Source organism: Flavobacterium difficile, from assembly GCF_011392115.1.
Classification (GTDB): domain Bacteria; phylum Bacteroidota; class Bacteroidia; order Flavobacteriales; family Flavobacteriaceae; genus Flavobacterium; species Flavobacterium difficile.
The window spans coordinates 1-57,671 of the sequence record NZ_JAAJBT010000006.1; the positions used below are offsets into that span (position 1 = coordinate 1).

General features: G+C 31.6%; 57 protein-coding genes, 2 tRNA genes and 1 pseudogene (1 of these 60 running past the window's edge). 32 read left to right on the forward strand and 28 right to left on the reverse strand.

Translation table 11 applies throughout. The features are described from left to right. Positions 1 to 251: 251 nt before the first annotated feature. Positions 252 to 326, reverse strand: a tRNA-Pro gene (locus G4D72_RS09990). A 115-nt stretch (positions 327 to 441) separates the two neighbouring features. Between G4D72_RS09990 and G4D72_RS09995 the strand changes: the two genes are divergently transcribed. Both G4D72_RS09995 and G4D72_RS10000 read left to right on the forward strand, forming a co-directional pair. After that, positions 442 to 864, forward strand: a complete 423-nt coding sequence (locus G4D72_RS09995) for a hypothetical protein (protein ID WP_166077554.1) — start codon at positions 442 to 444, stop codon at positions 862 to 864. An 88-nt stretch (positions 865 to 952) separates the two neighbouring features. Beyond that, a complete protein-coding gene (locus G4D72_RS10000; protein ID WP_166077555.1) occupies positions 953 to 1,249 on the forward strand; it encodes a DUF721 domain-containing protein in 297 nt (98 codons plus the stop codon). 120 nt (positions 1,250 to 1,369) lie between these two features. Here the strand turns inward: G4D72_RS10000 and G4D72_RS10005 are convergent, their stop codons facing one another. The 3 genes from G4D72_RS10005 to bshC all read right to left on the reverse strand — a co-directional run bounded on the left by G4D72_RS10005 (position 1,370) and on the right by bshC (position 4,420). Beyond that, complete coding sequence (locus tag G4D72_RS10005; RefSeq protein WP_023570090.1) at positions 1,370 to 1,789, reverse strand: nucleoside-diphosphate kinase; 420 nt, start codon at positions 1,787 to 1,789, stop codon at positions 1,370 to 1,372. A gap of 63 nt (positions 1,790 to 1,852) precedes the next feature. Then, positions 1,853 to 2,677 carry a formylglycine-generating enzyme family protein gene (locus G4D72_RS10010; RefSeq protein WP_166077557.1) on the reverse strand — a complete coding sequence of 275 codons (825 nt, stop codon included), beginning with the start codon at positions 2,675 to 2,677 and terminating at the stop codon, positions 1,853 to 1,855. 162 nt (positions 2,678 to 2,839) lie between these two features. Continuing rightward, positions 2,840 to 4,420, reverse strand: coding sequence for a bacillithiol biosynthesis cysteine-adding enzyme BshC (gene bshC, locus G4D72_RS10015; protein ID WP_166077778.1), 1,581 nt, complete (start codon positions 4,418 to 4,420; stop codon positions 2,840 to 2,842). Between the two features lie 71 nt (positions 4,421 to 4,491). Here bshC and G4D72_RS10020 point away from each other — a divergent pair, with 71 nt between their 5' ends. From G4D72_RS10020 to G4D72_RS10040, 5 genes are all read left to right on the forward strand, one after another. Continuing rightward, a complete protein-coding gene (locus G4D72_RS10020) occupies positions 4,492 to 6,675 on the forward strand; it encodes a B12-binding domain-containing radical SAM protein (RefSeq protein WP_166077558.1) in 2,184 nt (727 codons plus the stop codon). Between the two features lie 233 nt (positions 6,676 to 6,908). Continuing rightward, the gene (locus G4D72_RS10025; protein ID WP_166077559.1) at positions 6,909 to 8,900 is read left to right on the forward strand and encodes a response regulator; all 1,992 of its coding nucleotides are present in this window, start codon (positions 6,909 to 6,911) and stop codon (positions 8,898 to 8,900) included. A 93-nt stretch (positions 8,901 to 8,993) separates the two neighbouring features. Beyond that, positions 8,994 to 9,479 carry an acetyl-CoA carboxylase biotin carboxyl carrier protein subunit gene (locus G4D72_RS10030; protein ID WP_166077560.1) on the forward strand — a complete coding sequence of 162 codons (486 nt, stop codon included), beginning with the start codon at positions 8,994 to 8,996 and terminating at the stop codon, positions 9,477 to 9,479. Positions 9,480 to 9,607: 128 nt separating this feature from the next. Next, positions 9,608 to 11,047 carry an acetyl-CoA carboxylase biotin carboxylase subunit gene (accC, locus tag G4D72_RS10035; RefSeq protein ID WP_166077561.1) on the forward strand — a complete coding sequence of 480 codons (1,440 nt, stop codon included), beginning with the start codon at positions 9,608 to 9,610 and terminating at the stop codon, positions 11,045 to 11,047. Positions 11,048 to 11,354: 307 nt separating this feature from the next. Beyond that, positions 11,355 to 12,896 carry an acyl-CoA carboxylase subunit beta gene (locus G4D72_RS10040; RefSeq protein WP_166077562.1) on the forward strand — a complete coding sequence of 514 codons (1,542 nt, stop codon included), beginning with the start codon at positions 11,355 to 11,357 and terminating at the stop codon, positions 12,894 to 12,896. 93 nt (positions 12,897 to 12,989) lie between these two features. Here G4D72_RS10040 and G4D72_RS10045 read toward each other — a convergent pair whose 3' ends face one another. The 5 genes from G4D72_RS10045 to mtaB form a co-directional block, all read right to left on the reverse strand. Next, positions 12,990 to 13,274 carry a hypothetical protein gene (locus G4D72_RS10045; protein ID WP_166077563.1) on the reverse strand — a complete coding sequence of 95 codons (285 nt, stop codon included), beginning with the start codon at positions 13,272 to 13,274 and terminating at the stop codon, positions 12,990 to 12,992. 89 nt (positions 13,275 to 13,363) lie between these two features. Then, positions 13,364 to 13,744, reverse strand: coding sequence for a PH domain-containing protein (locus G4D72_RS10050; RefSeq protein WP_166077564.1), 381 nt, complete (start codon positions 13,742 to 13,744; stop codon positions 13,364 to 13,366). 132 nt (positions 13,745 to 13,876) lie between these two features. Next, entirely contained in the window at positions 13,877 to 14,968 is a 1,092-nt protein-coding gene (locus tag G4D72_RS10055) for a HigA family addiction module antitoxin (RefSeq protein WP_166077565.1), read from the reverse strand. 14 nt (positions 14,969 to 14,982) lie between these two features. Continuing rightward, a complete protein-coding gene (locus G4D72_RS10060) occupies positions 14,983 to 15,303 on the reverse strand; it encodes a type II toxin-antitoxin system RelE/ParE family toxin (protein WP_166077566.1) in 321 nt (106 codons plus the stop codon). Between the two features lie 198 nt (positions 15,304 to 15,501). Beyond that, on the reverse strand, positions 15,502 to 16,830 hold the full coding sequence (gene mtaB / locus G4D72_RS10065; RefSeq protein ID WP_166077567.1) for a tRNA (N(6)-L-threonylcarbamoyladenosine(37)-C(2))-methylthiotransferase MtaB: 1,329 nt from the start codon (positions 16,828 to 16,830) through the stop codon (positions 15,502 to 15,504). 728 nt (positions 16,831 to 17,558) lie between these two features. Between mtaB and G4D72_RS10070 the strand changes: the two genes are divergently transcribed. The 4 genes from G4D72_RS10070 to G4D72_RS10080 all read left to right on the forward strand — a co-directional run bounded on the left by G4D72_RS10070 (position 17,559) and on the right by G4D72_RS10080 (position 19,784). Further along, positions 17,559 to 17,813, forward strand: coding sequence for a type B 50S ribosomal protein L31 (locus G4D72_RS10070; protein ID WP_166077568.1), 255 nt, complete (start codon positions 17,559 to 17,561; stop codon positions 17,811 to 17,813). 143 nt (positions 17,814 to 17,956) lie between these two features. Next, positions 17,957 to 19,129 carry a GlmU family protein gene (locus tag G4D72_RS10075; RefSeq protein ID WP_166077569.1) on the forward strand — a complete coding sequence of 391 codons (1,173 nt, stop codon included), beginning with the start codon at positions 17,957 to 17,959 and terminating at the stop codon, positions 19,127 to 19,129. A gap of 185 nt (positions 19,130 to 19,314) precedes the next feature. Then, a complete protein-coding gene (locus G4D72_RS13490) occupies positions 19,315 to 19,446 on the forward strand; it encodes a hypothetical protein (RefSeq protein ID WP_262887227.1) in 132 nt (43 codons plus the stop codon). 11 nt (positions 19,447 to 19,457) lie between these two features. Next, a complete protein-coding gene (locus G4D72_RS10080) occupies positions 19,458 to 19,784 on the forward strand; it encodes a hypothetical protein (RefSeq protein ID WP_166077570.1) in 327 nt (108 codons plus the stop codon). Positions 19,785 to 19,888: 104 nt separating this feature from the next. Here the strand turns inward: G4D72_RS10080 and G4D72_RS10085 are convergent, their stop codons facing one another. The 7 genes from G4D72_RS10085 to G4D72_RS10115 form a co-directional block, all read right to left on the reverse strand. Continuing rightward, the gene (locus tag G4D72_RS10085; protein WP_166077571.1) at positions 19,889 to 20,296 is read right to left on the reverse strand and encodes an SRPBCC domain-containing protein; all 408 of its coding nucleotides are present in this window, start codon (positions 20,294 to 20,296) and stop codon (positions 19,889 to 19,891) included. Between the two features lie 151 nt (positions 20,297 to 20,447). Next, positions 20,448 to 22,013, reverse strand: coding sequence for a protein adenylyltransferase SelO (locus G4D72_RS10090; protein WP_166077572.1), 1,566 nt, complete (start codon positions 22,011 to 22,013; stop codon positions 20,448 to 20,450). 41 nt (positions 22,014 to 22,054) lie between these two features. Continuing rightward, positions 22,055 to 23,149: a protein-tyrosine phosphatase family protein gene (locus G4D72_RS10095; RefSeq protein ID WP_166077573.1), complete on the reverse strand. Its 1,095-nt coding sequence runs from the start codon at positions 23,147 to 23,149 to the stop codon at positions 22,055 to 22,057. A 5-nt stretch (positions 23,150 to 23,154) separates the two neighbouring features. After that, positions 23,155 to 23,523 (reverse strand): response regulator transcription factor, encoded by a 369-nt coding sequence (locus tag G4D72_RS10100; protein WP_166077575.1) that lies wholly within the window; start codon positions 23,521 to 23,523, stop codon positions 23,155 to 23,157. Between the two features lie 18 nt (positions 23,524 to 23,541). Next, on the reverse strand, positions 23,542 to 24,792 hold the full coding sequence (locus tag G4D72_RS10105) for a YaiO family outer membrane beta-barrel protein (protein ID WP_166077576.1): 1,251 nt from the start codon (positions 24,790 to 24,792) through the stop codon (positions 23,542 to 23,544). A gap of 6 nt (positions 24,793 to 24,798) precedes the next feature. Continuing rightward, positions 24,799 to 26,223 carry a glycosyltransferase family 2 protein gene (locus tag G4D72_RS10110; RefSeq protein ID WP_207784900.1) on the reverse strand — a complete coding sequence of 475 codons (1,425 nt, stop codon included), beginning with the start codon at positions 26,221 to 26,223 and terminating at the stop codon, positions 24,799 to 24,801. Further along, positions 26,220 to 27,356 carry a HEAT repeat domain-containing protein gene (locus tag G4D72_RS10115; RefSeq protein ID WP_166077577.1) on the reverse strand — a complete coding sequence of 379 codons (1,137 nt, stop codon included), beginning with the start codon at positions 27,354 to 27,356 and terminating at the stop codon, positions 26,220 to 26,222. The genes G4D72_RS10110 and G4D72_RS10115 overlap by 4 nt, the downstream gene beginning before the upstream one ends. Positions 27,357 to 27,524: 168 nt before the next feature. Between G4D72_RS10115 and G4D72_RS10120 the strand changes: the two genes are divergently transcribed. Continuing rightward, complete coding sequence (locus G4D72_RS10120) at positions 27,525 to 29,009, forward strand: aminotransferase class V-fold PLP-dependent enzyme (protein WP_166077578.1); 1,485 nt, start codon at positions 27,525 to 27,527, stop codon at positions 29,007 to 29,009. A gap of 55 nt (positions 29,010 to 29,064) precedes the next feature. On the opposite strand, the gene G4D72_RS10125 is transcribed toward G4D72_RS10120, so the two are convergent. Continuing rightward, positions 29,065 to 29,937 (reverse strand): lysophospholipid acyltransferase family protein, encoded by an 873-nt coding sequence (locus G4D72_RS10125; RefSeq protein ID WP_166077579.1) that lies wholly within the window; start codon positions 29,935 to 29,937, stop codon positions 29,065 to 29,067. A gap of 128 nt (positions 29,938 to 30,065) precedes the next feature. Between G4D72_RS10125 and G4D72_RS10130 the strand changes: the two genes are divergently transcribed. Then, positions 30,066 to 30,704: a rhomboid family intramembrane serine protease gene (locus G4D72_RS10130; RefSeq protein ID WP_166077580.1), complete on the forward strand. Its 639-nt coding sequence runs from the start codon at positions 30,066 to 30,068 to the stop codon at positions 30,702 to 30,704. Positions 30,705 to 30,750: 46 nt separating this feature from the next. Beyond that, positions 30,751 to 31,446, forward strand: coding sequence for an SIMPL domain-containing protein (locus G4D72_RS10135; protein WP_166077581.1), 696 nt, complete (start codon positions 30,751 to 30,753; stop codon positions 31,444 to 31,446). Positions 31,447 to 31,499: 53 nt separating this feature from the next. Here G4D72_RS10135 and G4D72_RS10140 read toward each other — a convergent pair. Then, positions 31,500 to 31,580: transfer RNA gene (locus tag G4D72_RS10140), tRNA-Tyr, on the reverse strand. Between the two features lie 164 nt (positions 31,581 to 31,744). Next, a pseudogene (locus tag G4D72_RS10145) lies at positions 31,745 to 32,098 on the reverse strand (TlpA family protein disulfide reductase); the annotation flags it as partial. Here G4D72_RS10145 and G4D72_RS13425 point away from each other — a divergent pair. After that, on the forward strand, positions 32,010 to 32,195 hold the full coding sequence (locus G4D72_RS13425; RefSeq protein ID WP_235922493.1) for a hypothetical protein: 186 nt from the start codon (positions 32,010 to 32,012) through the stop codon (positions 32,193 to 32,195). The pseudogene G4D72_RS10145 and the gene G4D72_RS13425 sit on opposite strands and share 89 nt — an antisense overlap. On the opposite strand, the gene G4D72_RS10150 is transcribed toward G4D72_RS13425, so the two are convergent. Then, positions 32,158 to 32,865 (reverse strand): DUF4369 domain-containing protein, encoded by a 708-nt coding sequence (locus tag G4D72_RS10150; RefSeq protein ID WP_166077582.1) that lies wholly within the window; start codon positions 32,863 to 32,865, stop codon positions 32,158 to 32,160. The two genes, G4D72_RS13425 and G4D72_RS10150, sit on opposite strands and share 38 nt — an antisense overlap. A 126-nt stretch (positions 32,866 to 32,991) precedes the next feature. Further along, positions 32,992 to 34,008 (reverse strand): SIMPL domain-containing protein, encoded by a 1,017-nt coding sequence (locus G4D72_RS10155; RefSeq protein WP_166077583.1) that lies wholly within the window; start codon positions 34,006 to 34,008, stop codon positions 32,992 to 32,994. Positions 34,009 to 34,167: 159 nt separating this feature from the next. Here G4D72_RS10155 and G4D72_RS10160 point away from each other — a divergent pair, with 159 nt between their 5' ends. The 8 genes from G4D72_RS10160 to G4D72_RS10195 all read left to right on the forward strand — a co-directional run bounded on the left by G4D72_RS10160 (position 34,168) and on the right by G4D72_RS10195 (position 39,960). Continuing rightward, positions 34,168 to 35,061 carry a hypothetical protein gene (locus tag G4D72_RS10160; protein WP_166077584.1) on the forward strand — a complete coding sequence of 298 codons (894 nt, stop codon included), beginning with the start codon at positions 34,168 to 34,170 and terminating at the stop codon, positions 35,059 to 35,061. A 1-nt stretch (position 35,062) separates the two neighbouring features. After that, on the forward strand, positions 35,063 to 35,665 hold the full coding sequence (locus G4D72_RS10165) for a hypothetical protein (RefSeq protein ID WP_166077585.1): 603 nt from the start codon (positions 35,063 to 35,065) through the stop codon (positions 35,663 to 35,665). A gap of 28 nt (positions 35,666 to 35,693) precedes the next feature. Then, on the forward strand, positions 35,694 to 36,197 hold the full coding sequence (locus tag G4D72_RS10170) for a hypothetical protein (RefSeq protein ID WP_166077586.1): 504 nt from the start codon (positions 35,694 to 35,696) through the stop codon (positions 36,195 to 36,197). Further along, positions 36,184 to 36,330 carry a hypothetical protein gene (locus G4D72_RS10175; protein ID WP_166077587.1) on the forward strand — a complete coding sequence of 49 codons (147 nt, stop codon included), beginning with the start codon at positions 36,184 to 36,186 and terminating at the stop codon, positions 36,328 to 36,330. Before G4D72_RS10170 ends, G4D72_RS10175 begins: the two co-directional genes overlap by 14 nt. Continuing rightward, positions 36,330 to 36,554: a hypothetical protein gene (locus tag G4D72_RS10180; RefSeq protein ID WP_166077588.1), complete on the forward strand. Its 225-nt coding sequence runs from the start codon at positions 36,330 to 36,332 to the stop codon at positions 36,552 to 36,554. The genes G4D72_RS10175 and G4D72_RS10180 overlap by 1 nt, the downstream gene beginning before the upstream one ends. Continuing rightward, a complete protein-coding gene (locus G4D72_RS10185; RefSeq protein ID WP_166077589.1) occupies positions 36,541 to 36,924 on the forward strand; it encodes a YchJ family protein in 384 nt (127 codons plus the stop codon). The genes G4D72_RS10180 and G4D72_RS10185 overlap by 14 nt, the downstream gene beginning before the upstream one ends. Before the next feature lie 63 nt (positions 36,925 to 36,987). Beyond that, positions 36,988 to 38,094 (forward strand): vWA domain-containing protein, encoded by a 1,107-nt coding sequence (locus G4D72_RS10190; RefSeq protein WP_166077590.1) that lies wholly within the window; start codon positions 36,988 to 36,990, stop codon positions 38,092 to 38,094. Between the two features lie 399 nt (positions 38,095 to 38,493). Continuing rightward, positions 38,494 to 39,960 (forward strand): AAA family ATPase, encoded by a 1,467-nt coding sequence (locus G4D72_RS10195; protein WP_166077591.1) that lies wholly within the window; start codon positions 38,494 to 38,496, stop codon positions 39,958 to 39,960. Positions 39,961 to 40,023: 63 nt separating this feature from the next. Here the strand turns inward: G4D72_RS10195 and G4D72_RS10200 are convergent, their stop codons facing one another. From G4D72_RS10200 to G4D72_RS10215, 4 genes are all read right to left on the reverse strand, one after another. After that, entirely contained in the window at positions 40,024 to 41,382 is a 1,359-nt protein-coding gene (locus tag G4D72_RS10200) for a M28 family peptidase (RefSeq protein ID WP_166077592.1), read from the reverse strand. 214 nt (positions 41,383 to 41,596) lie between these two features. After that, positions 41,597 to 43,765, reverse strand: a complete 2,169-nt coding sequence (locus G4D72_RS10205) for a S9 family peptidase (RefSeq protein WP_166077593.1) — start codon at positions 43,763 to 43,765, stop codon at positions 41,597 to 41,599. 102 nt (positions 43,766 to 43,867) lie between these two features. Further along, positions 43,868 to 44,260 carry an inner membrane protein YiaA gene (yiaA, locus tag G4D72_RS10210; RefSeq protein WP_166077594.1) on the reverse strand — a complete coding sequence of 131 codons (393 nt, stop codon included), beginning with the start codon at positions 44,258 to 44,260 and terminating at the stop codon, positions 43,868 to 43,870. A 48-nt stretch (positions 44,261 to 44,308) separates the two neighbouring features. Next, positions 44,309 to 45,511 carry an aminotransferase class I/II-fold pyridoxal phosphate-dependent enzyme gene (locus G4D72_RS10215; protein ID WP_166077595.1) on the reverse strand — a complete coding sequence of 401 codons (1,203 nt, stop codon included), beginning with the start codon at positions 45,509 to 45,511 and terminating at the stop codon, positions 44,309 to 44,311. 159 nt (positions 45,512 to 45,670) lie between these two features. On the opposite strand from G4D72_RS10215, the gene G4D72_RS10220 reads away from it, so the two are divergent. The 5 genes from G4D72_RS10220 (at position 45,671) to G4D72_RS10240 (ending at position 49,947) form a co-directional block, all read left to right on the forward strand. Beyond that, positions 45,671 to 46,126: an Lrp/AsnC family transcriptional regulator gene (locus G4D72_RS10220; protein ID WP_166077596.1), complete on the forward strand. Its 456-nt coding sequence runs from the start codon at positions 45,671 to 45,673 to the stop codon at positions 46,124 to 46,126. 102 nt (positions 46,127 to 46,228) lie between these two features. Continuing rightward, positions 46,229 to 47,632 carry a dihydrolipoyl dehydrogenase gene (gene lpdA / locus G4D72_RS10225; protein ID WP_166077597.1) on the forward strand — a complete coding sequence of 468 codons (1,404 nt, stop codon included), beginning with the start codon at positions 46,229 to 46,231 and terminating at the stop codon, positions 47,630 to 47,632. Between the two features lie 24 nt (positions 47,633 to 47,656). Next, entirely contained in the window at positions 47,657 to 48,127 is a 471-nt protein-coding gene (locus G4D72_RS10230; protein WP_166077598.1) for a PEGA domain-containing protein, read from the forward strand. Positions 48,128 to 48,253: 126 nt separating this feature from the next. Next, positions 48,254 to 49,519, forward strand: a complete 1,266-nt coding sequence (locus tag G4D72_RS10235) for a Y-family DNA polymerase (RefSeq protein WP_166077599.1) — start codon at positions 48,254 to 48,256, stop codon at positions 49,517 to 49,519. Next, on the forward strand, positions 49,513 to 49,947 hold the full coding sequence (locus G4D72_RS10240) for a LexA family protein (RefSeq protein ID WP_166077600.1): 435 nt from the start codon (positions 49,513 to 49,515) through the stop codon (positions 49,945 to 49,947). The genes G4D72_RS10235 and G4D72_RS10240 overlap by 7 nt, the downstream gene beginning before the upstream one ends. Positions 49,948 to 49,980: 33 nt before the next feature. Here G4D72_RS10240 and G4D72_RS10245 read toward each other — a convergent pair whose 3' ends face one another. After that, positions 49,981 to 51,438: a TonB-dependent receptor gene (locus tag G4D72_RS10245; RefSeq protein ID WP_166077601.1), complete on the reverse strand. Its 1,458-nt coding sequence runs from the start codon at positions 51,436 to 51,438 to the stop codon at positions 49,981 to 49,983. Between the two features lie 101 nt (positions 51,439 to 51,539). On the opposite strand from G4D72_RS10245, the gene G4D72_RS10250 reads away from it, so the two are divergent. The 3 genes from G4D72_RS10250 to G4D72_RS10260 are packed head-to-tail and all read left to right on the forward strand — an operon-like array spanning position 51,540 to position 53,297. After that, positions 51,540 to 52,307: an MBL fold metallo-hydrolase gene (locus G4D72_RS10250; RefSeq protein ID WP_166077602.1), complete on the forward strand. Its 768-nt coding sequence runs from the start codon at positions 51,540 to 51,542 to the stop codon at positions 52,305 to 52,307. A gap of 16 nt (positions 52,308 to 52,323) precedes the next feature. Further along, positions 52,324 to 52,812, forward strand: a complete 489-nt coding sequence (locus G4D72_RS10255) for a hypothetical protein (protein WP_235922494.1) — start codon at positions 52,324 to 52,326, stop codon at positions 52,810 to 52,812. Positions 52,813 to 52,814: 2 nt separating this feature from the next. Beyond that, positions 52,815 to 53,297 carry a hypothetical protein gene (locus G4D72_RS10260; protein WP_166077603.1) on the forward strand — a complete coding sequence of 161 codons (483 nt, stop codon included), beginning with the start codon at positions 52,815 to 52,817 and terminating at the stop codon, positions 53,295 to 53,297. A gap of 99 nt (positions 53,298 to 53,396) precedes the next feature. On the opposite strand, the gene G4D72_RS10265 is transcribed toward G4D72_RS10260, so the two are convergent. Both G4D72_RS10265 and G4D72_RS10270 read right to left on the reverse strand, forming a co-directional pair. Then, positions 53,397 to 54,428: a proline iminopeptidase-family hydrolase gene (locus tag G4D72_RS10265; protein WP_166077604.1), complete on the reverse strand. Its 1,032-nt coding sequence runs from the start codon at positions 54,426 to 54,428 to the stop codon at positions 53,397 to 53,399. Positions 54,429 to 54,437: 9 nt separating this feature from the next. Next, positions 54,438 to 56,213: an AMP-dependent synthetase/ligase gene (locus tag G4D72_RS10270; RefSeq protein ID WP_166077605.1), complete on the reverse strand. Its 1,776-nt coding sequence runs from the start codon at positions 56,211 to 56,213 to the stop codon at positions 54,438 to 54,440. 106 nt (positions 56,214 to 56,319) lie between these two features. Between G4D72_RS10270 and G4D72_RS10275 the strand changes: the two genes are divergently transcribed. Next, on the forward strand, positions 56,320 to 57,671 hold the 5' portion of the coding sequence (locus tag G4D72_RS10275) for an LTA synthase family protein (RefSeq protein ID WP_166077606.1). Its footprint extends 586 nt past the window's final position; the window shows 1,352 of its 1,938 coding nt (coding positions 1-1,352); its start codon is at positions 56,320 to 56,322; its stop codon lies off the right edge, out of view.

Genomic DNA, 57,671 nt, shown 5'->3' on the forward strand with positions numbered 1-57,671 from the left:
TAAAAAAGTTCAATTGAAGATACACCTAATTTAGAGTTTGTGTAAGTGTAATAGAGGAAATAAAAAAAGGAGACTTCAAATTATGAAATCTCCTTTGTCGGGGTGGCAGGATTCGAACCTGCGGCCTTCCCGCTGTGCGGGACGCGATAAGCATTAAAAAAGTTCAATTGAAGATACACCTAATTTAGAGTTTGTGTAAGTGTAATAGAGGAAATAAAAAAAGGAGACTTCAAATTATGAAATCTCCTTTGTCGGGGTGGCAGGATTCGAACCTGCGGCCTCCTGCTCCCAAAGCAGGCGCGATAACCGGGCTACGCTACACCCCGTAATTGCGAATGCAAATATACAGTTATTTTTATAACATCAAAATGATTTACGTGTTTTTTTCTCAGTTAAAATAATTTGTATTTTGTATATTTACCAAACATTTTAAATTGTATGATGAAAAACTATTTTTGCCTAGTATTATTAACAACTGTCTTAATTTCTTGTACTTCAAAACCAAAGAAAGAAGATATTAGTAAACTAAATGGCTATTGGGAAATTGAAAAAGTTGCATTTCCTGATGGAAATAAGAAAGAATATAATGTAAATGAATCAATTGATTTAATTTCAATTAAAGACAATAAAGGTATTAGACAAAAAGTAGCCCCACAATTAGATGGTTCTTATTTGAAAGGTATTTTACAAGATAATATTAGAATTGTAGATAGTGCGGATTGTTTTTATTTGAAAACGAATTCTAAGTTTACAAAATGGGAAGAAAAAATTCTTTCCGTTTCTGATGAAAGTTTTGTTTTAGAAAATGAAGCCAAAATTGTTTATCACTACAAGAAATTCGTACCCTACGAAAAAAGAAAATAAGAAATAATCGCAACGGTTTAAAGTCTACTTAAGCAAATAAAAAATGCGATACCATATAGCTAATTAAAAAAACAATAAATATCTAGATATGAAGCGATTTAATGATGATTTTTCTGTAGGTGATGTAATGAAAGAGTTTATAAAAAAATCTTCTAAACTTGAAGCAGGTTTAGATGTCATAAATGTTAAAGAAACTTGGTTTAAAATGATGGGACCAGCTTTTAAAAACTATACACAGCAAATAGAATTAAGAAGACAAACACTTTATATACAATTAAACTCATCTGTCGTTAAGCAAGAATTAGAATACGGAAAATCGAAAATTATTAAAATGTTGAATGAAGAATTGGGTAAAGAATTGATAAAAGAAATTGTGTTTAGGTAAAAGGGATAAGGCAAAAGTGAAAAGATAATAATAAAACAAGAAAAAGGCGACTTGAATTTTCAAATCGCCTTTTTTATTTATATCAACTGTTCACTAATTACTGAACACTGATTACTCTTTTTAGAATTGCTCTCTTCCAGCGAAGTGGAATGCACTTTCAATAGCAGCATTTTCATCTGAATCTGAACCGTGAACTGCATTTTCTCCAATTGAAGTAGCATATTTTTTACGGATAGTTCCTTCAGCAGCATCTGCAGGATTTGTAGCACCAATTAAAGTTCTAAAATCTTCTACAGCATTCTCTTTTTCTAAGATAGCTGCAACGATTGGTCCGCGAGTCATGAATTCTACTAATTCACCAAAGAATGGTCTTTCTGAGTGCACTGCATAAAATTTCTGAGCGTCAGCCACAGTTAATTGCGTTAATTTCATTGAAACGATTCTGAAACCACCTTCAGTAATCATGTTTAAAATTCCACCGATGTGTCCGTTTTCAACTCCATCAGGCTTAATCATTGTAAATGTTCTATTTGTAGCCATTTTTCTTAAATTTTTTGCAAAGGTAGTATTTAATTTTTTATTGCAAAGCGGTTTTTTTGAAATTTATTGAACAACAGATCTAACGACTCTAAAACCATAGAATTCATGTGTCTTTTCTGGAGCAGTTGAAATTCTGTTTGCTGGTCGCACATAATTGATTTGACTGTCCCAAGAACCGCCTCTAACGCTTTTCTTTTCGCCACTTTCTGGTCCTTTTGGATTTTTACTATCTTCAATTTTATAATAATCTTTGTTGTACCAATCCCAACACCATTCCCAAACATTTCCACTCATATCGTATAAACCAAGTTCATTTTGTAATTTACTTCCAACAACATGTGGTACGCCATTACTATTTCCTTTGTGCCAAGCAATTTCATCTAAAGTATTGCTTCCTGAATATTTAAATCCTTTAGATAGTTTCCCGCCTTTTGCAGCAAATTCCCATTCTGCTTCAGTTGGTAATCGGTAACCATTTGATTTGAAATTACAAGTATAAAACGGACCATTCATTGCATAAGCTGGTGTAAATCCCTCTTTTTTACTCAACCAATTACAATATGAAATAGCTTCTTCCCAAGTTATGTTGTTCATGGGTAATTTATCTTGCCAACCCCATTTTGGAGCTTTAGGCATTTTTAATTTTGTGGCTTTTGTATATTGTTTCCATTCCCAAACGGTAACTTCAAATTTGCTAATTTCAAATGCGTTTAAAGTTACTTCATGTTTTTTTTGTTCGTCGGTATCGGCATTTCCATCTAAATCATCTGATCCCATGAAAAAAGTTCCACCTTCCACTTTAATCATAGAAAAAGGTAATAAGGTGTAAGAGGAAAGTAAAAAGGAAACAAGTAGCGTAACTGGTAATAAAATTGTTATTTTTTTCATGTTTTTTAAGTGAATTGTTAAATTTGGGTTATTTTACAGTCACAAATGTATAATTACAACAAATTATAACAACAAAAAACAGATGAATTTTAATTAAAATCGATGAAATGCAGTAAATTTTATATCGGAAGTGCTTTTTTTTAGTTAAAAATTACGAATAATTTATATTTTTATGGTTTTGAATTCCGTTTTTAATGGATTTGATAATAAAACGATAGTATTTATAATTTCTTTTGAATAAAACTCGCTAAAATTATTTTTTCGCTCTTGCAGGCTGTTTTTTGGAAACAATTCATTTTGTAAGTGAATTATACGTTCTAATTTTTCAGCATGTACTCTTTTTTCAGCTTTTAATAAACGTTTTTCTAGATTTTCTAATCCTTTTATTTGTTTGGCTTCTTGCGCTTTTACAGCTCCCATAAAAGACTTATCAGTTTGTGCTGCAATATTTAATAGTGCAGTAAATTGTTTCTGTAGCATTGTCTTTTGTTCTGTAAAATCAATTTTGAAAACAGATAATTCTTTTGTTTTTTGATGTATTAATTCATCTTGTGTTAAAAATAATTCCGACCAAGTTATTTGAAGTTTCTCAATTTTTTCTATTTGTTTTTCAGTAGCAACCACAAATGAATTACGTAAAATTAATATAGGAAAAGTCACATTTTGACATTCGAAATTACTTTTTAATTCTAACCAATAGGCAATTTCTCCACCGCCACCAATGTACGCTAAGTTTGGTAAAATCACTTCTTGGTATAAAGGTCGTAAAATCACATTAGGACTAAATTTCTCCGGCGAATTTTTAACCAAATCTAAAATTTCTGTTTCAGAAAATTGAATATCTGTATTATTAACTTTAAAGATGTTGTTTTCGAAAATTATACGTTCACGTAAGTGATCTTCAATGTAAAAGAGGTTGATTTCTCTTGGGTTAACTTGAACCGTATAAGCTTTTAAATGCTCGATAGTTTTTGAAACTTCTTTGTAAGAATTTTGATTTATCAATTCCTCTTTTATGTACGGAGCAAAAAGTGTTTTTAAAGTTGCATCGTCGCCATCAATAATAACCAATCCTTCTTCTGAAAATAATTCATTCGCTAGATAACGAGTGGCATCGGCTAAATTGCTGTGCTCTAAATAAGATTTTGTAAATAATTCTTTTAAAAATTTAGCATTTTCTCCAATGCCAATTGCATCTGAAAATTCTTCAAAAACTTGATTTAAACCTTCAGTAGACAAACGACCAACTGGTCCAGAACTTTCTCTTGTCCACTTAATTTTTTTATCCTTCAGATGGAAATGATTGATTTCATGAAAATCGTGATCTTCTGTCGCCATCCAATAAACAGGAACAAAATTATGTTGTGGATATTTTTCTTTTAATTGCTTACATAAATTTATTGTAGAAGCTATTTTGTAGAGAAAATAAATCGGACCTGTAAATAAATTTAACTGATGTCCTGTAGTTATAGTATATGTGTTTTCAGATTTTAGTAGTTCAATGTTACTTTGCGTGTTTGCTGAAATAGTAACATTCTGATTCTGATTTTTTAAAGCTTCTACAAGAACCAATCGATTTTCTAAACTAAAATTTTTCGATTTCTCATTAATTTGAGCTTCGAAATTTTCTAAAGTAGGAAAACGATGGTAAAGCGATTGTATTTCTGGCTTTTCATCTAAATAATCTACAATTAGTTTAGAGAAATAACCCGATTTTTGATACGAAATACAGTCAGTTGGCATATTTTTTTTTACAAAAATAATCATTTTTCGCCATCCACAATTAATTTTTATCTTTGTAAAAATATTTTTTCTTGAAAGAGCTACTTCTCATCACACCGCCTTTTACACAATTGAATACGCCTTATCCTGCAACGGCTTATATCAAAGGGTTTTTAAATACCAAAAATATTGCTGCTTTTCAAATGGATTTGGGAATAGAAGTGATTTTAAAATTGTTTTCCAAAACAGGATTACAACACATTTTTGATGCTGTAGAAGAATCAAAACTTATTTCAGAAAACTTACAACGTATCTTTAGTTTGAAACACGACTATATCGATACGATTGATGCTGTAATTACTTTTCTTCAAGGAAATAATGCGACATTGGCACGCCAAATTTGTAGTGGAAATTTTTTGCCAGAAGCGTCTCGTTTCAATCAGCTAGATGATATGGAATGGGCGTTTGGAAATATGGGCATGCAAGACAAAGCCAAGCATTTAGCTACGTTATATTTAGAAGATTTATCTGATTTTATTGTGGCATGTATCGATGAGAATTTCGGTTTTAGTCGCTACGCTGAACGCTTGGGAAGAAGTGCGAATTCTTTTGATGAATTATACGCTGAATTACAAAACGAAACAACATATATTGATTCAATCACGCTTAAAATTTTAGAGAACCGAATTAGAGAAGTTCATCCGAAATTGGTACTAATTTCTGTTCCTTTTCCCGGTAATTTATACAGTGCTTTTCGTTGCGCACAATTTATAAAAGCTAATTTTCCTCAAATTAAAATTTCGATGGGTGGCGGTTTTCCGAATACCGAATTGCGTAGTCTAAATGATAAGCGAGTTTTTGAGTTTTTCGATTTTATTACTTTAGATGATGGCGAATTACCAGTAGAATTAGTACATAAAGCAGTTTGTAATCCTGAACTTGTTTCCGAATCTGAATTCAAAAGAACTTTCCTTTTAGAAAACAATGAGGTCGTTTATAAAAACAACACGACAAAATCTGATTACAAACAAGCAGAAGTAGGCACACCAGATTATTCCGATTTATTATTAAATAAGTATATTTCTGTTATCGAAATTGCCAATCCAATGCACAGTTTATGGAGCGATGGGCGATGGAATAAATTAACAATGGCGCATGGCTGTTATTGGGGAAAATGTACGTTTTGTGATATTTCTTTAGACTACATTAAAATTTACGAACCTATCGCGGCTAAAACTTTGGTCGATAGAATGGAAGAACTAATTGCGCAAACTGGCGAAACTGGTTTTCATTTTGTAGATGAAGCTGCGCCACCAGCTTTAATGCGTGAAGTAGCTTTAGAAATTTTAAAACGTAATTTAGTAGTTACTTGGTGGACCAACATTCGTTTTGAAAAAAGTTTTACCAAAGATTTATGTTTGCTATTAAAAGCTTCAGGTTGTATAGCAGTTTCTGGAGGTTTAGAAGTGGCATCAGATAGATTATTAGAACTTATTAAAAAAGGTGTTACTGTTGAACAAGTAGCAAAAGTGACGCATCATTTCACGGAAGCCGGAATTATGGTGCATGCGTATTTGATGTATGGCTATCCTACACAAACGATTCAAGAAACGGTAGATAGTTTAGAAATGGTGCGACAACTGTTCGAATTAGGAGTAATTCAATCCGGGTTTTGGCATCAATTTGCGATGACAGCGCATTCTCCAGTAGGTTTAAATCCTGACGAGTTTGGAGTAATTCCGCAACAAAACGAAATTACTTTTGCCAATAACGACATTCAATTTAAAGATAAAACAGGTATCAATCACGATAAGTTTAGTTTCGGATTAAAAAAATCGTTATTCAACTATATGCACGGATTGTGTTTCGATTACGATTTACAAGATTGGTTCGAATTTAAAATTCCGAAAACTAAAATTGCACCTAATTTTATTGAAGAAGCTATTTTTGATACTTCTGATTTCTCAATAAAATTAACTTCTAAAGTAATCTGGTTGGGTAAACAACCCATTGTTGAACATTTTACCAAATCTAAAAAAGGTAATTCTTGGGAAATGACAAATTTACTTTTTCATTTTAAATCGGAATCTGTAACCATTACTTTAGAACAACCAATTGCAGAATGGTTAATTGAAATTTTACCAGTAATTCAGACAAATCCAATTTTGCTTAAAGATTTCAAACAAAATTTTGAAACGCATTTCGACGATTTTGAATTGTTTTGGTTTTCAAAACCTATAGTTTCACTTCGTAATTGTGGATTATTGACTTTTTAAATTTTTATGTTAAATCACAACATGTAATATAAAATTATTGTTATATTACTGATATTTATTTGCTAAAAATCTTGTTTTGTTATTTTTTTATTATATTTAAAAAATTAATTGCAGGTGTATTTATGAATTTTTTGGTAAATAAATATAAAAATTCCACTTATTTCAAGGTTGTTTCATTGTTGTCAATAGTTTCAATAGGATTATTGCTAATAGTTCTTTCGTTGTACTTATACATGAGGGTTCAAGAAAAAGAAATTTTCAAAAACAGTAAAGAACTTTATGAAAATGAAATCAACTCACTTCTAAAATTAAATTCAGAATCTTATGGTTCTGTAATAGGCGATGTTACGTATTGGGATGAATTTGTTGATTTTACCAAAACTAAAAACATCAAATGGTTTAATACTTCTGTGGCTAATATTATTGATACTTATAATATTGAATATATTGCAGCTTATGATATTAATGGTAATTTTATTACGAAAGTTTCCACAAATAAAATAAAAACCAAAGCCTTTATTCCTAAAGAAGTTTTTAATAAAATTAAAGAGAAAAAAAACGATAAATTTTATCTCAGCATTCCAGAAGGAATAGTAGAAGTTTATGGCGCGACCATCCATCCGTCTGATGATCCGTTTAAAAACAAAACCAAACCATCTGGGTTCTTCTTTATGGTTCGTCTTTTAGATAGAGAATATTTTGCCAATATTGAAGAAATTTGTAGTTCTAAAATTAAATTTTACGAGGGAAATGAACAAGCAATAAAAACTGTTTTTACCACAGTTCCGCTTCAAGATATCCATAAAAAAGAAGTCGCTAAATTGTATTTCAAAAGAGCGTATAATATCGATTTTTATATCACTAAAAGTATACTTGCTGTTATGGCAATTGCAATCTTGTTAGCTTGGATTGTATTTTTCTATTATGCGAATAAATGGTCAAGGTTACCGTTGAATTTAATCAAGAAAATTTTAAAGAAAAGCGATGTTGCTGCTATAGAAGATTTAAAAAGCATAAAAGGTGAGTTTCGTTATATGGGGAAACTTTTTGAAGAAAACCTTAACCAAAGAACTGAACTTCTTTCAGCCAAAACCAAAGCTGAAGAAAGTGATAAACTGAAATCGGCTTTCTTAATGAATTTATCACATGAAATTCGAACGCCAATGAATGCCATTGTTGGTTTTTCCGATTTATTGCTAGATCATACCATTACGGAAGAAGAAAAGCAGGAGTTTGTTAGAATCGTACAATACAATAGTAGAATTTTATTGAGTATTGTAGATGATTTAATTGAAATGTCTAAAATCGATTCGAACTTAATTCAACCGAATTACAGTAATGTCAATCTGGAAAATATATTAAAAGCGGCTTTTGAATTGGCAACTTTTTCAAATAAAAATACCAATGTGGTTGTAAAATTGCAAGAGCCTAGTCACAAATTAAAAGGAAATATTCTTACCGATGTTGTTAAACTGAATCAAATCATCATTAATCTTTTAAATAATGCTTTAAAGTTTACGGATGAAGGTTTTGTGATTTTAGATTACGAAGTTGATGCTAGTAATAAATTAATTGTTTTTAGTGTCAAAGATTCAGGTATCGGAATGCCTGAAGAATTTACAGATAGAATATTCAAACGCTTCAATAAAATTAATGCCAAAAATATTTCTGCAAATGAAGGTTTAGGATTAGGTTTAGCCATCTCAAAATCTTATGTAGAAATGCTTGGTGGCACAATTTCTGTAAAAACTAAAGAAGGTTTAGGTTCTACATTCACTTTCACGATTCCTTTAATATATGCCGATAAAGATTCTATTGAAGAAGAAAAAGTAAACGAAATAATAAATTATAATTTAGGAAATGAAGAAATTGTTCTTGTTGCAGAAGACGATAATATTAATTATCAACTGATCGAAAAACTACTGAAAATTTTTAATTTTAAAGTTATCAGAGCGCATGATGGCTTAGAAGCTGTAGAAATTTGTAAAACCAATGACGAAGTTGACTTGGTTTTCATGGATATTAAAATGCCAAATTTAGACGGTTATGGTGCTTTCCAACAAATCAGAACATTTAACACAACGTTGCCAATTATTGCTCAAACTTCTTACTCATTTCCTGAGGAAGTCGAGAAAATTAAGCAACTTGGTTTTAATGATTTTATTTCTAAACCCTTAGAAAAGGAACGCTTGTACGAATTGGTTAAAAAATACTTCAATAAGTAATTTTTAAACTATATCATTTTTACAAATTCTTCTTAATAAAATTTACGAAAACGTTTTCTTTTGCTTATTTTTACGCTCAAATTATATGTAATTATGAGTAAGCCTTATAAAATTTCAGTAAACGGAAATCAAGTTTTTAATTTTACTGATAACAGCCTAACCACTTTAGATGCTGTAAGTGTAGAAGAAAATCATTTTCATATTCTAAACGAAAACACTCCATTTCAAGCAGAAATTATCGCTGCCGATTTCAATTCAAAAAAATATTCTGTAAAAGTTAATGGCAATACATATGATATTGCAATTGCTAACGAATTAGATTTACTTATTGAATCGATGGGAATTGCCGTTGGTGCCGGTAAAGTAGTTAATGAAATTAAAGCACCTATGCCAGGATTAATTCTAGAAATTTGTGTAACTGTCGGACAAGAAGTAACTGAAAATGAGCCATTACTAATTCTAGAAGCTATGAAAATGGAAAACACATTGGTGTCGCCTCGTAGCGGTAAAATTAAGTCAATTACTGTTGCCAAAAGCAATGCTGTAGAAAAAGGACAATTGTTAATCGAGTTTGAGTAAAAAGCCTCCCTAAATCCCTCCAAAGGAGGGACTTCAAAAATTGGGAGTAAAAATAAAAATAAAGTATAACCATAAAACTTTTTACAAAGTTTTTCAATTCCCCCATTTGGGGGCTAGGGGGCTAACATATGAAAAAAATATTAGTTGCAAATAGAGGTGAGATTGCCATTCGAGTAATGCAAACCGCCAAAAAAATGGGAATTAAAACTGTCGCTGTATATTCTACAGTAGATAGAAATTCGCCACACGTTAAATTTGCTGATGAAGCGGTTTGTATTGGTGAAGCGCCATCCAATCAGTCGTATTTATTAGGCGATAAAATTATAGAAGTTTGTAAGGCATTAAACGTAGATGGTATTCATCCAGGTTACGGATTTTTAAGTGAAAATGCCGATTTCGCAGAATTAGTTGAAAAAAATAACATTACGTTCATCGGACCGAAATCTAAAGCCATGAAGGTGATGGGAAGTAAATTAGCTGCTAAAGAAGCCGTGAAAGCTTTCAATATTCCAATGGTTCCAGGATTGGATGAAGCGATTACAGATATTGCTTTAGCGAAAAAAGTAGCCTCAGAAATTGGTTTTCCAATTTTAATTAAAGCTTCTGCTGGTGGTGGTGGAAAAGGAATGCGTATCGTAGAAAACGAAGCGGAATTCGAATCGCAAATGGACAGAGCAATTTCAGAAGCTACAAACGCTTTTGGAGATGGTTCGGTTTTTATCGAAAAATATGTGGGTTCTCCACGTCATATTGAGATTCAAGTTATGGCGGATAGTCATGGCAATATTTTGTATTTGTTTGAAAGAGAATGTAGTATTCAACGCCGTCATCAAAAAGTAGTGGAAGAAGCACCTTCTTCGGTTTTAACTCCAGAAATTAGAAAAGCTATGGGTGAAGCGGCTGTAAAAGTGGCTCAATCTTGCGATTATTTAGGAGCGGGAACAGTAGAGTTTTTATTAGACGAAAACAAGAATTTCTACTTTTTAGAAATGAATACGCGTTTGCAAGTAGAACATCCGGTAACGGAAATGATTACAGGTTTAGACTTAGTGGAAATGCAAATTCGTGTCGCTCGAGGCGAAAAATTAAGCATCACTCAAGACGATTTACAAATTAAAGGGCACGCGATGGAATTACGTGTGTACGCAGAAGATACATTAAACGATTTCTTACCAAGTGTGGGACATTTAGATGTGTACCAAATTCCAGTAGGTGAGGGCATCCGTGTAGATAATGGTTTCGAACAAGGAATGGATGTGCCCATTTATTACGATCCGATGTTAGCGAAATTAATTACGTATGGAAAAACCCGTGAAGAGTCTATCGAGTTGATGATTAAAGCGATTGCAAATTATCATATCGAAGGAATTAGTACAACCTTACCATTCGGAACTTTCGTAATGGAGCATGAAGCGTTCCGTTCAGGGAATTTCGATACGAATTTCGTTAAGAAATATTACGACAGCAACAAACTAAAAGCCAAGTTCGACAAAGAAGCAGAAATTGCCGCTTTAGTAGCTTTGAAAAGATATTTAGAGGATAAAGAGATTGTAAGGCTTCCTAATTAATCAAAGAGCCAAGTAAAAAGTTAAAAGAGCCAAGTGAAAAGAGCCAAGTTAAAAGAGCCAAGTTAAAAGAGCCAAGTAGAAAGAGTCAAGTAAAAAGGGCTAAGTAGAAAGAGTCAAGTGAAAAGGGCTAAGTTAAAAGAGCCAAGTTAAAAGAGCCAAGTAAAAAGTTAAAAGAGCCAAGTAAAAAGTAAAAAGGGCTAAGTTAAAAGAGCCAAGTAAAAAGCTTTGTGAGCCTTGCGACCCGAGACTGAAAGTCGAACAGACGAAGTAAAACCTTAGCGCTCTTTGCGGTTAAAAAAAATAAATCATGCAAGACAAAATAAAAATATTAGAAGATAAAATCGCCTTAGCTAAATTAGGTGGTGGTGAAAAACGTATTGCAGCTCATCATGCAAAAAAGAAATTGACAGCTCGTGAGCGTGTGGAATACTTATTAGATGAAGGTTCTTTTGAAGAAATTGGGATGTTGGTGACACATCGTACGACCGATTTCGGAATGGAAAAAGAACAATATTACGGAGATGGAGTAGTTACAGGTTACGGAACCATCAACGGAAGAGCGGTGTATATTTTCGCACAAGATTTTACTGTTTTTGGAGGTTCGTTATCAGAAACACATGCAGAAAAAATCTGTAAGGTTATGGATATGGCTTTGAAAAACGGTGTGCCAATGATTGGTTTAAACGATTCTGGTGGGGCGCGTATTCAAGAAGGGGTGCGTTCCTTAGGTGGTTATGCGGATATCTTTTACAGAAACGTTCAGGCGTCTGGAGTGATTCCACAAATTTCTGCAATTATGGGACCATGTGCGGGTGGAGCCGTTTATTCTCCTGCGATGACCGATTTCACTATGATGGTGGAAAACAACAGTTATATGTTTGTTACGGGTCCGAATGTGGTGAAAACTGTTACGAATGAAGAAGTAACTTCTGAAGAATTAGGAGGTGCGAGTACGCATTCTACGAAATCTGGAGTGGCACATATTACTTCTGAAAACGGAATTGAATGTTTGGAAGATATCAAACGTTTGTTGAGTTATGTGCCTCAGAATAACAGAGAAACAACACCAAGAGTTCCGTTTGAATTGAAAGACGAAATTAGAGAACAATTGAGTAACATCGTACCAGATTCTGCGAATAAACCGTACGACATGCATGAAGTGATTAAAGGAATTATCGATGAAGATTCTTTCTTTGAAATTCATAAAAACTTTGCGGAGAATATTATTGTTGGTTTTGCTCGTTTGGGCGGAAGAAGTATTGGTATTGTAGCCAATCAACCGATGTTTTTAGCGGGTTGTTTAGATGTTAACAGTTCGATAAAAGCGGCTCGATTTGTACGTTTTTGCGATTGTTTCAACATTCCGTTATTAGTATTAGAAGACGTTCCAGGATTTTTACCGGGAACCGACCAAGAATGGAACGGAATTATTACACATGGAGCGAAGTTATTATATGCCTTTAGTGAAGCTACTGTTCCAAGAATTACAGTAATTACACGTAAAGCTTATGGTGGTGCGTATGACGTAATGAACTCGAAACACATTGGTGCGGATATGAATTTTGCTTGGCCAAGTGCCGAAATTGCCGTAATGGGAGCAAAGGGCGCTTCGGAAATTATCTTTAAGAAAGAAATTAGTGAAGCCGCCGATCCTGAAGCTAAATTATTAGAAAAAGAACAAGAATATGCGGATTTATTCGCTAACCCATATACTGCAGCGCAACGTGGCTTTATTGATGAGGTGATTTTACCAAAAGACACGCGTAAGAAATTAATAAAAGCGTACAGCATGTTAGAAAACAAACAGGTGTTAACTCCGAAAAGAAAACATGGTAACATTCCTTTGTAGGATTCTTATGGAAAAAGAAACTCCCAATTTACATTGGGAGTTTTTTTATGTGTAGGTGAGAACTAGAAAAGTATATTTTCGTAAGGAATAAATTTAAATGCGCACGGCATATTTATAACCGCGCACGACATATTTATAACCGCGCATGGCATATATATAACCGCGCACGGCATATTTATAACCGCGCACGACATATTTATAACCGCGCACGCCATATTTATAACCGCGCATGACATATTTATAACCGCGTACGGCATATTTATAACCGCGCACGCCATATTTATAACTGCGCATGGCATATTTATAATCGCGCACGGCATATTTATAATCGCGCACGGCATATTTATAACCGCGCACGGTATATTTATAACCGCGCACGGCATATCTATAACTTCGGAAAGTATATATGAATAGACCTGACAGGTTTTTAAAATCTGTCAGGTCTATATAAACATTGAGTAGTTGACTTATTTCAAAACGTGATGTGCTAAAACCTTTTGAACCTCGTACACATTTACGGCTTTGTTAAATTGCTTTACGATACTCGGTTGTACTTCGCTAGACACCCAAATTTTCAATTCGGCTTCTAAATCAAATGTACCTGCAGTTTCGATACTGAAACGAGAAATGCTTTTATAGCTTATCGATTTGTATTCCGTTTTGCTTCCAGTAAGGCCTTGCACATCGACTAAAATTAAACGTTTGTTGGTGAAAATAAACGTATCACGAACCAACTTGAACCCTAGTTCTATTTCTTCTGAATCGGTTAATAATTGACCGTATTTTTTGACTAAATCTTCTTGGCTAACGGCTCCTGCGTTACCTAGTAGTGATGAAAATATTCCCATTTTTTTGTTTTTTAGATTATATGTTGTTTGTTTTTTGTTGTAATTATATTTTATTGGCTCAAAGTCGGGAGACTTTGCGTAGCGGGGTATTGATGTTGGAAATAAAATGATTAATTTCTGAAATTGAAAATACTATTTTAATTTTTTATCAATTGTTGTATTTAAAGCATAATAATCCATTTCATAACAAACTCTACCTAATATAATTGCTGGGTGAATATTGTATCTATTTGAAATTTCAACTATTTTTTCATCGTTGAGAGGAATGTAATTTGTAATAATATCTTCCCAACAATTTTCAGTAATCAATTTTTTTTGAGCAAATTCATTTGCTTCTGTTTCAAAATGATTAACTTCTTTGTGAGTAAGATCTAAAAATTTTTGTTCTTTATTGTTTTTTAAATGTAAAGCAATATGACCTATTTCGTGCATTATTGTAAAAGCAAAATTATCTATTCTACTATGTCTTAACGTAACGGCAATTGCAGGATTGTTTTCTGACCAAAAAGAATAACCATCAACAGGAGTTTTTTCTAGTTTTTCTATTGCTAAAAATTTGACACCAAATTGATTTAGTACATCTTTTACTTTAGTTAATGTATTATTGTTTTCGAAAAAAATATTATTTAAATTTTTTGTTAGTTGCTCAATATTATCAAAATTAAAAGTATTTATTAATTGATTTTTTGCTTCAAATTCTGCTAAAGAATTCCATGCAATCATATTTTTATCATCAATTTTTAACTTTTCTGATTTTTTATAAAAAGCAAACTTTTTAGTTGCAAAAATATTAACCAAGTCATCAATTGTATTTATTGAATAAATTAATTTTATTTTGGTAATGTTTTCCTCTAATTTTTCAGATAAATATCCTTGCTTTTTAAAATAATTAACAGGAACATATTCTTTGATTATATTCCATAATTCTATTAATTTAATTTTATTAATGTTTTTTTCTTTGATTCTTGCACAATCAATTTCATACTGTGACTGGAATTTCATCCAATAATCAGCTGGAATTTCAAGAGTTTTTTCTAATAATATTGCTAAATCTGCAGTTATAGGTCTTTTTCCTTTAATGATTTCATTCAAAAAAGAGGGTTTTACACCAAGTAATTCCGCTAAATCTTTTTGTTTTATATCTTCTCTAAATTCAAGTTCATCTTTTATTAAAATTCCTGGATGAGTTGCTTCAAAAGGGATGTTTTGGTTTGTTGCTTTCATAATAATGTTAAGTTTTATGAGTAATGATTACTCAAATCAATAATTGAACAGATTGTAATCGTATTGGGTGGTAATCCTTCTACAAAACTGATAAATTCTACTCGATATTTTTTATCTACTCGAACAGATTCAATTCCTTTTTTACTTCCAATTAATTTTTCATAATTTAAACTTTTTATTGGGTACAAATCCTCGATATTTTTTGCAACTCTTAATTTATCGATAGTTTGTTTGTACTTTTTTATTATATCTTTTTGGAATCTATATTTTTTGTTTTTGCATTTACCTTCTTCGTAAAGTTCTCTTAAGTAATCTTCTGTGAAATTTATTTGCATAGGCTTTTAGTTTCTTGAGGCAAAGATACAAATAATTCACTAAAAAAGTGAATTTTTTGTAAGTTAAATTATTTTTGATTCGTTATGGTTAATTTGTAAATACTCAGATTAAGTATTTAGATATTAGTAAACATACAAAAAATCCCACAAAAAAAGACCGCCAAAAGCAGTCTTTATGTCATGAATTTATCAACAAGTTTATGCTGGTACTTTTACAAATTCCATTCGTACCAAACCGTCATCATCAATTTTGGTTAGGGTAATTTCGTGTAAGGTATTCGCTAATTCTGGGTTCCAAGGTGTTTTTACTTTTACGTAATTTTCGGTGAAACCAGTAATGTAACCTTCTTTGTTTTCGTTTTCAAATAAAACGGTTCTGGTGGTGCCTAACTGACTTTCGTAAAAAGCTCTGCGTTTTTTTACAGATAGTCCGCGTAACATTTTACTACGTTTGCTTCTTACGTTGGCTGGTACGGCGCCAGGCATATTGGCAGCTTCTGTATTGTCGCGCTCACTATACGTAAATACGTGCAAATACGAAATGTCCATTTCATTTAAATAGTTGTACGTATCTAAAAAGTGTTCGTCGGTTTCACCAGGAAATCCTACAATTACATCCACACCAATACACGCGTGTGGCATCACTTCTTTAATTTTATTTACGCGTTCCGTATAAATTTCACGTTGGTAACGACGCTTCATTTTTCCTAATAGCTCATTGTTTCCACTTTGTAAGGGAATATGAAAATGCGGGACAAACGTTCTACTTTTGCTTACAAATTCTATGGTTTCGTTTTTTAGTAAATTAGGTTCGATACTTGAAATTCTTAATCTTTCAATACCTTCCACTTTGTCTAATTCTTGTACTAATTCTAAAAACGTATGTTCGTGTTTTTTGTTTCCGAATTCTCCTTTACCGTAATCGCCAATATTTACGCCAGTTAATACAATTTCTTTGATGTTTTGCTCTGAAATTTCTTTGGCGTTTTTCATTACATTTTCCAACGCATCACTTCTAGAAATTCCACGCGCTAACGGAATCGTACAATACGTACATTTATAATCGCAACCATCTTGTACTTTTAGGAACGCACGGGTTCTGTCGCCAATAGAATAACTTCCGACATAAAAATCGGCTTCTTCAATTTCGCAACTGTGCACTTCGCCCATATCGTTTTTGGACAAGTCGTTAATGTAATCGGTGATTTTAAATTTTTCTGTCGCACCCAAAACCAAATCTACACCATCCACTGCGGCTAATTCTTCGGGTTTCAATTGCGCATAACAACCTACGGCGGCTACAAAAGCTTTGTCGTTTAGTTTCATGGCTTTTTTTACCACTTGTTTGAATTGCTTGTCTGCATTTTCTGTTACCGAACAGGTGTTAATAACATATATATCAGCCACTTCTTCAAAATCTACTCTGTCAAAACCTTCGTCTTTGAAGTTTCTGGCAATGGTAGAAGTTTCCGAAAAATTCAGTTTACAACCCAGTGTATAAAAAGCTACTTTTTTTCTATCAGACATAATCATTTTCTTTGGGCGTGCCCTTTCAGGTCGTGCTATCCGTTACAATCTTTTTTTATGTCTTGAAAAAAGCCACAAAAAAAGGATTTTCACTCTTATCACTCACGCAAATCGGTTGCAAAATTACGTTTTTTTTAATTATTGAACAATTGTTTGTTTTTAGCTTTCCTGCAAGGTTTTCAAAACCTTGTAGGTATTTTGAAATAAATTGTTTTTATATCTTAGCGTTTTGTTTCTCTGATGATGTGATTAAGAAGAGAAATTGCTGTAATGTTTTAGATTAAAACCTACAAGGTTTTGGAAACCTTGCAGGATTTGTAACTCAAGAAAATAGAGCTCAAAAACGATTGTATTTTTCATTTTAAAGTAGAACTTGATTTAAGGATTGTCCTCCTGAGGATTTGATACTAAGAGGAGAAACGATAGTTTCGGAAAAAAAGAGTCTAAAAACATCTTTTGAAACCAAAACGTCGATACAGCCCTGGGTGCAGTGGCATCCTATTTGTAGAAAGGAAAAAGGAAGGAAACAAATAGATATAACGGAACACAGGACTAAAAGTGAATTAAAAAACAAAAATTCTGCTGCATACACTTGGAAATTGATAAATAAGTATTACATTTGCACCCTGAAATAAAAACAAAATTAACAAAAGGTTATAAGGCGTTTACACCTTTTTATGTAAAAAGCCGCGAAACAAATTATAATCATACATTTAAAGATTTACAAAATGAGAAAAGGAATTCACCCAGAAAATTACAGATTAGTCGCTTTTAAAGACATGTCTAACGATGACGTATTCATCACAAAATCAACAGTTGAAACTAAAGAAACTATCGTACACGAAGGTGTAGAATATCCAGTTTTCAAAATGGAGATTTCTAGAACGTCTCACCCTTTTTACACAGGTAAATCTAAACTTATTGATACTGCAGGTCGTATTGATAAATTCAAAACTAAATACGCTAAATTCGATAAAAAATAATATCCAATTTATCTATCATACAAAACCTCGATTTATTCGGGGTTTTTTTATTTTTATAAGTCAAATTTCTTTGTAAATTTGAATCGTTAGGTTTTCAAACAAAACCTTTAAATATTAAACGAAAAAACTTTTAAACTTATCTCATGAACTACATACTTTTTGATGGTCCGCATCGTAACGCTCTATTACCTTTTACTTTTACTAGACCAGTTGCCGATATTCGTGTGGGGATTTTAACCATTCGCGAAAAATGGGAAAAACATTTGGGATATACGACCACTACAGTTACCGAAGAATATTTGTCCGACAAATGGCCTATGGTAGAAATGGAACACAACGTGATGATTAACGCGTCGTTTTTACCGAATGAAATTTTGGTGGAAATGGTAAAGAATTTAGAGTTAAATCAAGCGATTTTCCAAGACGAAGAAGTAGTGGCATTTTATGCGAAAGAAGGAGAAGAAGTAGATTTTGATGCTTTTGAAAGTATTGAATTTACAGAAGAATGTATCAAAATAGAAAACACTTGGGATATTTTCCAAAAAAATGAAGCAGCCATTCGCGAAGATTTTGAATTGCTAACAGAAGACAGAACATCACAACCGATTCCTAAATCGGTAAACGTATTATCACCCGAACATATTTTTATAGAAGAAGGCGCGAAGTTAGAATTCGTAACTTTAAACGCTTCAACAGGACCCATTTACATCGGTAAAAATGCAGAAATTATGGAAGGTTCTGTCATTCGTGGACCTTTTGCCTTATGCGAATCGGGTAGAGTGAAATTGGCTACAAAAGTGTATGGCGCTACAACAGTTGGACCACATTCTGTAATTGGTGGTGAAGTGAATAATTCGGTTTTATTTGGGTATTCGAATAAAGGGCATGATGGTTTTTTAGGTAATGCTGTTTTAGGCGAATGGTGTAATATTGGAGCTGATAGCAATAACAGTAATTTGAAAAATAATTACGAACCTGTCAAATTGTGGAGTTATGAAACGGAGAATTTTGCTCAGACAGGCTTACAGTTTTGCGGATTGATGATGGGCGATCACAGTAAATGTGGTATAAATACGATGTTTAACACTGGAACCGTTGTAGGCGTAAGTACCAACATTTTTGGCGCTGGATTTCCGAGAAATTTTGTACCAAGTTTTAGTTGGGGCGGCGCATCAGGATTTACAACTTATGTTACCAAAAAAGCGTTTGAAACCGCTAAAATCGTAATGGCAAGACGAAATGTGGAATTTTCAGAAGAAGATGCTAAAATTTTAGAACACGTTTTTGAGGAAACAAAAAAATATAGAAAAGAGTAATGGAGTTTTGGGTGATTGACTTAATCGTTTTTATAATCTCTGCTTTTTATATTTATAATATATCTTATTATTATGATTATAGATATGTAGGGAATGTCATACGGTTTGCTTTTGTCTATTATTTTTTTTGCAATTTATTATTAAAGAAGATTTTAGAACATTTTATTAATCAAGAAGAGATTTCAATGAATTATACTATTCTATCATTTATTGTCTGTTTGATTATTTGTGTTTTATTTAGAATTTATTTAGTCAGCAAATTTGGTAAAGAAGAACGTTTTGCCAATACAGAGGAAATTGAAGATATTGGTAATTAAAGAGAAAAAATATGATAGGAATTTTATTAATATATTGGGTAGGAAAGTTTTTTTATGAATTAGCACAAACGTATACTAAAAGTAAATGGGGATTTGCTATTTTAGGTTTAGTGGTTTATTTTGGAAGTCAATTGGTATTGGGATTTGTTTTAGCTGTTTTTAATGATCTTTTAGCATTAGGCATCGATTTCGAAAATAATTATGGAATCAATTTATTAGGAATTCCGGTTGGAATTTTAGCTTGTTATATCCTTTATCATTATTTACAAAAGAAATGGAAAAAAGAATACATTAATCCTTTATCTGAGATTGATTCTATTGGAGTTTCAAATGAATAAATAAGCTAAAAAAACCGCAGATTCACAGATTATTATGTCTTGTATTTGCGGTTTTTTGTTTGTTTTTAAATAGTGTGAAACGCCTTAAAATGGGTTTTGAAACGTTAATTAGCTTCTGTATACTTTTTAAAATTATCCAAAATCATTTGCCAACCAGCTTGTTGTAATTCTTCTGAATTTTCTGTTTCAGGATCAAATTTTTCTACTACTTCTATGCCATTTTCAGTTTCTTTGAAAGTGACAAATATTTTTCTGTCGTCTTCTAAAAGGTAACTAATTTTTGAATGTTCTTCAATTTCTGTATAAGTTCCACTAAAATCGAAACTCATTTCTCCATTTTTAGCAGCCATGGTGTAAGCAAACGATTTTCCGATTTCTAATTGGTTTTCTGCTTTTGGACAATGCCAATCGTCGCTTGCGAAATTCCAATTTGTAACGTGTTTTGGGTTGGTGAAGTATTCCCAAACTTGGGCTAATGTTTTGCTTTTGATTGTGGTGCTAACGGTTATCATAGTTATAAATTTTTTACTCCTTTGGAGTAATTAATGATTGTTTTACTGTTCTTTTCAAAATATTTTTAAACACAGATTGAAGAAATTCTAGTAATTTTTATAATTTCTTTAATCCGTGTTGTTTCACTTTCTTATTCTTTAAAAATCTAAATTAAGAACTACAACTCAACATCGAACTTCCAATTTTTTGTCGGGCCCAATCGGGTCTTTTGGCGAACCATTTTTCCATTTCAGGTTGTTCTTCGTATGGATTTAAAAGTAACTTATACAATTCATCAATTAGAGCATACTCTTCATTTTCGGCTAATTCAATCGCCATTTGCGCCATATAATTGCGTAAAACATATTTCGGGTTGCATGCATTTAAATTTAGTTTTCGTTCATCATCTGAAGTTGTGTCTTCTTTTAAAATAGCTAAATATTGAGCAAACCAAAAATGCCAGGTTTCTAATATGATTCCAGTTACTTCTTCAGGTTTATAAAAAGCTAAGTGGATTTTAGAAACACAATCTTCAACCGAATCCGCTTTGTTGATTTGATTTAAATTTCTGAAAAAGATGGTATAATCGGTTTCAGTCTGTTCTAAATTGTATAATATTTGTTGAATCAATTTATCTGTTTCTTCGGTTTTAGAAGTAATTCCGAGTTTTTTTAGCATCATTTCTGAGAAATCTTCGTCGTATTTTTTGGCAAAATTATTCAGAATCGTTTCTAAAGGTTCAGCTTCTTCAATTAATGGATATAAAGCATTCGCCAATTGGTATAAATTCCACAAAGCAATATTGGCTTGGTTGCCATAACGGTATCTTTTGCCTTCCGCATCGGTAGTGTTAGGCGTCCAATTTGGGTTAAAATCTTCTAACCAGCCGTAAGGTCCATAATCAATTGTGATCCCGTGAATGCTCATGTTATCGGTATTCATCACACCATGAACAAACCCAACGCGTTGCCAATGAACAATCATTTCTCTTGTTTTTTCGGCAACATGTTTAAAAAATGCTATATATTTTTCTTTTCCTTCCGATTGAATTTCAGGATAATAGTTTGAAATTGTATAATCAGCTAGTAGTTTTAAATTTTCGATATCATTTTGAGAAGAAAACAGTTCGAAACTACCAAAGCGAATGAAGCTTGGTGCAATTCGGCATACTATCGCACCTTTTTCCATAGCTGGATTTCCATTGTACATGACATCTCGTAACACTTCATCTCCAGTTAAAGTTAAAGACAAAGATCGAGTAGTGGGAACGCCCAAATGAAACATAGCTTCGCTACATAAATGTTCACGAATGGAAGAACGCAAAACAGCCAATCCATCTGCACGACGGGAATATGGTGTGGCTCCAGCTCCTTTTAGTTGTAAAGTAAATGTTTGATGGTTGTGTTCTATTTCTCCTAAAACAATGGCTCTTCCATCGCCTAATTGTCCGGCCCAATTTCCGAATTGATGTCCGGCATAATTCATGGCAAAAGGTTTGGAATTGCTAACAATTGCAGCACCAGATACTAAATGTAAAAAGGTTTCCGATTGAATAAAATCATCTGAAAAACCAATTAAATTTTGTACTTCTTTTGAAATGTGTAGCAATTTGGGATTGCTTGGAATCCTGGGTTTTACATACGAAAAAGCAGCTTTTGGTACTTGTCGCGTGTAATTTTCTTCGATAGCATCTGAAGGTAAATTAGTGGTGAATTTATGTAAGAATTGAATAGACATGGATGTAAAATTGTCTTTCAAAAGTACTTATAAATTTTAAACTATTTTAAAGATTGGTATAGTTTTAAGAATTTTTTAGAATTTTCTCTTTCAGTTGAAAAGGCATGAATAACCATCGGTTTAGGTAATTTTTTAATCTTCTCGATAACTGCCTTTATTTTATCGTCTGAATCGGTAGCCAAAACAGAGAAATTATGAAATTCTTGATGGTGTTGTACGATAATTTTTTGCTCTTTTTCTATCCATTTAATTTCCTCAGGATGCTCTGGATTCATTAAATTCACAACCGTTTTAATATTTGAATTTAAAAAGTAATGAAATAATTCTTCATCTGTAGGATAAGGTGTAAAATACACATCAGTAGAAACTACAAAAACAGGTCCTCTTTCAAAAGGTTTTTCCGTTTTTATTTTGTTGTGTTTGATGGTGCTTTTAACTAAAATTTGTTGGTTTTCTGCTTCTACAATTTTTTTAAAAACTCCAGCTCGGTCTTTACCTAAGCTGCAATGTACATAGTATTTACCTTTAGCAGTTTGTGCTAATTTTTTGATTTTTGCTATAGATTCTTCGTTTTCAGAAATCCATGGTAACATTGGTATTGAAATGACTTTTAAATCTAATGTTTTGGCAATTTCTTTTTCTTTATTAAGCAATACGGGTTCTGCAGGAACAACCATTGGGTGTAATAAGGAAACTATCCCATCATAACCTTCTGCTTTAAGTTTTTTTAGTTTTTCTTCATTAGGATAAGGACCAAATTCGAAAGTGGTATTTTCATTTTTTGCAGCAGCAATATTTAAATCACTTGTGATTAAAATTTCTGGTTTAAACGTAAATATGCCTAATGAAATTCCAATAATTGTAATGGCAAAAAACACATAAATTCTTTTTAATAAAGTATTTTTATTCCAATAAAGATTTTGAATTTTATAAGCAAAAAATAGCGATAGAAGTATTAAAAGAAAAATAACTAACATTTGTAAATTATTTTCTTTTAGACTATTCCACTCTTCTTGTTTAGCATAATCTGCTAACCATCTTGATGGACCAATTGTTAAAGATAGTAATCCAATTGGAATAAAAAGAGCTGCAGCAAAAATGCCATAAATTATAAAATTTAAAAACTTTGAATTCATATCACTTAATGGTGTAAGAAAAAGCGTTTTACTCGTAATACTAATTCTACAGGGTTAAAAGGTTTGGCAATTAAATCATCGGCACCTAATTTAAAGGCTTCAATAACAGTTAAATCTTCTTTTCCTAAAGAGGAAATAATAATTACTGGGACATCAGGAAAATTAGCTTTTGCATAAGAAGTGATTTCTAACCCAGATTTATAGGGAAGCATAATATCGGTAATAATTAAATCTGGTAAATAAGAATTGATTTTTTCCATTCCAATTAAGCCATCTTCTGCAAATTCTATTTGATATCCTTCTTTCTTTAGCAGAAATTCGATAATGTTTTTTATAATTTTATCATCTTCAATGATAAGTATTTTATTAGTCATTTTATAGTGTTTTTGGGGTTAAAATAAATATACTAAATTAATTGAGAAATTATATTCATTTTGATATTTATCGGGAAAATACTCTTGATTATTGAAACTAGCACTACAGCCAACAATGTATTTTTTTGCTAAAAGTTTGCTATATCCACCGCCAAAACGGTAAGATGTTAAGGCAATTCTTTCCTGAAATTGCGTTAATGTTTCTCTTTCATCAGGAGAAGTTCCGTAGCCAATATTAAAGGCAAAAAAATCGAATCTTGAATTGTAATAATGTCTAAATTGTAAGGCAATTGAAGGGTAAAGTTTAGGTTCGTCTAACTGAAACGAAGTTCTTAAATTGATCCAATTGCTTTTGAAATACTTTCCTAAAGCTAAAATTCCTGAGCTTGAGTTGGTATTTTCTCTTTTGTTATATCTGTAACCTACTTCAGATTCAAAGCCTTTACCCAGGGTGTAATAATTGGAAAATAAAAATCGAAATTCTGGAAACACTTCACCATCACTAAATCCGAAATTGGCAAACGAATAGCTTTTTTTAGTGGTTTTAAAATAAGATTCTAGTTCATAAAAATAGCCAAAATTCTGACTTGTTCCATTTTGTCTTCTATCAATATAAGTTATTCTACCGCCAAGTGAAACTTTGTTAAATTGTTTGGCATAATTTAAAGAAGTTTGATGCCATGGTCCGTAATTGTCTCGACTAAAGTTTGTTATGGTATATGTTGTTCCGATTCTATTTGTTTTGATATTGCTTTTTACCTCGAGAAGTTGATTTTTTAGTATGGCATCATCTGGAAACTTCTTATTTAAGAATTCTAAATATTCCACACTTTTTTGAGGTTTCTCTTCTGCATTTATAACCTGAAGCTTAATCAAATAAAATTCTTTTTCTTCCGGATGAATATCTAAACCTGAATTGATTATTTTTAAGGCAAGATCTTTATTTTCCGCCTCTAATTCTAATTTACTTAAATAGGTAAACGCTTCTTTATACTTGGTGTTGTTATTAATTACATGTTGAAAATAATATCTCGCACTGTCTATGTTTTTTTCATTTTTATGAATTCTGCCAAGCGCGATATGAAAATCTAAATAATTAGGTGCTGCTTTTATACACTGATGTGCTATTTTTTTAGCTTTAAAATAGTCTTTTGTTTCAGATTTTATTAGATTATTTGTGACAATTAACAAACTATCGGTGTTGATTTTTTGCCCCACAACACAACTGCAAAACCCAATAAGAAAGAATAATAATAATTTGAATTTCATATTAAATTAGTTTGCTGTTTTAAAACCTTTACGAGACATAACACCCCATTTTTTTTCTTTTTGAAGGAAAAAATGCAAATAGCCTTTTAAAGAGGCGTAAATATTTATAGGATGATATATGAAAGGTTCGATAAAAACCATTACTATTAATTTTGCTACTTCTTTTAAGTTAGAATATTGTTTGTGAATCATTTGATCTAAAAATATAGAAATCAGCGTTATGAGTATATAAAAACAATAAACTGCAACACTAATGATAACTAAAAAAGGAATATTGATTCCAAAGAAAAAGAGATCTAAAAATATAAAAATCAATCCGACAACTTCTAAAATAGGTACTACAAATTCACAAAACACATAATATGGAAAAACTATAAGTCCAGTATTTTTATATTTCGGGTTAAAAAATAATTTTCTATGTAAGAATAGAGTTTGAATTAAACCTCGAGCCCAACGAACGCGTTGGCGTAAGAAAACTTCACCATCGCTAGGAACTTCCGTCCAACATAACGATTCTGGAATGTATTTGATTTCAAAGTCTATTTTTTTTTCATGCATGAGTTTTCTCATACGAGTTACTAATTCTAAATCTTCTCCTAACGATTTATGCCAATAGCCACCAACTTCTATGACAGTATCTTTATCAAAAATTCCTAATCCGCCTGAAACTAGAAGCAAACCATTTAATTTACTCCAAGCCATTCGGCCAAAAACAAAAGAGCGAATGTATTCTAGTTCTTGAAATCTTGCAAAGAAATTGTCAGGATAATGCGATTCGTAAAGCATGCCTTCCTTGAAGGTGCAAGAGTTAGAAATTCGTAAAGCAGCACCAGCAGCAATTACTTTTTTCTCACTTTCGATAAAAGGTTTTACTAGCATTGCTGTTGTATCTCGTCTTAATATGCAGTCTACATCCGTACAAATAAATAAGGAATATTTAGAAGAATTAATTCCAGCGTTGGAGGCATCAGCTTTACTTTTCCCATTTTCTTTATCTACAACTAAAAGTTTGTTGTAAATCGGATTTGTCGAACGATAATGTCCTTTAACTGGTTGAGTGATTATTTTTTCAATGTAAAAAAAGTCGACTTTTACCAAGCTAAATTCCGAAATTAGTTTCTCTAATGTATCATCTGTACTACCATCGTTAACTATAATAACTTCAAATCTTGGATATTCTTGTGAAAGTAAAGATTTTACATTGGAAATAATGGTAAAACCTTCATTAAAAGCAGGAGCAATAATAGATACTCCTAACGCATTATTAGATTTTATAATCACATCTTTATGCAAAAAATATTTATTGATGTAATATTTTTTAATTTCAAGAAATGAAGAAACGGCCAATATTATATATACTAAAATATAAAATAAGGAATACCAACCGAAAAATAATTCGGAACTTTTGACAATACTTTCTAATGTAATCAATTTAAATATGGGCAATTAGAGTGAGCAATCATTTTTTGTAATTCAATATTTTTCGTTTCGTCTTCAAATGTGTAAGAATTGAAAAAGGAAGCATTAGTTTTATTAATGAAATTTACAATTTCAAGTTTCAAATCTAGTTCTAAATTTTCTTCTTTTTTTAACAATATCGACAAAAAGGTTATATTTTCTGTTGTTCCGATAGTATTCAATGTTTTGATAATAGAAATTTTATTCCTCAAATTCGTCTCTGTTTTAAAATGTTGCATTAATATGTCATTAGCTTCAAACATGACAAGTTCTCTAACAGCTAAAATGGCTTCTTTTCTAACTTTGTAATTTTCTGAGGTTAACAAATAAGCAATTTGTTCCAAGGAAATGTCGTGTTTGTATCTAAATCGGACAATTAGTTTTATGGCAATTATAACAATTGAATCGTTTTTACTTTGCAACCAATTGTTAATATTCTTAGGAACAGTTGATTTTTTTCTGTAAATTATATCTAAAATTTTTACTTCATCAGCTTTTGAGATATTGTATTTATAGTTGTCTAAAACATCAAACTTTTCGTCAGACAAAGATATTAAAGCAATAATTGCATTAGATCGCAAACTCGAATTTTTACTATCTAAGAGCTTTTTAACATAACCGGTTTTTATTTTGTAACCAATGTTTTGATATTGATATAAAGCTTGAGATTTAGAATACCAACTAGAACTGTTTATCAGACGATTAGAAATTTCATCAAAACCAAAATACTTATAAATTAGTAAAATAGTATGTTCATTTGTTTCGTTTAAGTTCTCTTTGATATGAATAATTTTGTTGAGAATGTATTTTTTTAAATTAGCATTAAGTTTGTATTGTTTTTTAAACGCAGAAATTTTTTCTTTCATTTCAATTGAAGTATAGTCTGAAAAAATAAGATCTGTTAAAAAGGAATTTGTGTCGTTTTCTATTACCTCTAAATTATGTTCGTTTTTATCTGCTGAATAACGGGTATATAATAGTGAGAATATGATTAGTATTACAAACAAAACGATTAATGGGATAAAAAAGTACAATAAGAAAAAGTAGATGCTTTCTGCACTAAATGAAATTAAAAAAAAAGATATGAGTAATTTATTGTAAATCATATTATATTTTAACTTATTGTTTTAAAAATTAGTTTTTTTTAATGGTTTTTAAAAATAAATTCAAATGTAGTTTATTTTAACAAAATTGAACTGCTAAATTTTATAAATACGTAAAATTTTATTTTTAGGATGTAAAAAAAGCCGTAATTTTGAAAAAATTATTAAGTAATGAATGCAACTTCAACAATTACCGAATTAGAGACTTATTTTCAGCAATTTAGAAAAGGAATCATTGGTGTAAATCAAAGTTTTGTATCGCCTTTTGGGCCACAAAAAATTATTTACACAGATTGGACTGCAAGTGGAAGGTTATATCAACCAATTGAAGACAAATTGCTAAATTCTTTCGGACCATTTGTTGCTAACACACATACTGAAACTTCTATAACAGGTACGGCGATGACAATGGCTTATCATGAAGCCAGAAACATTATAAAAAAACATGTTAACGCCAATGAAAATGATGTTTTAATTACCGACGGAACCGGAATGACAGGTGTTGTGAATAAATTACAACGAATTTTAGGTTTACGAATTCCTGAAAATTTAAAAGAATATACAACAATTCCAAAAGAAATTAAACCTATCGTTTTTATTTCTCATATGGAACATCACTCCAATCAAACTTCTTGGTTAGAAACTATTGCAGATGTAGTTGTTATTCCTGCAAACGATGAAGGTTTGTTTTGTTTGGATAAATTTACAGCTTTAGTGAATCAATATAAAGATAGAAGTTTTAAAATTGCTTCCATCACATCTTGTTCCAACGTAACGGGAATTAGAACTCCTTATCATGAAGTTGCCAAAATTATGCACCAAAACAATGGCGTGTGTTTTGTAGATTTTGCTTGTTCTGGGCCTTATGTAGATATTAACATGCACCCAAATGATGAAGAGGCTTATTTAGATGCAATTTTCTTTTCGCCACATAAATTTTTGGGCGGACCAGGAACTTGTGGTGTAATGGTGTTTAATAAAGAATTATACAAAAATAATGTTCCTGATTGTCCTGGTGGTGGAACTGTAAGTTGGACAAATCCTTGGGGAGAACATCAATATATCGACAATATTGAAGATAGAGAAGATGGTGGAACACCTGGTTTCTTACAAGTTATAAAAGCAGCACTTGCTGTTCAATTGAAAGACGAAATGGGTGTGAAAAATATTTTAGACAGAGAACACGAGTTAGTAGACTATATTTTTGAACGCTTAAGTCCAATTGAAAATATTACTATTTTAGCCGCACCACATACAGACAGATTGGGCGTTATTTCATTTTATATAACCGATTTACATTTTAATTTAGGTGTGAAACTATTAAATGATAAATTCGGAATTCAAGTTCGTGGAGGCTGCAGTTGCGCTGGAACTTACGGACATTATTTACTAAATGTAAACCAAGAAACTTCCAATTCTATTACTTGTAGTATCAATGAAGGGGATTTAACCAACAAACCAGGTTGGATTCGAATGTCAATTCATCCAACAACTACGTCTGATGAAATTCAAATGGTATGCGATGCAATTATCGATTTAGCAGAAAACTTTACCATTTGGCAAGATGATTATGTATATAATCCAGCAAAAAACGATTTTAATCATAAAAATGATGCGCGACCAGAAGTTGCCATGGTGAAGAGTTGGTTCTTGTAAAGTAAGCAGTCGCAGTATTCAGTCTCAGTGTTTTACTGAATACTGCAACTGTACACTATCTCATATGTTTCCATCGTTTATGTGTCCACAAATAGTATTCTGGGGCTTCGTAAATTTGTTCCTCTACTAATTTTAAGAAATTATCTGTGATTTGATAATTTGGAAAATCTTTTGCGTTTCCGTCTGAAAGCACTTCAAAGCTAGCTTCGTAAAAGCCTCTTTTTATTTTCTTTGTTTTTAAGAAAATCACATTCATGTCATATTTTTTAGCTAACATTTCACCACCCGTATGCACAGGAACTTCTATACCCATAAATTTTTGCCAATGATGGGTAGCACTTAATTTTGGAGATTGATCACTAACTAAACCATATAAGCTGAATTTTTTACTTCTAAAATTAGTAGCCATGGTAGGAATTGTCTCTTTGCTATCTATAAGTTGACTTTCAAATTTCGAGCGGATTCTTCTCACTAATTTGTCAAAATACGGATTGGCCAATTGTTTATATACGCCATATCCCACAAAATTAATATGATAGTTCAATGAAACTGCCCATTCGTAACTGGCATAATGCGCACACAACAAAGCAATGCTTTTTTCTTTTTTCTCTAATTCATGATACACTTCCATATTTTTAAAAACATATCTTTTTTCTATTTCTTTTCTTGAAATAGACAACGTCTTTGCCATTTCTAAAAACATATCACACAAATGCACATAAAATTTTCGTTCTATTTCTTTGCGTTCATTGTCTGATAAATGAGGTAAGGCAAGTGCTATATTACTTCTAACAACTTTTTTTCTGTATTTAATAATTCTGTAAACCAGAAAAAAAATAAAATCTGATAATACATATAAAACAGGAAAAGGAAGTATTGATATAACCCAAATTATTGGATAAATTAGAATATATAAGAGTAACTGCATGTATCTTTTTTTGCAAATATACATGTTTTGTTATTGCAACTGTTAACTTTTTAAGTTTTGGTTAACATTTCATTTTTTCTTACAATTTTGAATAATTGTCATATCTTTATAGTCATAATTTTTATACGATGAATTCAATTCCAACAATTATTATTGCCGTTACCGCTTTGGTAACATACGCAGGTTTGTCTGATTTTTCTTTTTTTGAAAAATATAAATTCAACATTTCAGCTGTAAAATACGGACAACAATACCGCATGTTAACGTCTGGCTTTTTACATGCAGATTGGTTTCATTTTATATTCAATATGTATAGTTTTTGGACATTCGCTAATTTTTTAACTCGTGAATTTAATACCATGAATTTTCTTCTAATTTATTTTGGAAGTATGCTTTTGGGAAGTTTATTAACTTATTACATTCATAAAAACGAATCGTATTATTCTGCAGTAGGAGCATCTGGTGCAGTAACAGGTATCATTTTTTGTGCTATTTTATTGTATCCTGAAATTGAATTATTATTGTTTTTTGCCATTCCAATTCCAGGATTTTTATTTGCGGTTTTATATTTAGGATATTCCATTTATGGAATGAAAGGACGCTTTGACAATATTGGACATACAGCTCACTTAGGTGGTGCGATTGGTGGACTAGTACTTACTTTATTTCTAAGACCAGATTTGTTTGAAAGTAGGGTATTGTTTATTGGTATTTTATTAATTCCAATTGCCGTTTTAATATATTTAGTTAAGATGAAAAAAATATAACTGGCATACTATTTGACATACTATATTAAACTAAAAACAAATCAAAATGAAAAAAGTACTTTTATTATTAACATTAGTTACAACAATGCATGTTATGGGTCAAGAGCAACACAAATTAGTGCCTCAAATTTCAATTTCTGGTGAAGGGAAAATAAAAGTTACACCAGATATAGCCGTGATACAATTAGGCATACAAAACAATGGTAAAGATGCTAAAGAAGTAAAAACACTTAACGATATTACTATTGAAAAAGTAATTAAATATATTAAGAAGTTCAACATTCCAACTTCCGATTATCAAACGGCTCAAATGAGTTTGTATAAAAATTACGATTACGAAAAAAAGAAGCATTCTTATCAAGCGAATCAAACCATTTCTGTAACGTTAAAAGACATTTCAAAGTATGATGCTTTTATGATGGATGTAATGGAAACTGGAATTAACGTTATCAATGGAGTGGAGTTGAAGTCTTCTAAAATGGAAACTTATGAAACAGAAGCTAGAAAAAAAGCTATTTTAAATGCGAAGAAAAAAGCAGAAGATTACGTTTCAGTATTACCAGGTCAGAAAGTTGGAAAAGCGATTTTAATATCTGATAATTCATACACCAATTTTCCTCAACCTGTTTTTATGGCAAAAGGCATGATGGCTGAATCTGCAGATGCAATGCCCAGAGAAACGCTAGCAATAGGAGAAATTGAAATAATTTGTACGGTTACCGTAAGTTTTGGTTTGGAGTAATAATCAGTATAGTTTAATAAAAAAAGCACTTCAGTTGAAGTGCTTTTTTTTTGTGGGGAGAGCAGGATTCGAACCTGCGAAGTTTTCACAGCAGATTTACAGTCTGCCCTCGTTGGCCGCTTGAGTATCTCCCCATGGCCATAATTCGAATGCAAATATAGGATTGTTTTTTAGAGTTGCAAACTTATTTTAAAGGAAAATGTAAATTATTTTCTAACTTTCTGAAAATTAAAAGTATAAAAAAATCCCATTTTGTAAATACATACAAAATGGGATTACTTTTAAATTGCTTTAAGTATTATTTTACGCCTAATAGTTCTTTTACTTTTGCTTTTAGTTCATCACCTCTAAGGTTTTTGGCTACAATATTACCATTTGCATCTAAAATAAAAGTAGCAGGAATTCCATCTACTTTATAAGTTAAAGCTATTGGCTCTTCCCATTTTTTTAAGTTGGAAACATGTGTCCAAGTTAATTTGTCTTTCGCAATTGCTTTTTTCCAACTTTCTAAATCATCATCTAATGAAACACCAATTATGTTTAAACCTTTAGCATGAAACTCATTGTATAAAGCAACTACATTTGGGTTTTCCGCTCTACAAGGTCCGCACCAAGAAGCCCAAAAATCTATAATGGTAACTTTTCCTAAAGATTCTTTTAAGCTAACAGTTTTTCCATCAGGAGTTTTAGCTGAAAAATCTGGTGCTTTGGTTACTTTATCGGCTTTTTTTTTTCAGCAGTTGGATTAATAACTTTGTTAATTCTGACTCCAGATTTAGAATTTCTCAATTCTTCTGAAAATTTGTTAAAATCTGTTTTTGCTTCATTTGTAGGCATATTTCCTCTTGTAGCAAAGTTCTCTAAAATGATTAAAGCAATAAAGTTTTTATTTTCTTTAATATAGTTTTTAGGAAAATCAGATAATTTTTTTTGAATACTTTGGATTTCAGTTGTTAGTTTCTGAATCGTAGCTTGATCATTATTTGTTGTAGCCTGAATGTAAGCTTGCTGATTTTTAGTACCGAAATCATTTAACTCTTTGTTTAATTTATTTACATCGTCGTTAAATTTTTGTAAATCATCATTATTTTCAGTTCCTGAAACTTTAGGATTAAATAAAGAATCTTTATTAATCTTTACATTAATTGCACCGTTTTCCAAAACAAATGGAAACATACAATTAATAGCGGGAATTTTAATAAAAGCAATATCTAAAGAGTCTGCTTTACCTTTAAAAGTAAATTTTCCGTCTTTAATTTTTACAGAATCAATAGCTTTTGGTTTGTCACCATTTTGTATTTCAATATATGCATATTCTGTTCCTTTATGGTTTTTAATTTCTCCTGAAATTGTGTAATCTTCTTTTTTACAAGACACTATAAAAGTAGCTACTAACAGTGTAATTAGAATTTTCTTCATTTTTTGTTTAATTAATTAAATTTTTCACAAATGTAGTACTTTTTTATGACTTATAAAATCTGCTTTAACGTTACACCTTCACATAAATTTTAATCTAATATATGTGAAGGGAATTATTAAAATACTTTACAGCGCTAAAGGTTTAATATCACCATTTGCTGTAATAATGTAATACCTGTTATTTCTAATAATTGTGTTTTTTGGAAGTTGGTCTTCTCGTAATTTTATTCTTATCGTTAAATCGTAAAATAGTTGAATGGTAGGCTCGGTAATGTCGGCATTTACAACAAAAGTGTGCGATTTAGCCAATGCAGCATCATAAAATTGCGTACTGTTTTTTCTGATGTTATTTACTTGACTATCAGGAGAAAAATTAGTAGCAGCCTGACTGTAAGCCGTATAAGCTTTATAACTTTCCATCGGATATAAAGTCGTGTAGCCTTCCACTAATGTTTTTTCTTTTTTAAACAAATCGGTATTCATAATGGCTGAATAATTGGTTAGCATTTGTTTGTATTCCTCAGATGCTTTTAGTTGTAAAACATCTCTAATATGATCTAAATTACTGGTTACATAATCTACTTTTGCTAAATCATAAATTTCTTGTTTCGCACAAACACTCATAATTTTATTCAAATCGTTGGTGTTTTTAAATTTTATGATTAAATTCTTTTTCAATTCAAATCCACTTGGTTTTTCGTTATAGGTTTTCGGATTAAAAATTTTCTTTGTCACTTCATAATCATACATCGGAACAAATGAAATCATATCAATTATCACCTCAATTTCGGCATTAAATGTTTTTAATTGATTCATTACAGCTTCTAATCTTTCATCCATTAAATCTGTAACTTCTTCTGCAGTTTTTCCAACTTGTAACACACTAAAAACAGCTTTTTGGCAAGTGGCTTTTTCGTTGTAAATGCCTTTTATAGTAATCACCATTTCACTATCATTACTGTAAGAAGTTTGAATAGTTGGAACATCTCGATTTTGATATTGATTCGGATTTTGATAATTGTAATTGCCGCTAACTTGTTTTTTGGCTAGATCTTCTTGGTTGACATTTCCCGAATGTTGTGCGAATAGCGAAGCACTTCCAACTAATATTGTTGTTACTAAAAGCGTGTTTAAATTTTTCATAATATTTCGTTTTTAAAGTTTAACAAGGCAAACTTAAATCAAGCCAAAAATTTTTATTTAGAAAAACCACTGTGTACTGATTGTAAAGTATTTTCAGTACATTTACAGCAGTTTTACAGTAAGAAAATAACCAGAAATACTACTTTTGAAAAGCTATTTATGACAGATTTAGAAATTTTTTACCAACTTAAAAAAAGTGTTTTGGAACAGTACCAAAATAGCTATCCGTATTTTAACGGAAGTTGGAAAAGTTTCAGTTCGCAAGATATTTTAAATTTAATTGATGCGATTCAACTTAAAACCAAGCAAACGGTTTCTGAAAAGTGGATTTACACTCATTTGAAACCAGAAACCAATGAAAAATTACCTCGAAAAGATATGTTAGATATTTTGAGTGTGTTTGTTGGAAAATCGAATTGGGATGAGTTTAAGTTTTTATACGATTCAAAGAGCAATAGTAGTAAAAGTGTAGGTAATTCAAAAAAGAAATATAGAATTTTAGTCTTATTAGGTAGTGTTTTACTTCTCGTATTTTTCATTTGGAAGTGGCTTTCAAAAGAAGAACAAAAACTAGAATTTCAAAATAGTTTCACCAAAGATTCTATCGCAAAAGAAGATGTAAAAGCTTACATAATTGATGATTCTGTGGAACAACCGATCGATTTGAAAAACAAAGATTTGAATCTAGAGAAAGGTACGAAAATCGTAATAAAAAGTCCGCTTTACAAGTCGAAAGAAGTAGTCATAACCACAAATGAACCACTGGCGCGAGTTGAATTAAATCCGAATGATTACGCCATGATGTTGAAAGCTTTTATGAAAAGTGATATCAAAGATTGGCAAACTAGAAAAGAACAGTTGAATAAAATTTTGTCGGATAATTTGGAAGTGATGATTATGTTGTCTAACGATTTAGGTGCAGAATATTTTAATAAAACCGAATTTGCTCAAAAAGTAATTCTGCCTTCACCATCTTTAAAAAAATTAAAGATTGTAGAGTTGCAACAAGATCAAAATAATAAAATATCGTTTTTACGATTAACTCAGGAGTAATATGAAGCATTTACTATATCTTTTTTTCTTAATTCCATTTTTTGCAATTGGACAAAGTGTGGGAAAAACAACTTCTGAAAAAGAAGAAGTTTCCGTTGAAAAAACAACTATGCAAAAGAAGGAACAGGCTAAGAACACTCTTGCGTCTTCCATTTCTGCTAACTTTACTTCAAAAGTTATAACAGCGTATGCGCAGCAAAGTGAACAATTAATAGCCGATTTTTATGCCTTTTTGTCTTTATATAATGAAGCAGAAACTATCGATTTACAGAAAGAATTAGATGCATCAATAAAGCAAATGTTTCTTTCTGATAAAGTTATAATTGAAGATGTAATTAAGGGTTCTAATACGAAAATTTCACTTTTGCAATTGCTTCAATATTGTAAAGAAAACAGCTGTGTAATTACTGTGAAAAATATTAAAAATTCGGCAGTAAGCCATTCAAATTTCGATGTAAAATATGAGTTGCTAGTTACTAATCAATCTGTAACTAAAACATATAATTTATCTCAAAAAGTATATTTATTTCCAACAGTAAAGCAGTTTGGCGAAACACAAAAGCAGGTTTGGGATTTAAAATTAGGAGAAATTAATGTACAATAGATACAATTTTCATAAACATACGTTTTGTTTGTTTCAACAAGTAGAAAGTGCTTCTTTATCCGATTTAAAACTTAGTTATAAAAGTGCTTCGGGTAGCGAATACTATTTCACTGAAATCGGCGTGTATCGAAAATCAAATCATTGGGGAAGAGCAGCCAATTGTCGTTGGAGATTGCTTGTAAATTCTGCCTATAAAAATCAAACTGAAATTATCGGATTTGCAAAATGGACCGATTTTTATCCGAACAACGAAACCGATAAATGGTTTTATATTGAAGTAGATATTGCAAATAAAGATGTACATTTTAACCACAAAAACAATCCAAAATATTGCAATCAAATTGTAAGAAATGCATCCGAAACAGCTAAAAGAATAAAAGAGATTAAAGAAGTTTTACAAAACGATTCTTGGGCAAAATATTTAGATTTTGATGATTACGAAGAAATAAAAGGTAAAATGCTAGACAAATTAACCAATACCAATGAAAGTTTCGTAAATTTGCGTAAAATTATACAAGATGGGAAGAAATAACGCCGTTAACAAAGACAAGCATAAAAAGCAATTAGACAATCATTTGAAGAAAATTCAGAAGACCAAACAAACTTCTGCAGCCAAAAAAGCATCCATTTTAGAACAATACAAGCAATCGCTTAAAAACACATAATGTTTACACAACAAATAGTAAATTTAAAACCTAAAGTTCAGACAATCATAGATTTAATAGTTAAGAAAGATCGTGTGAATGCGGCTTTTACTTGGCATGATGTGGCTAAAGAAGTGGATGAATTACTAGATGTTGTGGTGCTAGATGAACATTTAATCGAGTTGGGTAAGTACCAAGCTTTACTTCAACATTTATGGCTTAAAATTTCAAATGACAAACAGTAAATCTTGTCCTTGTGGCAGTTCTTTCTCATTGCAAAGTTGCTGTTCTCTATACATTTATGATGGGGAATTAGTACCAACTGCCGAAAAATTAATGCGTTCAAGATATACAGCTTATTGTTTACATCAAGCGGATTACTTGTATGAAACTACACATGTTTCTCAAAGAAAATACACCAATAAATCGGATATTCTAGCTTGGGCCAAACAAAACACTTGGCAAAAGTTAGAAATACTACATTTTTCTGAAAATTCAGTAGAGTTTAAAGCTTTTTATATAGACGAAACTGGCACAGAACAAGTGCATCATGAAAAATCTACTTTTATCAATTTTCAAGAGCATTGGTATTATGTAGACGGAAAATTCTTTTAGATTTAACTTAAAATTAGTATTCGTTTTTCTTCTTTTTATTGCTTTTTCTTGTACTTTTAAAGTATGAAAAAAGGATTCTATTTTAAAACCTACGAAAAACCATTTAAAACACCTTTTGAGGTGCTTTTTGGTATTTTTAAAGAATTGATTGTTCACACTTCTGGCGATTTCGATGAAGCTATCGATTGGTTACGTGAATTAGATAAAGAATACAAACTCACAACACCAGAATATACCATTGACGATTTTATAGACGATTTAAAACGAAAAGGTTTCATTCGTGAAGAAATTACTGCTGATGGTTCTGGTGAAACAACCATTACTTCTAAAACAGAACGTTTGATCAGGCAAGCTGCATTAGATCAAATATTTGGTAATTTAAACAAATCGGGTAGTGGCAATCATAAAACCAAACAAGTTGGCGGTGGCGATGAATTAACCGGTGAATTCCGTAGTTATCATTTTGGAGACGCTTTAGATAAAATTTCTTTAACTGAAAGTTTAAAAAATGCCCAAATTAATAACGGAATCGGCGATTTCCAATTAACAGAAAACGATTTAATCATTGAAGATACACATTACAAATCGCAAATGAGTACGGTGTTAATGATTGATATTTCGCACAGTATGATTTTATATGGTGAAGATCGTATCACACCTGCTAAAAAAGTTGCGATGGCTTTAGCCGAATTAATCACAACGCGCTATCCCAAAGACACTATCGATATTTTAGTTTTTGGGAATGATGCTTGGCCGATTTCTATCAAAGAATTACCGTTTTTAAAAGTCGGACCGTATCATACCAATACAGTAGCGGGTTTGCAATTGGCGATGGATATGCTAAGAAGAAAACGAAATACCAACAAACAAATTTTCATGATTACCGATGGTAAACCAAGTTGTGTGCGAGAAAAAGACGGCTCGTATTACATGAATAGTAATGGTTTAGATCAATATATTGTGGAAAAATGCTACACACAAGCGGCTCAAGCTAGAAAATTACATATTCCAATAACGACTTTCATGATTGCTAACGATCCGTATTTACAACAATTTGTAGATAAATTCACAGAAGCCAATCAAGGAAAAGCTTTTTATACTGGTTTGAAAGGTTTAGGAGAAATGATTTTTCAGGATTATGAAGCGAACAGAAAGAAGAAATTGAAATAAAGAGCCAGGTAAAAAGAGCCAAGTTAAAAGAGCCAAGTTAAAAGAGCCAGGTAAAAAGAGCCAAGTTAAAAGAGCCAAGTTAAAAGAGCAAGTTAAAAGAGCCAAGTTAAAAGAGCCAGGTAAAAAGAGCCAAGTTAAAAGAGCCAAGTTAAAAGAGCAAGTAAAAAGAGCCAAGTTAAAAGAGCCAAGTTAAAAGAGCAAGTAAAAAGAGCCAAGTAAAAAGAGCCAAGTAAAAAGAGCCAAGTAAAAAGAGCCAAGTTAAAAGAGCCAAGTTAAAAGAGCAAGTAAAAAGAGCCAAGTAAAAAGAGCCAGGTAAAAAGAGCCAAGTAAAAGGAGCTAAGTAAAAAGTTAAAAGATTGAAGTAAGGTTGACGAAAGTCTAAAAAAAATAAAATAAAAAATGGACATAAAAAAGATAAATACTTTAGGGGATTTGATAGCTTCTGGTTATCAATCTAAAAATATTAAAGACGAGTTACGTACGAATTTGCGACATAAATTATTAGCCAAACAGCCTACATTTACTGGTGTTCACGGTTTTGAAAATTCGGTGATTCCAGAATTGGAACGTGCTATCTTATCTCGACATAATATTAATTTGTTAGGATTACGTGGTCAAGCGAAAACCCGATTGGCTCGTAAAATGGTCGAACTTTTAGATGAATACATTCCTTATGTAACGGGTTCAGAAATCAACGATGATCCGCTTCACCCGATTTCTCGTTTTGCACACGACTTAATTGCAGAAAAAGGAAACGATACCCCCATTTCTTGGCTTCACAGAAGTGAACGTTTCTTTGAGAAATTAGCGACTCCAGATGTAACTGTGGCTGATTTGATTGGTGATGTAGATCCGATTAAAGCTGCGAATTTAAAATTGTCGTATGCTGATGAACGAGTAATTCATTTCGGTATGATTCCGCGTGCTAACCGATGTATTTTTGTAATTAACGAATTACCTGATTTACAAGCTCGAATTCAAGTAGCATTGTTTAATATTTTACAAGAAGGCGACATTCAAATTCGCGGTTTTAAATTAAGAATGCCTTTAGATTTACAATTTATTTTTACTGCCAATCCAGAAGATTATACCAATCGTGGAAGTATTGTGACACCTTTAAAAGATCGAATTGGTTCGCAAATTCTAACACATTATCCAGAAACGATTGAAATTGCCAAAACAATTACACATCAGGAAGCCAAACTTGATGAAAACCAGTCGTCTCTTGTTTATGTGCCGAATTTAGCAAAAGATTTATTAGAACAAGTAGGTTTTGAAGCTAGAGAATCAGAATATATTGATGCAAAAAGTGGTGTTTCTGCCAGAATGAGCATCACCGCATTTGAAAATTTAATTAGTACTGCCGAAAGAAGAGCTTTGCAAAATGGTGAAGCAAAAACAACCGTTCGTTTGTCTGATTTCTTAGGAATAATTCCAGCTATTACTGGGAAAGTAGAATTGGTTTATGAAGGCGAGCAAGAAGGAGCTGGAGTTGTGGCACAATATTTAATTGCCAATGCCATTCATACTTTTTTACCTGCATATTTCCCTAAAATTGAAAAATTAGAAAAGCAAAATGAAGCAACACCTTATACTGAAATTACCGAATGGTTTTTCAATGAATCTGGTTTCGAGCTCACAGATGATTGTTCAGATGAAGACTACAAAAAGATTTTAGATGAAGTAACACCGCTAGATCATTTAATAGAGAAATATCAGCCAGAAACTTCAAATTCTGATAAGTATTTCTTAAAAGAATTTATACTTTGGGCTTTAGTAGAATACAATAAATTATCGAAAGAAAGAACGCAAGACGGATTTCAATTTAAAGATCCGTATGCTAAATTTATAAGTAGATTGTCCTAATCGTTTCAAAATAAAAAATCCGTCAAGAAATAAATCATGACGGATTTTTTTTATCAGTTTGAATTATTTTCTTTTGAAAGTGGTTCTGATGATATCTTTTGGAAATACTACCATACTTTCAAAGCCGTTTTTGTAAACTGTAGCTACGCCAAAGTAGTAATTGTCAATCACAAAGTTTTTCAGCATGTAATTGTCTACATTGCCTACAAATCTTGAATTGTTCCATTGGAAATCAGTTGTCAATCTCCAGTAAATCTTATAACCTAAAATCTGATCGTCGTTTTCAATTTTATCCCATTTTAGTTTGACACTTGCTTCAACCGCACCGCCAATTAAAACGTTTTTTGGTGCAGGTGGCGCACTCGCTAAAGTGGCTAAAGCGACTGAATTCACACCTGTAAGTTTTTTTACGTATTCAAAATTCACACCTTCTAACACATCACCATATTTAATACCGTTTTCGGTTCTTAAGTTTTGGTGTTGGCGGTTGTAGTTTTCGTGAGCTTCCATAATTCGAACTCCGGCAAAACCTAAATCGTTAAACGGTCTGTGATGACCACCACGACCAAATCGGTCCAAACGGTAAATCAACATCGGATTCATTTCTGGCATGTACGTTAGCGTTTGTTTGTGAATGTATCGAGCCAATTGACGAGAAATTCCATCTACTTCACCACCATAAAATCTGCGGTTATTGATTTCTTTTTCAGTATCTGTTGGAGCAGTTGGTTCTGAGAAAATTCGGAAAGTTCGGTTGTCAATTACACCATCAATTCCTTCGATATTACCAATCATGTCATTGTTCAAAACTCCAATAATTTCCCAATTGTTTTTCTTGGCATATTCCGCAAATCCTTTTCCGCCAAATAAGCCTTGTTCTTCACCTGAAAGGCCTAGATAAATGATACTATTTTCAAATTTATATTGCGACAAAACTCTTGCAGCTTCAATGGTTCCTGCCATTCCAGAAGCGTTATCATTTGCACCTGGCGCATCGGTAGTAAAATCCATGGTATCCGAATTTCTACTGTCGATATCACCTGTCATAATGATGAATCGGTTCGGATATTTTGTGCCTTTTTGAATGGCGGCAACGTTTACAATCCAAGTGTCTTTTGGAACACGTTCTCCGTCATTTGTAGTTACAAAATCTTTTTGATAAAATACATCTAAACAATTTTTACAATCTTTAGAAATTAAATCAAATTCCGATTTAATCCAACGTCTGGCAGCGCCAATACCACGAGTATTTGAAACCGTGTCGCTGAAGGTATTTCTGGTTCCAAAATCAGCTAATTTTATAATGTCTTTTTTGATTCGTTCTTCAGATATCTTTTCAACAATATCATAAATTTTTGCATCCGCATTTTGCGAAAGTCCAATAGAGGAAACGAATAGGGAAAGGTAAACTATTTTTTTCATGAATGGTAAGTAACTAGGTTTTGGTAAAATTATGAAAAATGTTATCAAACAGAAGTTAAATTAAAGATAAAATTGTTTTACTGTAGTTTGCTTCTTCATGAGAAATCTAAATATTACAATTGTAAAAATTAAAAGAAAATCCATCCAATTTTAGTAGGACGGATTTTGTATTAATAAATTATTTCATTGCCATATGGGCAAATTGAAAATTGTCTTACTTCTTCAAATGTACATCAAAATAATCTGCGATTTTAGCATACATGTGAATTCTGTCTCTTCCGCCCACATTATGTTCGTGGTTTGGATATAAGAAATAATCTACTTGTTTTCCAGCTTTAATTGAAGCTTCGATAAAATTCATACTGTGTTGTTGTACTACCACTGGATCTTGTGCACCATGAATGATTAATAATCTTCCTTTTAAGTTTTTGACTTTATCTAATAAAGAAGTTTTTGCATAACCTTCTGCATTATCTTGTGGTGTATCCATATAACGTTCACCGTACATAATTTCATAGTATTTCCAATCGATAACTGGTCCGCCCGCCACACCAACTTTAAACGTTTCAGGTTGAGATGTTAACAAAGAAGTCGTCATAAATCCACCAAAACTCCATCCGAAAACGCCTATTTTATCGGCATCAACAAAAGCTTTCGATTTTAAAAATGCTACACCTTTCATCTGATCGGCCATTTCGTTTACACCTAAAATTCTATGATTCACATCGCAGAACTTTTTCCCACGTGCATCGCTTCCTCTGTTGTCTAACGTAAATACAACATAACCTTGTTGTGCCATGTAAATATCGAAATAACCTGCGCCACTTAACCATTTGTTCGTAACCAATTGTGCATGTGAACCACCATAAACATATACCATTACTGGATATTTTTTTGTAGCATCAAAATTTGATGGATATATGATTCTTCCGTTAAGAGGCGTTTTTCCATCTGCAGCTGTTAGTGTTACTAACTCAATTTTTGGCATATCGATTTTACCTGTAAACGGATTTTCGGCTTTTACTAAACTGGTATTTGCCATTTTATTTTTAATGTTCAATATTGCAATTTCATTCGGAGTGGTTGCATTACTATATTGATCTAAAACCATTGTGCCATCTGACGAAACAGATGCATTATGTGTGCCTGAAATAGTTGTTAATTGCATGGTTTTACCAGATTTTAAATCGACTTGATACAATTGTCTGTCTAAACCATTATTAGCCGTTCCAATATAATTGATTTTAGAATACGAAGCGTCAAATCCTAATATGTTAGTCACCACAACATCATTAAAACCTAAGTTTTTTAATAATTTCCCATCAGTAGTATATAAATACATTTGATTAAATCCATAAAAATCAGTTTGGTAAATAAATTGGTTAGGATTGTTAGGTACGAATGTTAAAGCATGTTGAGGTTCTACCCAAGTGCTAGCTTTTTCTTCGAATAAGGTTTTTACGAAAGCTCCAGTAGCAGCATCGTATTTATTGAACTTTAAATGGTTTTGATCCCGATTTAAGATTCCCACAAAAATATATTTTCCAGTTGGTTCCCAAGAAACCATGGTTAAATATTGTTCTTTAGGTTCGCCAGTTTGCAGGGTAACTTTTTTACCAGTTGCTACATCAAAAACAACAACAGTTACGTTTTCACTTGTCATTCCTGCCATTGGATATTTGATGTCTTTATTAACGGCTTCACGTTCATTCCAGTTGATGATTGGATAATTTCCAACCATAGTTTCATCTTTTCTATAATACGCTAATTGCGTTCCAGAAGCATTCCACCACATACCTCTATCGATGCCAAATTCTTGACGATGAACATAATCTGAGCCATTAACAATAGCTGGATTTTCGTCATTTGTTACTTCAATAGTTTTAGTGTTTGTAGTAATTCTGATGTTGTTGTCTTTTAACCAAGCTACATTGTTATTTGAAGCAAATTTAGCTTGAGAACCTTCCTTTGAGTACCCAATTTCTGAAGTAATTTGTTTCGTCGCTACATTGTAAATTACTTTATAATTTTTTGTTTTTGATGCGATTTCTGTTTCAAAAGTATTTATGGATTGCCAAGTTATTGAAAAAGGAAAAGTTCTTAAAGCAAATTCTTCAGTTGGAAATTTAGTTTTTAATGCAGCTTCAAATTCTGCTTTTGTAGCTAAAGTGTTTTCTTTCCAACCGTTTGCAGCACTTTTCTCTAATAAGTTAGATAAATCCGCACTTAAATAAGTAATTGATTTTGAGTCTTTTCTCCATTGTTGCCCAACTAATGAAGTAGGAGCGTATTTTCTTGGTCCGGTTACCGTTTCTTCAATGGTTAATTTTTGTGCGAAAGAAATACTTCCAATCAGAAGAAAACTTAAAATGTATTTTTTCATTTGTTAAATAAGTTATTTGGTATTTAGTTAGCGAAGTTACTAAAATATTATAAAAAAATCCGACTCATTGCTAAATCGGATTAAAGTATTCTATGTTTTAATTTATTCGATATTCATATTGTCTCTAGTGTTCTTTTGAACGGCAATAGCACCAAACAATGCTAAAAGAAAAGCAAATGCATAAAATCCTTTTTCGCTAGGTAAGATAGTAGCATTCCATAAACCAACTGTTAATAAAACAATTGAAAGTAAGGTTGCGAACCAGCAAATCCCATAGTATAAATCGGTTACAGGGATTTTTTCTAATCGGTCTCTTACACTTTTTTGCAAAGAAACCACGGCAAACATACCGAACATTAATATGGTAAAATAATATCCTTTTTCGTTTAAAAGCATTTCGGCTCTTGCTAATCCTACTAAATAACCAACAGTGCCTGCGCCCATTGCCACCCATGATGCTGCTATAAAAGCTGCTGATGTTTTTTGTTGTGCCATAAATTAAGTTTTTTCAAATATACTTAAATATTATAAAATCTTACAATTTTATAAAATATTTAGATCTTTCATACAAGCATTCATACTTTGATAGGTTCTTTCAATATCGTTGTCTAAACCAATTGAAAAACGAATTAAACCATCTGTTAAGCCCATTTCTGCTTGCTCTTCTAATGGAATTTCGGAAGAAGTAGAAGTGCCAGGCGCACTAAATAAGGTTTTGTAGAATCCTAAACTTACCGCTAAATACCCTAGATTTCTTTCTTGCATCAATTCCATCAAGGCATTTGCTTTATCTAAACTACCAACATCTATAGTCATCATTCCACCAAAACCATATTCTGGATTGATCATGTTTTTATAAATTTCATGGCTAGGGTGACTTGCCAAACCAGGATAAACCGTTTTAATTCCGTCAGCTTCAAATTTAGTTGCTAAATACATCGCATTAAAACTGTGTTGTTTCATTCTGATGTGCAAGGTTCTTAAGTTTTTCATTACAGAAGCCGAACGTAAACTATCCATAGTTGGACCTAATAACATGCTAGCACCAGAATTTACATTTTTTAAACTATCTATAAAATCCTGACTCGCGCAAGTTACACCACCTACTGTATCGGAACTTCCATTGATGTATTTTGTTAGTGAATGAATTACGATATCAGCGCCTAATTTAGCTGGAGAAACCGATAAGGGTGAAAACGTATTGTCGACTACTAATTTGATGTTATGTTTTTTAGCAATCTTAGCTAAAGCAGCAATATCTGCAACTTCTAAAAGCGGATTGCTTACGGTTTCACAATATAAAACTTTTGTATTTGGAGTAATGGCAGCTTCAACAATGTCTAATTTTGTTATGTCAACAAATGTAGTGGCTACACCAAATCTCGGAGCGAAATTCTTTAAAAAAGCATAGGTTCCACCATAAATAGTTCTGCTTGAAACTACATGATCACCTTGTCCGCAAAGTTGTAAAATTGTTGGAGTAATAGCGCCCATTCCAGATGCAGAAACATTTGCAGTTTCCGTTCCTTCCATAGCTGCTAAAGCTTTGTCTAAGTATAAATTACTTGGTGAAGAATGTCGCGAATACAAATAACAACCTTCTGCATTTCCTTCAAATGTATCAAACATAGTTTTTGCAGAAAGAAAAGTGTAAGTTGAAGAATCAGAAATAGAAGGATTTACGCCGCCGAATTCTCCAAAATATTGTAAATCTTGAATTTTGTCTGCTGGATGAAAATGGTTCATTTTTATTTATTTTTATTCATCAAATTTGAAAAATAAAAATTAATATTTCAATTGAAAGTACAAAAAATAGTTTTTTAATCTATATATTAAATAAAAAATAGTTTTTTTGTCATAAATTAAATGTTTTAAACTACTTTTGCCAAATAAAACACAACTGCTATGGATGCAACAGATAAAAAACTATTAGAATTAATGCAAATTGATTCTAAGAAAACCACTAAAGAACTTTCTAGTAAATTAAATCTTTCCGTGACTGCGGTTTATGAAAGAATTAAAAAATTAGAACGTGAAGGAATAATAAGCAAATATGCTACAATTTTAGATAAATCCAAAATTAATAAAGGATTTGTAGTGTTTTGTCATATTAAGTTAATCAAACATTCTAAAGATTTAATTTCTGAATTTGAGAAAGAAGTAGTTACCTTAAATGAAGTATTAGAATGTTTTCACGTGAGTGGCGATTACGATTATATTCTGAAAATTTGTGTCAAAGACATGGAAGAATACAGAGAATTTATGGTTACGAAGTTAACTACATTGCAACATATTGGTAGTACGCACAGTACCTTTATGATTGGAGAAGTGAAAAATTCTACTTCATTTGTATTGAATTAAATTTATTGAAGTTTTTGCTGCCAGATGAAGGTTTTTTTATTTAAAAAACTTTACTTTTGTATTCGAAAATTACACAACAATCATTTTATAAAATAACTATTTATGAGTCAATTTGATGTAACCATTATTGGTTCTGGACCTGGAGGATATGTTGCAGCTATTCGTTGCGCACAATTAGGATTTAAAACAGCTATTATTGAAAAATACGCAACGCTTGGTGGAACTTGCCTTAACGTGGGTTGTATTCCATCAAAAGCATTATTAGCATCTTCACATCATTATGAAGAATTACAACATTTTGCAGATCACGGAATTGAAGTTTCTGGTGAAGTGAAAGTCAATCTTGAAAAAATGATTGCTCGCAAACAAGCTGTTGTAGATCAAACTTCTGGCGGTGTAAAATATTTAATGGATAAGAATAAAGTGACTGTTTTTGAAGGTGTAGGTTCGTTTGAAAGTGCTACTTCAGTTAAAGTTACTAAAAATGATGGTTCTTCAGAAATGATTGAATCGAAATATACGATTATCGCAACAGGTTCTAAGCCTTCTTCTTTACCTTTTATTCAATTAGATAAAGACAGAATTATCACTTCAACTGAGGCTTTAAAATTAAAAGAAGTTCCAAAACACCTAGTTATTATTGGTGGTGGAGTTATTGGAATTGAATTAGGACAAGTGTATTTACGTTTAGGTGCACAAGTTTCTGTTGTAGAATTTATGGACAGAATTATTCCAGGAATGGATGCTGCTTTATCTAAAGAATTGACTAAAGTACTTAAAAAACAAGGTATGAAGTTTTACACGTCTCACAAAGTGCAATCGGTAGATAGAGCAGGAGATGTGGTAACTGTGAAAGCAGAAAATGCAAAAGGAGAAATCATCACTTTAGAAGGTGATTATTCTTTGGTTTCTGTGGGTCGTCGTCCGTATACTGATGGATTAAATGCAGAAAAAGCAGGTGTTAAAGTTTCAGAAAGAGGACAAATTGAAGTAAACGATCATTTACAAACTTCAGCTTCAAATATTTATGCAATTGGTGATGTTGTTCGTGGTGCGATGTTAGCACATAAGGCGGAAGAAGAAGGAGTAATGGTTGCAGAAATTTTAGCCGGACAAAAACCTCATATCGATTATAATTTGATTCCAGGTGTAGTATATACCTGGCCAGAAGTTGCTGCAGTTGGTAAAACAGAAGAGCAATTAAAAGCAGAAGGAATCGAATTCAAATCAGGAAGTTTCCCATTCAAAGCATTAGGAAGAGCTCGTGCTGGAGGCGATACAGACGGATTTGTAAAAATATTAGCGGATGCTAAAACAGATGAGGTTTTAGGTGTTCATATGATTGGAGCGCGTTGTGCCGATTTAATTGCAGAAGCGGTTACCGCTATGGAATTTAGAGCATCTGCAGAAGATATTTCTCGCATGTCTCACGCACATCCAACTTTTGCAGAAGCTATTAAGGAAGCGGCATTAGCGGCAACTGGAAATAGAGCTTTACACGTGTAATTTTTATTTATTATATATATCCTTATGAGAAAAATCATTTTATTATCTGCCCTGTCATTATCAATCTTGTTAACAGGTTGTGCAACTATTGTTTCAGGTTCAACGCAAAAAGTAAGTTTTACGTCAACACCTGCAAAAGCAACCGTTTTTGTTAATAATGTAAATTTAGGTGTAACACCATTTGAGGTTAAATTAAAAAGATCGGTAAAAACACATAATGTGAAAATAGCTTTAGAAGGTTATAAACCTTACGAAACTAAACTAACAAGAAAATTTAATGGTTGGTATATTGGTAATATCGCTTTTGGTGGATTTATTGGATTAATTGTAGACGCCAGTACAGGCGCTATGTATAAAATTTCAGATTCTGAAGTGAATGTTACTTTAGAGAACCCCGTTTCAATGACTAAAACTAATGACGGACTTCATGTTGCTGTGGTTATGGAAGTTCATGAGAATTATGAAAAAATCGGTCAGTTAGAAAAAGCCAATTAAGCAAGTATTTTATAGTTTAAATCCCAAATCCTAATCAGGAGTTTGGGATTTTTTTTGCCCAAATTTTAACACCATTGTTAATAAATTTTTAAGTCGCATTTGAGGTCAAAATTGTAACTTTACAAAATGTTTGCATTGGTCGATTGTAATAATTTTTATGTGTCTTGCGAGCGTGTTTTTCAGCCTCAATTCAAGAATAAACCTGTCGTTGTTTTGTCTAATAACGATGGTTGTGTGATTTCTAGAAGTGATGAAGCAAAAGCACTTGGCATTGCTATGGGCGTGCCGGAATTTAAAATTAGAAATGAAATTATACAACAACAAATAGCTGTATTTTCTTCCAATTATGCCTTGTATGGCGATTTGAGTAAACGTGTTATGGAAACGCTTTCTCATTTTACACCAGATATTGAAAATTACAGTATTGATGAAGCTTTTCTGAATTTTAAAAATACCAATACAACCGATTTTGAAACTTGCGGCTTACAAATGAAAAAGCGCGTGCAAAAATGGATTGGAATTCCAGTTTGTGTGGGTTTTGGAGAAACAAAAGCATTGAGTAAAATAGCCAATCGAATCGCAAAAAAGTTTCAAGACAGAACTGGAGGTGTTTATGTTATTGATTCTGACGAAAAGCGTGTAAAAGCTTTAAAATGGACAAAAGTAGAAGACATTTGGGGAATTGGTTTTCGACTAGCTAAAAAAATGAAAGCATTCGGAATGGTGTCCGCTTACGATTTTATAGCGCCTCATAATGAAGATTTTGTAATTCGAACGATGGGAGTAGTAGGAAAGCGACTTCGTGCGGAGTTGTCCGGGTTTTCTGTGTTAGAATTAGAACAACAACCAGAAGCTAAAAAGAGTATTGCAGTTACCCGAACGTTCGAAAAAGCAATTACTAATTTTAGCGAACTAAAAGAACGTGTTTCAACTTTTGCAACAGTAGCTTCAGAAAAATTACGAATGCAAAAATCATGTTGCTACGGAATCATATTATACCTTCGAAAAGATAAATATAAAGTAGGAAATGAACGCTATAATTTTTCAGTTTATGAAACGTTACCTTTTGCTACACAATCGAGTTTAACGTTAAGTACGACAGCTATTAAAATGTTAGAAAAACTGTTTCAAACAGGTGAAATATATACAAAAGCTGGAATTATTATTACCGATATTATTCCGCAAGATCAAAAACAATTTAATTTGTTTGTAGAAGAAAATCCGAAACACGAAAAGTTAATGAAAGTTATGGATGACATTCGAAAAAAAACAGGAGAAAGAAAAATCCGACTCGGTAATCAAGATTTAAATCGGACTTGGAAAATGAAACAAAATTTTCTTTCTAAAAAGTTTACTACAGATATAACAGAATTATTACATATAAAATGTTAGCACAGAATAAATTATCGTTTTTTATTCCAAATACGGAAAGCAATTTAGAAATGCCCTATATTTCTAGCGGAATTAAAGCTGGATTTCCTTCGCCAGCAGCTGATTTTGATGGTACTAGAATTAGTATTGATCAAATTGTAGTTAAAAATTCGATTGCTACTTTCTATGCTAAAGCGAATGGCAATTCGATGATTGGCGCAGGAATTGATGATGGGGATATTTTAGTTATTGATAAAAGTATAGAGCCTCAAGACGGGAAAATTGCCGTTTGTTTTATTGATGGAGAATTTACTGTAAAACGAATAAAAGTACAAGAAAATAGCTTGCTTTTATTGCCAGAAAATAAATTGTTCGAACCCATTGAAGTAACACAAGAAAACGATTTCATCATTTGGGGAATTGTTACATATGTGGTGAAAAAGTTATAAAAAAAAGTCCTGAATTTCTCAGGACTTTTTCGTTTATTTTACTAATTCTTGTTCTTTTAGATATCCGAATAATCGGTCTTTTTTAATGATTTCCGCAGTTCCATCAGGAAGCATTTCTTCCCAGCCCGATTCGCCTTTAGCAATCATTTTTAAAATTCGTCTAGAGAATATATCTAATGTTTTTTCATCGTAACTTTCAATATCTGTAACTTTTCCGTTGTATTTGAAAAATTTATACAATTCTTTCATTCTTGGGTGTACTTTTAAGTTCTCAGAAGTAATAATTTCACCAGTTTCTGGATCTTTCATTGGATACAAATACACTTTTAAATCTCTATAGAAAAGTTTACCAAAAGCTTCTAAAATTCCACCCGACATATGACGGTAGTATTTTTCATCGAAAATTTCTACTAAATTGCTAACGCCCATTGCTAGAGCAGTTCTCGATTTAGTGAAAGAAGAAAAATATTCTAATACTTTATAGTATTCTTGGAAGTTTGAAATCATTACCGTTTGTCCTAAAGCACATAATAATTCGGCTCTATCTAAGAAATCTCTTTCGTCAATTTCACCTTCTGCTTTTAGGTTAGAAAGTGTAATTTCAAAAACCACAAACGTATTGTTTTTGTCTACTTTATTTTCCTGAATAAACATTTCGTACGATTGTTTGTACATGTCCATGTTTACTTTAGTTACTGGTCGGAAACTTCCACGTAACGCTAAAATATTCTTTTTATATAAAACAGCAGCTGGTAAAATATTTTTTCCATCCGGATTAAACATTACAGCATCTGTCATACCATATTTTACCAATTGTAAACTCATTAATCGGTTGTCAACATCAGCAAAACGTGGTCCAGAAAAATTTACTGTATCAATTTCAATTTGATCTTTTTCTAAATGATCGTATAAATAACGTAATAATTTTTTAGCATCATTATGTTTGTAAAATGCGCCATAAATTAAATTTACACCTAAAATACCTAAAGTTTCTTGTTGTAAACGTGCGTCATTTTCTTTAAAACGAATGTGTATTAAAATTTCGTTATACGCTTCATCAGGTTCTACTTGAAATTTAATTCCAACCCAACCATGCCCTTTAAATTGCTTTGCAAAATCGATAGTAGCCACCGTATTTGCATAACTAAAAAACATTTTATTTGGATGTTTATCACGACCTAATCTGTCTTCAATTAGTTTTGTTTCGTGAGTTAACATTTTTCTTAAGCGACTTTCGGTAACATATCTGCCATCTTCTTCAATTCCATAAATGGCATCACTAAAATCTTTGTCATAAGCAGACATCGCTTTAGCAATCGTACCAGAAGAAGCTCCAGCTCTGAAAAAATGTCTTACTGTTTCTTGTCCAGCACCAATTTCAGCAAAGGTTCCGTAAATGTTATCATTTAAATTGATACGAAGCGCTTTATCTTTGATTGAAGGAATTTGTTCAATTACTTTATCTCCTCTTAATGTTATTTCAGTCGTCATTTTAACAATTATGTTTTGGGCAAATTAAAATATACTGCAAAGTTAACAATTTATAGGTTTTAACAAGAGGAAATTGTTATTTTTGTAAAAAAATTAACGGAGTGAAAGTTTACTTTTTAGGAACCGGTACATCTCAGGGAATTCCAGTTATTGGAAGCGATCATTTCGTATGTTTAAGTGAAGACCTAAAAGATAAAAGGTTACGTGTTTCGGTTTGGATTTATGATGAAGATTTTTCAATAGTTATCGATTGCGGACCCGATTTTCGTCAGCAAATGCTAGTAAGTAAATGCCGATACATTGATGGGTTGCTTTTTACACACGAACATGCCGATCATACCGCAGGTTTAGACGACATTCGACCGTTTTATTTCAAACAAGGTGATATTCCAGTTTATGCACATCAACGTGTTTTAGATAATTTATCAAAGCGATTTGATTACATTTTTGAAAAGGAAAATAAATATCCAGGAGCACCTTCAGTAGTGCCTTTTGAGGTGAGAAATAACCAGAATTTTCAAATAAAAAAGCAAGAAATTATTCCGATTAATGCTTTACATGGAAATTTACAAGTTTTTGGTTACCGAATTAAAGATTTCGTATATTTAACAGATGTAAAAACGATAGCAACTTCGGAACTCGAAAAATTAAAAAACATAGATGTATTGGTTGTCAACGCTTTACGATTTGAGCCACATCATACACATTTTAACATAGAAGAAGCTATAAATTTTATAAATTTGGTGCAACCTAAAAAGACCTATTTAACACATATTAGTCATATATTAGGTTTACACGAAGAAGTACAAAAACAATTGCCAGAAAACGTATTTTTGGCTTATGATAATTTAGAAATTGAAATAAAATAAAATAAATTTTAACATAATGAAGAACAGTTTATTGCTTTACGGATTAGTATTTTCAATATTAATTAATATTTTTCAATTTGTGAACTCAAACAACATTATCAATCGTTATGATGATTTGGTTACAATAAATAAAAAAGAGATTAAAAAAGTCAAAGATTCTATTGTGAAATTAGTGGAAAACGATAAATTTTCTCTAGACAATAATGAATACGCTCAAGAATATTATTTTGAACACGATTTGAAAAAATTGAAGGCAAAAGTAAAGGAAGATTTAATGGCTTTTAACTCAGATAAAAGAGGAAACAAATACGTGTCTTATGATCAAATTGGTGACAATCCTTTTTTAATAAATAGCGTTAAAATTTTAAATCACCGTTGGATTATTGCTAATTTTTCTGATGGAAAAGTTTGGGGTGAAGTTTTAATTAAATATTTTCATAACACAGATAAACCAACTGATTTTGAAACTGTTGAAACTTTAATTTATCAAGAAACACTGAATTAAATATGAAGAAAATTTTATATGTATTACTGTTAGTTTTCTTTATTTCATGCGATTATATTCTTAAAAATCCATCAAATTCTGAAGAAGAAAATTTGGAATTTATCGTAAAAAGTGAAGTAAATGATGATACCAATGAAAATGATTGCGATTTAAAAGCTGGTTACAAATGGTCTAACATGACCAAAAAATGTGTGCGTGTTTTTGAATTAGGCTATCGTTTAACTTCTATCGAAAAAGATTCTTTAGGAAAAGGTAAAAACGCTTATTTTTTCGTAGATGAAGACAGTTTAGTAGCTGAAGTTTTCTTGCCAGATTCAAAAGAGTCTATCATTTTTACTAGAGAAAATGAAGATCAAAATTTCAAGTTTAAAGATTTCGAATTTCGAACCAAAAATGGGTATAATTTATACTATGACGAAACATTGTTGTTTCAGCCAGCAATTCCTGTTGATACAAAAATTTTAGGAAAAGACGAGGAGCATTAATCTTTAAACTTTTTTAGCTCTCCTACAAAAAAGCATCTCAATTATTGAGATGCTTTTTTTGTTTTGGTTTTATTGTTCTGAAAATGTAAAATTATTTAGCTAGTTAAACTTCTTTTCGTTCACATCTTTCAAAAACTGAATCAAACCTGAAAAATAGGTTTGCTGGTCGTCATATTGAGATAAATGACTTCCGTTTTTGCAAAATAAGAATCTTCCATTTTGCACTTGTGTAGCCATCCATTTCATGTGTTCTGGATCCATGGTGTCATATTTTGCTCCAATAGTAAGTGTTGGAACAGTCAATTCTTTTAAACGTTTTGAAACATCCCAATTTTTGATATAAGCATCGCCAGTAATACCAAATTCACTGTATCCTTGCATCGATATGTAAACTTCAGAATTAATGTGTTTAAAACATCTGGTAATCGATTCTGGCCAGTCTTTTTGTGGCTTTCTTAAAATATGTTCTGTATAATAATGTTCGAAAAGCAATTCGGTATATCTAGGATTCGCAAAATCGTTGTTTTTCTCCAATTGCATAATTTCATCATATACCTCTTTTTTCATTTGCGGACCTAATACTTCTTGTGCATATTTGTTGTATTGAGGAATACTCGAAACCATATTGGAAATAATCAAACCTTTAATATTTTTCTGATATTTTAACGCATAATCCATAGCTAAAATGCCGCCCCAAGATTGTCCTAAAACATAAAAATTGTCTTTGTTTAAACCTAATGCTATTCGAACCTGTTCGACTTCTTCTACAAAACGTTCATTCGTCCAAAGTGATTTGTCTTTCGGTTGGTCTGAATAATACGAACCTAACTGATCGTAATAAATAAACTCGATACCTTCTTTGGGTAAATAACCCTCAAAAGATTCGTACAGTTCATGTGTTAAACCTGGCCCACCGTGTAAAAGCAAAACTTTTATCTTAGGATTATTGCCAATTCTTTTCGTCCAAACCTTAAATGTTCCTTTTGGTGTTTTTACAGGAATCATTTTGATGCCACCTGTATATTGGTCTTCTTTACTTTCAAAAGTGTGATAATTTTGTAACGAAAAATCTTCGCTCTTTTTACAAGAAAAACAAGCGAAGATTAACGAAATGATAAGTGTTTTTTTCATTTTAATTTTTTAGTCTCTGTAAATTTTATCGTAAAGTGTTTGATATTTTTCTTTGATAATTTTACGTTTTAATTTCATGGTTGGCGTTAAATGACCAGCATCTATTGACCAAATATCTGGTGTTAATTCAAAACGTTTGACTTGTTCCCAATTTCCGAATTTTTTATTAGCTTCTTCAATGTCTTCTTGAATTCTAGCTTTTACTTTTTCGTTGGAACAAATTTCTTCCTGAGTGTTTCCAATATCAATTTTATGACGATTTGCCCATTCTTTTACAAAGTCAAATGCAGGTTGAATAAAAGCACCAGGCATTTTTTCTCCATCACCAATTACCATAATTTGTTCAATAAAACGAGATTGTTTGAAGGTGTTTTCTAAAACTTGAGGTGCTACATATTTACCACCAGAAGTTTTAAACATTTCTTTCTTACGATCGGTTATTTTTAAGAAACCATCTGCGTCAATTTCACCAATATCACCAGTGTGGAAATAGCCGTTTTTAATAACTTCAGCTGTTTGTGCTTCATCTTTATAATATCCCATCATTACATTCGGACCTTTACAAAGAATTTCACCATCTTCTGCAATTTTAACTTCTACATTATCTATAACTCTTCCAACGGTTCCAATTCTGAAACCACCATTTCTCATATCATTAACAGATATTACAGGAGAAGTTTCCGTTAATCCGTAACCTTCCATAACTGGAATTCCTGCTGCAGTAAATACTTTAGTTAAACGAGTTTGTAAGGCTGCACTTCCTGAAACTAATAATTCTAATTCCCCACCTAAACCTTCTTGCCATTTTGAAAAGATTAGTTTTCTTGCGATTCCTAATTTAAAGTTATAAAAAGCACCATTAGCATTATAAGGTTTAAATTCCATTCCTAAGTCTAGAGCCCAGAAGAACAATTTCTTTTTAATTCCGGTTAAATCGGCACCTTTTGCGTAAATTTTATCATAAACTTTTTCTAAAAGTCTTGGTACAACTGACATTACATGAGGATGTACTTCTTTTAAATTGTCAGATATTTTTTCAATACTTTCAGCGAAATAAATAGAAATTCCGCCATATTGATACAAATACGTTAACATTCTTTCAAAAATATGACAAATAGGTAAGAAACTTAAAGCACGTGTACTTCCTTTTCTTAAAGGCATTCTTTTATCTGAATTTAAAACATCTGAAACAATGTTATTATGAGAAAGCATTACACCTTTTGGCTTTCCTGTAGTTCCAGAAGTGTAAATTATAGTAGCTAAATCAGTTGGTAAAACATTATTTTTTCGCTCTTCAACCGAACTTTGATTTGAAGCATCTGAACCCGATTCTAATAAATCATTCCATTTTTTACAACCAGAAATTTCGTTAAAAGAATAAATATCCACTAGCAATGGAATTCTTGAATGTACAGCTTTCAATTTATCATAAACCTCTTGGTCTGAAACAAAACAATATTTAGCTTCAGAATGATTTAAAATATATTCATAATCTTCTGATGATATCGTAGGATAAATTGGCACAGTTTGCGCACCAGTTTGTAAAATTCCTATATCAGAAACATGCCATTCTGTTCTGTTGTTAGATGAGATAATAGCAATTTTATCATTTTTTTGTATTCCTAAATGTAATAGAGCTCTTGATAAAGCATTGGCTTTATTAACATATTCTTGTGTAGATGTTTTTACCCATTGATCACCGTATTTAGTAACTAATGCATCGGGTAAGTTATGATGCTCCAATTGATAATATGGGAAATCGAAAAGTCTAGTAACGTTTTGCATTTGATTAAGTTTTAAATTGCAATTTATAAAAAAAATAGATATTTTTAAATATTTTAACGCTAAAACTTCTATTATTGTTAGTTTTGTAGCAATTAAATTTTAAAAAATGAAATCTTTTTTCAGATTAGAAGAGTATAAAGTGCTGTTTTACAGAATTTTATTGGTGTATTTCTTTTACTTTATTGCCAGAGTTTTATTTTACATTTATAATAGTGATATTGTTGAAGTAAATTCTCTTACCGAGTTTTTATCTCTAGCTTATCATGGCTTGGCCTTTGATACAACTGCAATTTTATATATAAATGGACTTTTTATTTTATTGTCTATTTTGCCTTTATTTATAAATACCAAACCGAAATATCAAACGTTTTTGTTTTATTTATATTTCATTACAAATTTACTGTTTTTCTCTTTTAATTTTGTCGATTTTATTTATTACAAATATAATTTTTCAAGGTTAACCCTAGCTGCTTGGGATGTTTTGAAACATGAAGAATCTAAAGGCGGCATGTTATTGCGTTTTATGCTTACATATTGGCATGTTTTTTTAATATATATCGCTACAGCTGCTTTGTGGATATTTTTATATCAGAAAGTTAAGGTAAAACATAATTTAATCGAAGAGGCAAAATTGAAATTTATTGCTAAATCACTTTTCGGCGTTTTAGTGTTAGCTACTTTATGTATTGGCGGCATCAGAGGTGATTTCAAAAAAAGCACACGACCAATTAATTTAGTTGATGCAAACCGTCATGTTAAAAAAACACAACAAGCAGATTTGGTTTTAAATTCGCCGTTTACTTTTTTAAGAACTTTGGGTGTAAAATCATTCAAAAAAACAGATTTTAATATACCAGATTCAGTCATTCAACAAAATTTTAAACCCATAAAATTTTACAATTCTAATTCGCCATCTACACCTAATGTCGTATTAATTATTACTGAAAGTATGGGAAGAGAATATTTAGGGGCATTTAATAAAAATTCAAAGATTAAAAATTATAAAAGTTATACGCCATTTTTAGATTCGTTAGCCAATCATAGTATGATTTATACCAATGCTTACGCTAACGGTTACAAATCTATTCATGGAATGTCGGCTATTATTTCTGGAATTCCATCTTTCAAAGATGCTTTTACATCCTCGCCTTATGCCAAACAAAAAATAGAATCGTTAGTTTCTTGTTTAAAAAGTAAAGGATATGAGACTTCCTTTTTTCATGGTGCTCCAAATGGTTCAATGGGATTTTTAGGTTATGGAAATATTTTAGGTTTCGATAACTATTACGGAATGACAGAATATGGGAATGATAAAGATTTTGACGGTTCATGGGGAATTTGGGATGAACCTTTTATGCAGTTTATGAATGCTACCATATCTAAAAAGAAAGCGCCATTTTTTAGTACCATCTTCACTGTTTCTTCACATGAACCTTATGTAGTGCCCGAAAAATATAA

Excerpts from the sequence above, each read along its gene's own strand:
- G4D72_RS09995 (WP_166077554.1), top strand. The coding sequence starts at position 442 with ATGAAAAACTATTTTTGCCTAGTATTATTAACAACTGTCTTAATTTCT.
- G4D72_RS10000 (WP_166077555.1), top strand. The coding sequence starts at position 953 with ATGAAGCGATTTAATGATGATTTTTCTGTAGGTGATGTAATGAAAGAG.
- G4D72_RS10005 (WP_023570090.1), bottom strand. The coding sequence starts at position 1,789 with ATGGCTACAAATAGAACATTTACAATGATTAAGCCTGATGGAGTTGAA.
- G4D72_RS10010 (WP_166077557.1), bottom strand. The coding sequence starts at position 2,677 with ATGAAAAAAATAACAATTTTATTACCAGTTACGCTACTTGTTTCCTTT.
- bshC (WP_166077778.1), bottom strand. The coding sequence starts at position 4,420 with ATGCCAACTGACTGTATTTCGTATCAAAAATCGGGTTATTTCTCTAAA.
- G4D72_RS10025 (WP_166077559.1), top strand. The coding sequence starts at position 6,909 with ATGAGGGTTCAAGAAAAAGAAATTTTCAAAAACAGTAAAGAACTTTAT.
- G4D72_RS10030 (WP_166077560.1), top strand. The coding sequence starts at position 8,994 with ATGAGTAAGCCTTATAAAATTTCAGTAAACGGAAATCAAGTTTTTAAT.
- accC (WP_166077561.1), top strand. The coding sequence starts at position 9,608 with ATGAAAAAAATATTAGTTGCAAATAGAGGTGAGATTGCCATTCGAGTA.
- G4D72_RS10040 (WP_166077562.1), top strand. The coding sequence starts at position 11,355 with ATGCAAGACAAAATAAAAATATTAGAAGATAAAATCGCCTTAGCTAAA.
- G4D72_RS10050 (WP_166077564.1), bottom strand. The coding sequence starts at position 13,744 with ATGGGAATATTTTCATCACTACTAGGTAACGCAGGAGCCGTTAGCCAA.
- G4D72_RS10055 (WP_166077565.1), bottom strand. The coding sequence starts at position 14,968 with ATGAAAGCAACAAACCAAAACATCCCTTTTGAAGCAACTCATCCAGGA.
- G4D72_RS10060 (WP_166077566.1), bottom strand. The coding sequence starts at position 15,303 with ATGCAAATAAATTTCACAGAAGATTACTTAAGAGAACTTTACGAAGAA.
- mtaB (WP_166077567.1), bottom strand. The coding sequence starts at position 16,830 with ATGTCTGATAGAAAAAAAGTAGCTTTTTATACACTGGGTTGTAAACTG.
- G4D72_RS10070 (WP_166077568.1), top strand. The coding sequence starts at position 17,559 with ATGAGAAAAGGAATTCACCCAGAAAATTACAGATTAGTCGCTTTTAAA.
- G4D72_RS10075 (WP_166077569.1), top strand. The coding sequence starts at position 17,957 with ATGAACTACATACTTTTTGATGGTCCGCATCGTAACGCTCTATTACCT.
- G4D72_RS13490 (WP_262887227.1), top strand. The coding sequence starts at position 19,315 with ATGAATTATACTATTCTATCATTTATTGTCTGTTTGATTATTTGTGTT.
- G4D72_RS10080 (WP_166077570.1), top strand. The coding sequence starts at position 19,458 with ATGATAGGAATTTTATTAATATATTGGGTAGGAAAGTTTTTTTATGAA.
- G4D72_RS10085 (WP_166077571.1), bottom strand. The coding sequence starts at position 20,296 with ATGATAACCGTTAGCACCACAATCAAAAGCAAAACATTAGCCCAAGTT.
- G4D72_RS10090 (WP_166077572.1), bottom strand. The coding sequence starts at position 22,013 with ATGTCTATTCAATTCTTACATAAATTCACCACTAATTTACCTTCAGAT.
- G4D72_RS10095 (WP_166077573.1), bottom strand. The coding sequence starts at position 23,149 with ATGAATTCAAAGTTTTTAAATTTTATAATTTATGGCATTTTTGCTGCA.
- G4D72_RS10100 (WP_166077575.1), bottom strand. The coding sequence starts at position 23,523 with ATGACTAATAAAATACTTATCATTGAAGATGATAAAATTATAAAAAAC.
- G4D72_RS10105 (WP_166077576.1), bottom strand. The coding sequence starts at position 24,792 with ATGAAATTCAAATTATTATTATTCTTTCTTATTGGGTTTTGCAGTTGT.
- G4D72_RS10115 (WP_166077577.1), bottom strand. The coding sequence starts at position 27,356 with ATGATTTACAATAAATTACTCATATCTTTTTTTTTAATTTCATTTAGT.
- G4D72_RS10120 (WP_166077578.1), top strand. The coding sequence starts at position 27,525 with ATGAATGCAACTTCAACAATTACCGAATTAGAGACTTATTTTCAGCAA.
- G4D72_RS10125 (WP_166077579.1), bottom strand. The coding sequence starts at position 29,937 with ATGCAGTTACTCTTATATATTCTAATTTATCCAATAATTTGGGTTATA.
- G4D72_RS10130 (WP_166077580.1), top strand. The coding sequence starts at position 30,066 with ATGAATTCAATTCCAACAATTATTATTGCCGTTACCGCTTTGGTAACA.
- G4D72_RS10135 (WP_166077581.1), top strand. The coding sequence starts at position 30,751 with ATGAAAAAAGTACTTTTATTATTAACATTAGTTACAACAATGCATGTT.
- G4D72_RS10150 (WP_166077582.1), bottom strand. The coding sequence starts at position 32,865 with ATGAAGAAAATTCTAATTACACTGTTAGTAGCTACTTTTATAGTGTCT.
- G4D72_RS10155 (WP_166077583.1), bottom strand. The coding sequence starts at position 34,008 with ATGAAAAATTTAAACACGCTTTTAGTAACAACAATATTAGTTGGAAGT.
- G4D72_RS10160 (WP_166077584.1), top strand. The coding sequence starts at position 34,168 with ATGACAGATTTAGAAATTTTTTACCAACTTAAAAAAAGTGTTTTGGAA.
- G4D72_RS10165 (WP_166077585.1), top strand. The coding sequence starts at position 35,063 with ATGAAGCATTTACTATATCTTTTTTTCTTAATTCCATTTTTTGCAATT.
- G4D72_RS10175 (WP_166077587.1), top strand. The coding sequence starts at position 36,184 with ATGGGAAGAAATAACGCCGTTAACAAAGACAAGCATAAAAAGCAATTA.
- G4D72_RS10180 (WP_166077588.1), top strand. The coding sequence starts at position 36,330 with ATGTTTACACAACAAATAGTAAATTTAAAACCTAAAGTTCAGACAATC.
- G4D72_RS10185 (WP_166077589.1), top strand. The coding sequence starts at position 36,541 with ATGACAAACAGTAAATCTTGTCCTTGTGGCAGTTCTTTCTCATTGCAA.
- G4D72_RS10190 (WP_166077590.1), top strand. The coding sequence starts at position 36,988 with ATGAAAAAAGGATTCTATTTTAAAACCTACGAAAAACCATTTAAAACA.
- G4D72_RS10195 (WP_166077591.1), top strand. The coding sequence starts at position 38,494 with ATGGACATAAAAAAGATAAATACTTTAGGGGATTTGATAGCTTCTGGT.
- G4D72_RS10200 (WP_166077592.1), bottom strand. The coding sequence starts at position 41,382 with ATGAAAAAAATAGTTTACCTTTCCCTATTCGTTTCCTCTATTGGACTT.
- G4D72_RS10205 (WP_166077593.1), bottom strand. The coding sequence starts at position 43,765 with ATGAAAAAATACATTTTAAGTTTTCTTCTGATTGGAAGTATTTCTTTC.
- yiaA (WP_166077594.1), bottom strand. The coding sequence starts at position 44,260 with ATGGCACAACAAAAAACATCAGCAGCTTTTATAGCAGCATCATGGGTG.
- G4D72_RS10215 (WP_166077595.1), bottom strand. The coding sequence starts at position 45,511 with ATGAACCATTTTCATCCAGCAGACAAAATTCAAGATTTACAATATTTT.
- G4D72_RS10220 (WP_166077596.1), top strand. The coding sequence starts at position 45,671 with ATGGATGCAACAGATAAAAAACTATTAGAATTAATGCAAATTGATTCT.
- lpdA (WP_166077597.1), top strand. The coding sequence starts at position 46,229 with ATGAGTCAATTTGATGTAACCATTATTGGTTCTGGACCTGGAGGATAT.
- G4D72_RS10230 (WP_166077598.1), top strand. The coding sequence starts at position 47,657 with ATGAGAAAAATCATTTTATTATCTGCCCTGTCATTATCAATCTTGTTA.
- G4D72_RS10235 (WP_166077599.1), top strand. The coding sequence starts at position 48,254 with ATGTTTGCATTGGTCGATTGTAATAATTTTTATGTGTCTTGCGAGCGT.
- G4D72_RS10240 (WP_166077600.1), top strand. The coding sequence starts at position 49,513 with ATGTTAGCACAGAATAAATTATCGTTTTTTATTCCAAATACGGAAAGC.
- G4D72_RS10245 (WP_166077601.1), bottom strand. The coding sequence starts at position 51,438 with ATGACGACTGAAATAACATTAAGAGGAGATAAAGTAATTGAACAAATT.
- G4D72_RS10255 (WP_235922494.1), top strand. The coding sequence starts at position 52,324 with ATGAAGAACAGTTTATTGCTTTACGGATTAGTATTTTCAATATTAATT.
- G4D72_RS10260 (WP_166077603.1), top strand. The coding sequence starts at position 52,815 with ATGAAGAAAATTTTATATGTATTACTGTTAGTTTTCTTTATTTCATGC.
- G4D72_RS10265 (WP_166077604.1), bottom strand. The coding sequence starts at position 54,428 with ATGAAAAAAACACTTATCATTTCGTTAATCTTCGCTTGTTTTTCTTGT.
- G4D72_RS10270 (WP_166077605.1), bottom strand. The coding sequence starts at position 56,213 with ATGCAAAACGTTACTAGACTTTTCGATTTCCCATATTATCAATTGGAG.